The 57,060-nt window shown below is 70.1% G+C and carries 50 protein-coding genes; 26 read left to right on the top strand and 24 right to left on the bottom strand.

Annotated features, from left to right (window positions below; all coding sequences use genetic code 11):
* The first annotated feature begins 1,118 nt into the window (after positions 1-1,118).
* Positions 1,119-1,781, top strand: coding sequence for a MarR family transcriptional regulator (locus OG709_RS34920; RefSeq protein WP_326695830.1), 663 nt, complete (start codon positions 1,119-1,121; stop codon positions 1,779-1,781).
* Positions 1,775-2,191, top strand: a complete 417-nt coding sequence (locus OG709_RS34925; RefSeq protein WP_250306037.1) for a helix-turn-helix domain-containing protein — start codon at positions 1,775-1,777, stop codon at positions 2,189-2,191. The genes OG709_RS34920 and OG709_RS34925 overlap by 7 nt, the downstream gene beginning before the upstream one ends.
* 698 nt (positions 2,192-2,889) lie before the next feature.
* Here OG709_RS34925 and OG709_RS34935 read toward each other — a convergent pair.
* On the bottom strand, positions 2,890-3,102 hold the full coding sequence (locus tag OG709_RS34935; RefSeq protein WP_250306039.1) for a DUF4287 domain-containing protein: 213 nt from the start codon (positions 3,100-3,102) through the stop codon (positions 2,890-2,892).
* Positions 3,103-3,156: 54 nt separating this feature from the next.
* The gene (locus tag OG709_RS34940; RefSeq protein ID WP_250306041.1) at positions 3,157-3,810 is read right to left on the bottom strand and encodes a DUF998 domain-containing protein; all 654 of its coding nucleotides are present in this window, start codon (positions 3,808-3,810) and stop codon (positions 3,157-3,159) included.
* A gap of 157 nt (positions 3,811-3,967) precedes the next feature.
* Here OG709_RS34940 and OG709_RS34945 point away from each other — a divergent pair, with 157 nt between their 5' ends.
* Complete coding sequence (locus OG709_RS34945) at positions 3,968-4,552, top strand: TetR/AcrR family transcriptional regulator (RefSeq protein ID WP_442815394.1); 585 nt, start codon at positions 3,968-3,970, stop codon at positions 4,550-4,552.
* Positions 4,553-4,683: 131 nt separating this feature from the next.
* On the opposite strand, the gene OG709_RS34950 is transcribed toward OG709_RS34945, so the two are convergent.
* The 5 genes from OG709_RS34950 to OG709_RS34970 form a co-directional block, all read right to left on the bottom strand.
* Entirely contained in the window at positions 4,684-5,475 is a 792-nt protein-coding gene (locus tag OG709_RS34950) for an ABC transporter permease (protein ID WP_266646573.1), read from the bottom strand.
* Positions 5,472-6,482 carry an ATP-binding cassette domain-containing protein gene (locus tag OG709_RS34955; RefSeq protein WP_331757546.1) on the bottom strand — a complete coding sequence of 337 codons (1,011 nt, stop codon included), beginning with the start codon at positions 6,480-6,482 and terminating at the stop codon, positions 5,472-5,474. Before OG709_RS34955 ends, OG709_RS34950 begins: the two co-directional genes overlap by 4 nt.
* A 90-nt stretch (positions 6,483-6,572) precedes the next feature.
* A complete protein-coding gene (locus OG709_RS34960) occupies positions 6,573-7,418 on the bottom strand; it encodes a DUF4097 family beta strand repeat-containing protein (RefSeq protein WP_250306053.1) in 846 nt (281 codons plus the stop codon).
* An 89-nt stretch (positions 7,419-7,507) separates the two neighbouring features.
* Positions 7,508-8,023: a hypothetical protein gene (locus tag OG709_RS34965; protein ID WP_329169306.1), complete on the bottom strand. Its 516-nt coding sequence runs from the start codon at positions 8,021-8,023 to the stop codon at positions 7,508-7,510.
* Positions 8,024-8,240: 217 nt separating this feature from the next.
* Positions 8,241-8,837 carry a TetR/AcrR family transcriptional regulator gene (locus tag OG709_RS34970; protein WP_329169308.1) on the bottom strand — a complete coding sequence of 199 codons (597 nt, stop codon included), beginning with the start codon at positions 8,835-8,837 and terminating at the stop codon, positions 8,241-8,243.
* Positions 8,838-8,966: 129 nt separating this feature from the next.
* On the opposite strand from OG709_RS34970, the gene OG709_RS34975 reads away from it, so the two are divergent.
* Positions 8,967-10,184, top strand: a complete 1,218-nt coding sequence (locus tag OG709_RS34975; RefSeq protein WP_250306058.1) for a beta-ketoacyl-[acyl-carrier-protein] synthase family protein — start codon at positions 8,967-8,969, stop codon at positions 10,182-10,184.
* 165 nt (positions 10,185-10,349) lie between these two features.
* Here the strand turns inward: OG709_RS34975 and OG709_RS34980 are convergent, their stop codons facing one another.
* The 11 genes from OG709_RS34980 to OG709_RS35030 form a co-directional block, all read right to left on the bottom strand.
* A complete protein-coding gene (locus OG709_RS34980) occupies positions 10,350-10,763 on the bottom strand; it encodes a hypothetical protein (protein ID WP_250306060.1) in 414 nt (137 codons plus the stop codon).
* A gap of 39 nt (positions 10,764-10,802) precedes the next feature.
* On the bottom strand, positions 10,803-11,489 hold the full coding sequence (locus tag OG709_RS34985) for a hypothetical protein (protein ID WP_250306062.1): 687 nt from the start codon (positions 11,487-11,489) through the stop codon (positions 10,803-10,805).
* 726 nt (positions 11,490-12,215) lie between these two features.
* On the bottom strand, positions 12,216-14,024 hold the full coding sequence (locus OG709_RS34990) for an acetolactate synthase large subunit (protein ID WP_329169370.1): 1,809 nt from the start codon (positions 14,022-14,024) through the stop codon (positions 12,216-12,218).
* A gap of 71 nt (positions 14,025-14,095) precedes the next feature.
* Positions 14,096-15,406, bottom strand: a complete 1,311-nt coding sequence (locus tag OG709_RS34995; protein WP_329169312.1) for a dihydrolipoamide acetyltransferase family protein — start codon at positions 15,404-15,406, stop codon at positions 14,096-14,098.
* A gap of 13 nt (positions 15,407-15,419) precedes the next feature.
* Entirely contained in the window at positions 15,420-16,400 is a 981-nt protein-coding gene (locus OG709_RS35000) for an alpha-ketoacid dehydrogenase subunit beta (protein WP_329169314.1), read from the bottom strand.
* 2 nt (positions 16,401-16,402) lie between these two features.
* Complete coding sequence (gene pdhA, locus OG709_RS35005) at positions 16,403-17,482, bottom strand: pyruvate dehydrogenase (acetyl-transferring) E1 component subunit alpha (RefSeq protein ID WP_329169315.1); 1,080 nt, start codon at positions 17,480-17,482, stop codon at positions 16,403-16,405.
* Between the two features lie 220 nt (positions 17,483-17,702).
* Positions 17,703-17,903, bottom strand: coding sequence for a hypothetical protein (locus OG709_RS35010; RefSeq protein WP_250306071.1), 201 nt, complete (start codon positions 17,901-17,903; stop codon positions 17,703-17,705).
* Between the two features lie 606 nt (positions 17,904-18,509).
* A complete protein-coding gene (locus tag OG709_RS35015) occupies positions 18,510-19,958 on the bottom strand; it encodes an APC family permease (RefSeq protein ID WP_329169317.1) in 1,449 nt (482 codons plus the stop codon).
* Between the two features lie 170 nt (positions 19,959-20,128).
* The gene (locus OG709_RS35020) at positions 20,129-21,325 is read right to left on the bottom strand and encodes a cytochrome P450 (RefSeq protein WP_250306073.1); all 1,197 of its coding nucleotides are present in this window, start codon (positions 21,323-21,325) and stop codon (positions 20,129-20,131) included.
* 264 nt (positions 21,326-21,589) lie between these two features.
* Entirely contained in the window at positions 21,590-23,050 is a 1,461-nt protein-coding gene (locus OG709_RS35025) for an MFS transporter (RefSeq protein WP_250306074.1), read from the bottom strand.
* A 200-nt stretch (positions 23,051-23,250) separates the two neighbouring features.
* Entirely contained in the window at positions 23,251-23,778 is a 528-nt protein-coding gene (locus tag OG709_RS35030; RefSeq protein WP_250306075.1) for a flavin reductase family protein, read from the bottom strand.
* A gap of 231 nt (positions 23,779-24,009) precedes the next feature.
* Between OG709_RS35030 and OG709_RS35035 the strand changes: the two genes are divergently transcribed.
* Positions 24,010-24,285 carry an acyl carrier protein gene (locus tag OG709_RS35035; RefSeq protein WP_250306076.1) on the top strand — a complete coding sequence of 92 codons (276 nt, stop codon included), beginning with the start codon at positions 24,010-24,012 and terminating at the stop codon, positions 24,283-24,285.
* 97 nt (positions 24,286-24,382) lie between these two features.
* Here the strand turns inward: OG709_RS35035 and OG709_RS35040 are convergent, their stop codons facing one another.
* From OG709_RS35040 to OG709_RS35055, 4 genes are all read right to left on the bottom strand, one after another.
* On the bottom strand, positions 24,383-25,807 hold the full coding sequence (locus OG709_RS35040) for an MFS transporter (protein WP_250306077.1): 1,425 nt from the start codon (positions 25,805-25,807) through the stop codon (positions 24,383-24,385).
* A 175-nt stretch (positions 25,808-25,982) separates the two neighbouring features.
* Positions 25,983-27,104 (bottom strand): fatty acid desaturase family protein, encoded by a 1,122-nt coding sequence (locus OG709_RS35045; protein ID WP_250306079.1) that lies wholly within the window; start codon positions 27,102-27,104, stop codon positions 25,983-25,985.
* A 365-nt stretch (positions 27,105-27,469) separates the two neighbouring features.
* Positions 27,470-27,676 carry a hypothetical protein gene (locus OG709_RS35050; protein WP_250306080.1) on the bottom strand — a complete coding sequence of 69 codons (207 nt, stop codon included), beginning with the start codon at positions 27,674-27,676 and terminating at the stop codon, positions 27,470-27,472.
* Positions 27,677-27,730: 54 nt separating this feature from the next.
* Positions 27,731-28,729, bottom strand: a complete 999-nt coding sequence (locus tag OG709_RS35055; RefSeq protein ID WP_250306081.1) for a bifunctional lysylphosphatidylglycerol flippase/synthetase MprF — start codon at positions 28,727-28,729, stop codon at positions 27,731-27,733.
* A gap of 398 nt (positions 28,730-29,127) precedes the next feature.
* On the opposite strand from OG709_RS35055, the gene OG709_RS35060 reads away from it, so the two are divergent.
* The 11 genes from OG709_RS35060 (at position 29,128) to serS (ending at position 40,473) form a co-directional block, all read left to right on the top strand.
* The gene (locus tag OG709_RS35060) at positions 29,128-30,120 is read left to right on the top strand and encodes a diacylglycerol/lipid kinase family protein (RefSeq protein WP_250306082.1); all 993 of its coding nucleotides are present in this window, start codon (positions 29,128-29,130) and stop codon (positions 30,118-30,120) included.
* On the top strand, positions 30,071-31,540 hold the full coding sequence (locus tag OG709_RS35065; RefSeq protein WP_250306083.1) for an MmgE/PrpD family protein: 1,470 nt from the start codon (positions 30,071-30,073) through the stop codon (positions 31,538-31,540). Before OG709_RS35060 ends, OG709_RS35065 begins: the two co-directional genes overlap by 50 nt.
* Before the next feature lie 99 nt (positions 31,541-31,639).
* Positions 31,640-33,238, top strand: coding sequence for an aldehyde dehydrogenase family protein (locus OG709_RS35070; protein WP_266646590.1), 1,599 nt, complete (start codon positions 31,640-31,642; stop codon positions 33,236-33,238).
* 41 nt (positions 33,239-33,279) lie between these two features.
* Complete coding sequence (locus OG709_RS35075; protein ID WP_250306086.1) at positions 33,280-34,419, top strand: acyl-CoA dehydrogenase family protein; 1,140 nt, start codon at positions 33,280-33,282, stop codon at positions 34,417-34,419.
* Between the two features lie 61 nt (positions 34,420-34,480).
* A complete protein-coding gene (locus tag OG709_RS35080; protein ID WP_250306087.1) occupies positions 34,481-35,767 on the top strand; it encodes an aspartate aminotransferase family protein in 1,287 nt (428 codons plus the stop codon).
* Positions 35,767-36,249: a type II toxin-antitoxin system RatA family toxin gene (locus tag OG709_RS35085; protein WP_250306089.1), complete on the top strand. Its 483-nt coding sequence runs from the start codon at positions 35,767-35,769 to the stop codon at positions 36,247-36,249. The genes OG709_RS35080 and OG709_RS35085 overlap by 1 nt, the downstream gene beginning before the upstream one ends.
* 9 nt (positions 36,250-36,258) lie before the next feature.
* Positions 36,259-36,813 carry a hypothetical protein gene (locus tag OG709_RS35090; RefSeq protein WP_250306090.1) on the top strand — a complete coding sequence of 185 codons (555 nt, stop codon included), beginning with the start codon at positions 36,259-36,261 and terminating at the stop codon, positions 36,811-36,813.
* 60 nt (positions 36,814-36,873) lie between these two features.
* On the top strand, positions 36,874-37,872 hold the full coding sequence (locus OG709_RS35095) for a VlmB-like protein (protein ID WP_250306091.1): 999 nt from the start codon (positions 36,874-36,876) through the stop codon (positions 37,870-37,872).
* Complete coding sequence (locus tag OG709_RS35100) at positions 37,869-38,876, top strand: beta-ketoacyl-ACP synthase III (RefSeq protein ID WP_250306093.1); 1,008 nt, start codon at positions 37,869-37,871, stop codon at positions 38,874-38,876. Before OG709_RS35095 ends, OG709_RS35100 begins: the two co-directional genes overlap by 4 nt.
* Positions 38,877-38,898: 22 nt before the next feature.
* Positions 38,899-39,129: an acyl carrier protein gene (locus OG709_RS35105; protein ID WP_250306094.1), complete on the top strand. Its 231-nt coding sequence runs from the start codon at positions 38,899-38,901 to the stop codon at positions 39,127-39,129.
* Positions 39,130-39,198: 69 nt separating this feature from the next.
* A complete protein-coding gene (gene serS / locus OG709_RS35110) occupies positions 39,199-40,473 on the top strand; it encodes a serine--tRNA ligase (protein WP_250306097.1) in 1,275 nt (424 codons plus the stop codon).
* Between the two features lie 69 nt (positions 40,474-40,542).
* Here serS and OG709_RS35115 read toward each other — a convergent pair whose 3' ends face one another.
* Entirely contained in the window at positions 40,543-41,331 is a 789-nt protein-coding gene (locus tag OG709_RS35115; protein WP_250306098.1) for an AfsR/SARP family transcriptional regulator, read from the bottom strand.
* Positions 41,332-41,621: 290 nt separating this feature from the next.
* Here OG709_RS35115 and OG709_RS35120 point away from each other — a divergent pair, with 290 nt between their 5' ends.
* The 9 genes from OG709_RS35120 (at position 41,622) to OG709_RS35160 (ending at position 55,718) form a co-directional block, all read left to right on the top strand.
* Positions 41,622-41,993 carry a nuclear transport factor 2 family protein gene (locus tag OG709_RS35120; protein ID WP_250306100.1) on the top strand — a complete coding sequence of 124 codons (372 nt, stop codon included), beginning with the start codon at positions 41,622-41,624 and terminating at the stop codon, positions 41,991-41,993.
* Positions 41,994-42,079: 86 nt separating this feature from the next.
* Positions 42,080-43,522: an MFS transporter gene (locus OG709_RS35125; RefSeq protein WP_250306102.1), complete on the top strand. Its 1,443-nt coding sequence runs from the start codon at positions 42,080-42,082 to the stop codon at positions 43,520-43,522.
* 138 nt (positions 43,523-43,660) lie between these two features.
* Positions 43,661-44,047 carry an acyl carrier protein gene (locus tag OG709_RS35130; protein WP_250306104.1) on the top strand — a complete coding sequence of 129 codons (387 nt, stop codon included), beginning with the start codon at positions 43,661-43,663 and terminating at the stop codon, positions 44,045-44,047.
* Between the two features lie 74 nt (positions 44,048-44,121).
* Entirely contained in the window at positions 44,122-50,022 is a 5,901-nt protein-coding gene (locus OG709_RS35135) for a type I polyketide synthase (RefSeq protein ID WP_329169325.1), read from the top strand.
* Between the two features lie 32 nt (positions 50,023-50,054).
* On the top strand, positions 50,055-51,665 hold the full coding sequence (locus OG709_RS35140) for a long-chain-fatty-acid--CoA ligase (RefSeq protein WP_250306106.1): 1,611 nt from the start codon (positions 50,055-50,057) through the stop codon (positions 51,663-51,665).
* A 140-nt stretch (positions 51,666-51,805) separates the two neighbouring features.
* The gene (locus tag OG709_RS35145; protein ID WP_250306107.1) at positions 51,806-52,789 is read left to right on the top strand and encodes an LLM class flavin-dependent oxidoreductase; all 984 of its coding nucleotides are present in this window, start codon (positions 51,806-51,808) and stop codon (positions 52,787-52,789) included.
* A gap of 20 nt (positions 52,790-52,809) precedes the next feature.
* On the top strand, positions 52,810-53,580 hold the full coding sequence (locus OG709_RS35150) for a thioesterase II family protein (protein WP_250306131.1): 771 nt from the start codon (positions 52,810-52,812) through the stop codon (positions 53,578-53,580).
* A gap of 90 nt (positions 53,581-53,670) precedes the next feature.
* Complete coding sequence (locus OG709_RS35155) at positions 53,671-54,882, top strand: cytochrome P450 (RefSeq protein ID WP_250306108.1); 1,212 nt, start codon at positions 53,671-53,673, stop codon at positions 54,880-54,882.
* Positions 54,883-54,887: 5 nt separating this feature from the next.
* A complete protein-coding gene (locus tag OG709_RS35160; RefSeq protein ID WP_250306110.1) occupies positions 54,888-55,718 on the top strand; it encodes an alpha/beta fold hydrolase in 831 nt (276 codons plus the stop codon).
* A 138-nt stretch (positions 55,719-55,856) separates the two neighbouring features.
* Here the strand turns inward: OG709_RS35160 and OG709_RS35165 are convergent, their stop codons facing one another.
* Positions 55,857-56,435, bottom strand: a complete 579-nt coding sequence (locus OG709_RS35165; RefSeq protein ID WP_329169328.1) for a TetR/AcrR family transcriptional regulator — start codon at positions 56,433-56,435, stop codon at positions 55,857-55,859.
* 90 nt (positions 56,436-56,525) lie between these two features.
* Here OG709_RS35165 and OG709_RS35170 point away from each other — a divergent pair, with 90 nt between their 5' ends.
* Entirely contained in the window at positions 56,526-56,969 is a 444-nt protein-coding gene (locus tag OG709_RS35170; RefSeq protein WP_250306112.1) for a DUF1772 domain-containing protein, read from the top strand.
* Positions 56,970-57,060: the final 91 nt, after the last annotated feature.

Consider the following 57,060-nt stretch of genomic DNA (forward strand, 5'->3'; position numbering starts at 1 on the left):
CCTATCGCTGCGCGATAGGCAAGCGCAGCGCCTCGCTTCGCTCACCGCTCCCATGCTCCGCATGGGAGGCTCCTCCGCTTCGCTCCTGGAGCCAGCGAAAGCCGGCCGCTGCGCGGCCAGCTGGAGCACGCGCTTCGCGCTGCCCACTGACAGGATGACAGAACCCCTAATTGGCTACTTGGTAAGGAAGTTGGCAAGAAATAGCATAGTCCGGGGTGCGTCCGCTTCGCTTCCTCACCCTGACTCACTTCCAGCTGCGCCTCCTTGCCAGTCGACCCTTGGAGTGGGTTGACTGGCAAGGAGTGGACCGTTGGGGGTCGAGGTCCGCATCACACAATGATGCAGATGTAATATTGGTGAAAACGAGGCCAACCCTTGAAGTGGCCTGATTCGTTCGTACCGTGAGATCAGTGAAACTGCGCAAGACCAGGCCGGTCCGACACCATCGGCGCAGCACCGGCCTGGTACCAAGATGACCCGCACATCAGCAACATCCTTCAGCAACACCACAACTACACAGCTTCATTAGTCCATTGCAGGAGACGCAGGGCGGCCGTGGAGGGCCGGAGAGGAGCCGCGGTGTCCCGGGAGTCGCACGGGAGCCACAGAGGCTCCACAGCGGGCGTTGGGGGCCTCCACAGCAAGCAGGGGCGATTCGGGGTGCCGATTGTTGGGGCGTTTCACCGGCAGGGTGTGTGTCTGCCGGTGTCAAGGGGCCTGCCGGTGGTGGGCCTTGAGCATCCAAGAGCAGGCACTGTCATCTTCATGTACGAGGTCCTGGTTGAGGCCTCGCGCGCGCGTGCGTCTTAAGGAAAAGAGAGCGGCTGCGCGAAACCGTCCCTGACCTGCGATTTCTCTGAGGGGTATGTGTCAGCGCTGACACATTGACCTGCAGAAATGTGTCAGCGGCACCACATCAGCACCCACATTTGCCAAGCTAGCTTGTATAACTATGCATCGTTGCTGGTGAGCCCAGGTTTTCAGAGAACTAGGCCGGATCGGTTGGGTGTCGGCGTCGACACCGAAGCGTCATGCCAGCATGTACAAATCTGCCAACTGGGCTTGGATAAATGCTAGGTTCATTGTGACCCGCAGGATCGAGGACAGGACGACCATCGATGGCCCGCCAGCCAAAGCGCCCTACCTCTGGCCGCGACACGGGCAGGAAGATTGCCGCTGTACAGCCCGGTGGTGACAGTGCCTTCCGGGAAACCCTGTCATCCCGGCTCGGGCAGGGCCCCAAGCCACCGACCCGTAAGCGGCCGGTGCAACAGATGGACGTCCACGTCCGGTACACCTACCGCGCGCCCCACGAGATGTACGGTCGGTCCGGCTACAGCGTGGTCTCCAACGACTTCCTCGCCGACGTTCTGGCCGTGCTGATCGCCCAGCACGGTATGTCCCCGATCCAGTCCGCAGTTCTGCTGTGGTGCATCGGCCGACAACGCGAGGGCTGGGTGCGCGTTACCCACAAGAAGATCGCCGAAAAACTGAACGTGGAGCGGTCGAACGTCACCCGGGCCATCGGCCGCCTGGAGGAATGGCACATGCTCCAGCGCGTCGAAACCGGCCTGATCTTCGTGAACCCGATGCTCGGGTTCGAGGGCAACGGCGACAAACAGCAGGAAATCCTGAACGCGCTGCGCGACGCCGACGGAAGCCTCCCTGAGAACGTCTTCCCGGCCCTGCACGCTCCGCTGCCGCCGCGTAGCGTGCAGCTGGAACTCGGATCCGAAGACGGGGACGATGAGGGTGTCGACAAGGAGGGACAGGCATGCTGATCCAGGCAAGCGCCGGTTTCGGAATGATGTACCGGCTGGACCTCACCAAAGCTGCGACGGACCTCCTGAGTGCCCTCATCGAGCGTCAGGAGCCCGGCGGTGAGGTGAACGCCTCCCAGGCCGAGCTAGCGGCCCGCGTGGGCCTGTCCCGCAACTCAGCGAACACCGCCATGGCGCTGCTGGAGAGCCGGAACCTGGTGCTGCGGCCCGAGGACCGCAAGTACCGCACGTACTACCTCCACCCGTACGTCGCTTCTTACGCCTCACAAGAGGAGCTGGAGGAAGCAATCCAGGACGCCGCCGAGCGCATTGAGACTGGTGAGCTGTCCGAGATCACCGCGCCCCTGTACGAGACAGCCCCGCCGAAGCGCCAGCCCCAGGGACTCCGGGCGGTCCGTGCCGTCAGCTAGTTGGGCTGCCCCACAGCCGAAATGCGGCGTTGCACTCCACAGCCGGATGCAACGCCGCAGTAGTACCGGATCAGGACATTCGGCCAGAGCACACGCCGGGGCGCAGTCGATCTGTTAGCTCAGATCAACGTGTAGAGACCAGTTGTGTGGTGGAGCGGGCACACGAACGATAAGCATGGCGGGTTTTCAAACTGTTCGGCGTTGGGGAGGTAGACGTGCTCCCATCCCTACCCGGGGAGAGATGTGTCCCCTCAGGGGTGACACATGGCGATCCAGAGGTCAGAAATGCCGACCTCAAGGTCAGGAGTCCTGACCTACTGCTACGTTGCTGTTGCCCGGGACTGCGAGCAGCTCGCCCTCGAACGACGCAAGAAAATCCGCATCGCCTGACCCCAGAGCCGTGCATTGAGGGCAGCATCACCCTGTTCTCCGAGCCCGGACACCTGGGCTACACCCGCGTCGACGGCCCACACCCGTTCGGTGCCGTACTACGGCTGCCGGACCCGTTCCACCTGGACCTGGACACCAGCGGCCTCCTATCGTCGGCCTGAGCGTTCGAGCCCGGAGTGCCGTCCCGTGATGGTGGGTGTTCGGCCTGGTGTTGGCGGTCGGCTCCCAGGGCGGTACGGCGGTGACTTCAGGTCGCGGTCGAACTTTCAGGGCGCAAGAAGCCCCGTGTCGCCCGACCTCAGCCGGCGTTACGTGCTGCTGTCTTCGGCGAGCGTGTGAGCGACGAGCGCGTTCGCGTGTCCGTGGCCGAGTTCGTGTTCGGTCTTGAGCCAAGCGACGAGTTCCATGTGCTTGGTCAGGGGCGAGGTGCGGATGAGGTCCTTCCAGTACGCGATCGGGCGGCCGTACTTCTTCTCGATGGAAGGGAAGTAACTGGCGGGGCCCTTCACCGGTGGGGTCATCGCAATGTCCTGTCTCTGGTCGCTGGTGGGATCGGTGTGGCTTGCGGAGATTGCCTAGGCCTTGATCAGGCGGGCGGTGATCGCGGTCAGCCACAGCAGGCCAAGGCCGGCGCCGGCAGTGAAGGCCTGAACGGTCGTGGAGGAGCCTGCGAGGCCGGCGAGGACAACGATAGGCATGAGGCGGGAGGCGATGGCCCATCCGCGGTGCCGCTGTGCCGAGAAGTAGCGGGCCAGCACAAGGAAGGCTGCGCACAGGGCCAGGTAGCCCACCGTGCCACTGAGCATGTGGATGGTGCCGTGCCAACTCAGTGAGGCGGTGTCGGGGGCACCTGCGGGGAAACCTCTGCCAGGGTCGGCGGTGAACACCCCGGCGAGCAGGAACGAGGCACCGAAGACGCCGATCAGCCGTGGCGCCCAGGTCCCGCCGGGTTCGTCGCGCAGCGCACGGCGTACCCCGACCGCGGCGGCGGTCAGCAGGATGCCGGTCAGCAGGAAGCTGGTCACCTGGATCCAGCCGAGGGTGCCGAGGCTCAGCTGGCTGATCGCGTTGCGGGTGAAGTCGAAGCCGTTGCGCGTCAGCCCCTGCAATATGCCTGCACCCAGGAACAGTGGACCGGCCACGATGCCACCCGTCAGAAGAGCGCGGGTCGGCAGCCACGTCGATGCCTGGACAGCGGTGACGACAGGAGTCTCGATGGTGCGGGTCATGGCGTGTCTCCCCCGAAGAATGGAACTAGACGGTTCAGTACTCGTTCCGGCTTGAGCGTTACAGTAACCAGAGAGAACTGGACTGTCCAGTACTGAATGAGGAGTGGCGTTGGAAGCGAACGATCAGAGCCGGTCGGCCCGCAAGCACCAGGCGATCATGGATGCCGCAACGCAGGTGTTCATGGCGAAGGGCTACTCGGGCACCAGCATGGACGACATCGCCAAGCTGGCCACGGTCTCCAAGCAGACCGTCTACAAGCACTTCGCCGACAAGGAGAAGCTCTTCAACGAGATCGTCCTGGCCACCACGGACCAGGTCGACGCCATGATCGACCTGGTGGCCGACATCCCGGCCGACGGGGACGGACTGGAGCAGAACCTCACCCGGCTCGCGGCCCAGTTCCTCACCGCCCTCACCAAACCCGAGGTGATTCAGCTGCGGCGTCTGATCATCGCCAACGCCGACGCCTTCCCCGAGCTCGGTGCGACCTGGTACGAGCAGGGCTTCGAGCGAGTCCTCGCCACCCTGGCGGCCACCTTCCGGCGTCTCGCCGACAAGGGGCTTCTCCGGATCGACGACCCGCTGCTGGCCGCCAACCACTTCTCCGGCCTGCTCCTCTGGATCCCCGTCAACAAAGCCATGTTCCACGGCAGTCCCCAGCACACCCAGGGCGAACTCGACGACTACGTCACCGCCGGCGTCGCCGCCTTCCTCCGCGCCTACCGCGGAACCGATCGGTAGGGGCGACGGTCCGGAAGGCCGGGCACACACGATGCAGTTGTCGCTCCCCGGGCGCCGACATGCCGGATCGCAGTTCTGGGGCGGGGCGAGCTGCGGGAGGCAGCTCGCCCCGCCCCAGGGCGGTACGGAAGTTACTTCGGGTCGCGGTTGAACTTCGACGTCGACCAGAAGTAGCCGAGGACCGCGAGGCCCAGGCACCAGGCGACCGCGAGCCACCCGTTGTTGCCGATCTCGGTGCCGAGCAGCAGGCCCCGCAGCGTCTCGATGGCCGGGGTGAACGGCTGGTACTCGGCGATCGGCCGGAACCAACCCGGCATCGCGTCGACCGGGACGAAGGCGCTGGAGAGGAGCGGCAGCAGGATCATCGGCAGCGCGTTGTTGCTGGCGGCCTCGACGTTCGGGCTGACCAGACCCATGCCGACCGCGATCCAGGTGAGTGCCATGGCGAAGAGCACGAGCAGCCCGAACGCCGCCAGCCACTCCAGGACGCCGGCGTCCTTGGACCGGAAACCGATGGCCACGCCCACGGCGCCCACGAAGACCACGCTCATGATCGACTGCAGCACGCTGCCGACGACGTGTCCGACGAGCACCGAGCCGCGGTGGATCGCCATCGTGCGGAAGCGGGCGATGATGCCCTCGGTCATGTCGTTGGAGACGGACACCGCGGTCCCGACCACGGTGCCGCCGATGGTCATCAGCAGGATGCCCGGGACGATGTACGCGATGTACTGGGAGCGGTCCGCACCGCCGCCGCCGAGGCCCGCGCTCATCACGTCGCCGAAGATGTAGACGAAGAGCAGCAGCAGCATGATCGGGGTGAGCAGCAGGTTCAGGGTGAGGGACGGGTAGCGCCGTGCGTGCAGCAGGTTGCGGCGCAGCATGGTGTTCGAGTCGCGTACTGCGAGGGAGAGGGCGCTCATCGGACGTTCTCCTTGGCCTGGTTGGGCTGGTCGGACTGGTGGGGGACGTCGGCCTTGGCGGTGAGGGCGAAGAACACGTCGTCGAGGTCGGGGGTGTGCACGGTCAGCTCGTCCGCCTCGATGTCGGCCGTGTCCAGCCAGTCGAGGATGGAGCGCAGCTCGCGCTGGCTGCCGTCGCTGGGGATCTGCAGCGACAGTGCCTCGTCGTCCCTGGTGGCCTCGCTCAGGGCGGAGGCCGCCGACCGGTACGCGGTCGGGTCGGTGAACCGCAGCCGCACGTGCCCGCCCGGCACGAGCCGTTTCAGCTCGCCGGCGGTGCCTTCGGCGGCGATCCTGCCGTCGTTGAGGACCGCGATGTGGTCGGCGAGTTCGTCGGCCTCGTCCAGGTACTGGGTGGTGAGGAAGACGGTGACGCCGCCGGAGACGAGCTCGCGGATGATGCCCCACATGGTGTGGCGGCTGCGTGGGTCGAGGCCGGTGGTCGGCTCGTCGAGGAAGATGATCCGCGGGTTGCCGACCAGCGTCATGGCGATGTCGAGACGGCGCTTCATCCCGCCGGAGTAGGTGGAGGCGGGCTTCTTCGCCGCCTCCACCAGGTCGAAGCGCTCCAGGAGTTCGGCGGCGACCCGCCGCCCCTCGCGCTTGGAGAGGTGGTGCAGGTCCGCCATGAGGAGCATGTTCTCCTCGCCGGTGATCAGACCGTCCACGGCGGAGAACTGCCCGGTGACACCGATCGCGGCCCGTACGGCCTGCGGTTCGGCGGCCAGGTCGTGGCCGCCGACGCTGATGTCGCCGGAGCCGGCGTCGGCGGAGATGAGGGTGGAGAGGATCTTGACGACGGTGGTCTTGCCGGCGCCGTTCGGGCCGAGCAGTGCGAAGACGGTGCCTGCCGGGATGCGCAGGTCGATCCCGTCGAGGACGCGTTTGTCGCCGTAGGACTTGCGGAGGCCGACGGCGGAGACGGCGGTGGGCGGCTCCTGGCCGTTACCACGCTTGGACATGGGCATGACAGCTGAAGGCATGGGGCCCTCCCGGGCGAAGGCTGAGTGGCGAAGGCGGGAACGGAGTGAGGGCAGGAACGGAGTGAGGGCGGAGCCTCAGGCGCGGGCGCGGCGGACGTCGATGTTTCCGTAGCGCGTACGGGCGCGGACCTCGACGGTGTCCTCGGACTTCTCCGGGCTCTCGGACGCGGTCAGCGAGTTGTGCACGCGCCCGGATCCCGAGCTGATGTCGAGCCAGGCGGCGGTGCCCTCGCGCACGCCCACGTCGATGGCTCCGTAGGAGGTCTCCAACTGGACGGTCCCACGGGTGACTTCGGCGACGCGTACCGTGCCGTTCGCGGTGGTGGCCGCGACGGAGGCACGGGCGCGCTCGATGATGATGTCGCCGTTGGCGCCGCTGACGCGCAGGTCGCCGGTGATGTCGCTGACGCTGGTGGTGCCGTGCGAGTTCTTCAGGACGGCGGCGCCCGTGACCGTACCGACGCGCATGCTGCCGGAGCTGGTGGTGATCTCGGCGGGGCCCTCGACACGGTCCACGGTGATGGACCCGTGGGACGCGGTCAGGTGCAGCGGGCCGGTCGTGTCGAGGCGGACGTCGCCCGAGGAGGTCTTCACGCGGACCTCACCGAGACGTCCCTCGCCGCGCACCTCGGCCCACCCGCCGGTCGCCTCCACCTGGGAGCCCGCGGGCAGTTCGACGGTGACGTCGACGGTGCCGGTACGCCCGAAGAGGTAGCGCTGCTTGGGCGTCCTGATGTGCAGCTTGCCGCCCGAGTAGGCGACTTCGGTCTGCTCGGCGGCCCGCACGTCCTGGTCCTTCTTCGGGTCGCGGGGAGCCACGTCCACGACGGTGTCGGCGCGGTCGGCCGCGACGAACTGGATGGATCCCGCGTCCACCTGGGCGTTGACCGAGATCGGCTGGGGAGTGTCGAAAGAAGGCATGGCTGTCCCGTCCTCTTGGGTCCTCATGAATGTTCGTGGCGTCCCCGCTGGTGGGACGTGGTGCGGGTGGAGTCGTTACGAGGGGCTGGTCAGTGCACCCAGCCCGTGAAGCTCTGGCCGGTGATCCTGGTCTTCTCGGGGGTACGGGGGGCGGCGGCGCCCGTGTCGACCGCGGCCGACACGACGCGTACGAGCCATGCGTTGACCGACAGGCCCTCGCCGGCCGCCGCTTCCTCGGCGCGGGTCTTGAGGTGGGCGGGCAGGCGCAGGTTGACGCGGGCGGTGCCGCCCTCGTCCATGTCGGCGGGGACCGGGGCCGGTGCGGGCGCCGGTGCGTCGCGCGGTTCGGTGCGGTCGTCGCGCTGCGGCAGCACCACCACGAAGTCGGGGTCGATGCCCCTCAGTCGTACGTCGACCGAGCCGGGGGCGAGTTCACGGGTGATCTCGTCCATGGCGGCGGACAGCACATTGAGCAGGGTCAGGCGGGTGGCCGACTCCAGCGGCGCGGTCAGCCGCTCGGCGAGCTCGCGGGCTTCGTCACCCCCGGCTTCGGCGGCCACCGCCAGTTCCCTGTGAAGTGTTTCGACATACGGCGTGAGGTCCATGGCCCCATCATGGCACCATCATGGCGCCATAGGCAAGCCCCGAGAGGCGATACGTGGCGCACGGCTGGCTTCAGGGTGACGCATCGATCCCATTGATGCAGGTCAAAGGCGATTCGATGAGCAGGCGACGCCATGGCGCCACGTTGCCGCAGAGGTGGCGCCGAGTGGCGTCACGTGGTGTCGGGTGGCGCCGAGTGCTGTCGAGCCGGTCGGTTCGTCACCGCTCGGCGCACTCGGCCGGGCCAACAGGAGCCATCCGGCGCGCCAGGCGGACGATGTGCCCGCGCACGTCGGCGTCCTCGTCCGGGGCCGAGCCGAGGATCAGTTGGCTGATCTGGGGGAACACCGTGGGCAGGATGGCGACCCCGATGAGGGCCAGCAGGGTGTTCGCGGCCCGGCTGTCGGGCTCGGTACCCAGGGCCTTGGCCAGGGTCTCGACGCTCGCCCGGTAGCGGGCTGCCCGGCTCTGCTTGTCCGGCAGGTCGCCCGCGTCGTAGTACAGCGCTTCCCACATCATCAGGCGGAGCAGCTGCGGGTTCTGCTGGTGCAGGTCGTAGATCCGGCCGGCGTATTCGGCCGGGTCCCCGGTGGGCGGACCCAGCAGCGTGGCGTGCTCGGTCACGGCCTCGGAGACGACGGCGGCGAAGAGCTTCTCCTTGCTGCCGAAGTAGCCGTAGATCCGCTCCTTGTTGGCACCTGCCTGCTCGGCGATCCGGCTGACGCGGGCGCCTGCCATGCCGTGCGCGGCGAATTCCTCGCGGGCAGCGGCCAGGAGACGGGCGGGAGTTCCTACAGATTGTCCACTTCGAGGCATGTGGCAATCCTACATAGCCAACCAGATGGTTGGTTGGCTACCGTGTGGATCATGACAGCGGTCGGCGGCAGTCGGTCTTCCGGCTCCGACAGCTGCGTAACGGCGCTGCCGGAAAGGAGAGTTGAGTCCGTGACTGATGCAGGGGTCTGGGTGACCGGTCTCGGGGCGACCACGCCGCTGGGAGGTGATCTGGCGTCCACCTGGTCCGCCATGCAGGCGGGTCGGAACGGAGTCGGGGTACTGGACGACAGCTGGGCCGCGGGGCTGCCGGTCCGGCTGGCGGCCCGGATGCGGGTGGACCCGGCGACGGTCATGCGGCGTACCGAGGCCCGCCGCCTGGACCGGTGCGAGCAGGCGGCGATGGTCGGTGCCCGGGAGGCCTGGGCCGATGCCGGGTGCCCGGAGGCCGATCCGGAGCGGGTGGCCGTCGTGATCGGTACGGGTGTCGGCGGCGTGGTGTCGTTGCTCGACCAGGACGACAACCTGGAGAACTTCGGGCCGCGCAAGGTCTCCCCGCACACCGTGCCCATGCTGATGGCCAACGGTCCTGCGGCCTGGGTGAGCATCGACCTGGGGGCTCAGGGCGGATCCCACACCCCCGTCAGCGCGTGCGCGTCCGGGGCCGAGGCCATCGCCGTCGGACTCGATCTGATCCGTCTCGGCCGTGCCGACGTGGTCGTGGCCGGAGGCGCGGAGGCGTGTCTGCACGGGCTGCCGCTGGCCGGGTTCGCGCAGATGATGGCGCTGTCCACGACGAACGACGATCCGGAACGGGCGTCCCGGCCCTTCGACGCGGACCGCAACGGCTTCGTGCTGGGCGAAGGCGCCGCGGTACTGGTGCTGGAGCGTGCGGAGTTCGCCCGGTCCCGTGGTGCTCGGGCCCACGGCGTGCTCGCCGGTGCCGGGGTGACGTCCAGCGCGCAGCACATCACGGCCTCGGACCCGAAGGGGCAGACGCGGGCCATGCGCATGGCCCTGGGTGCGGGCGGGCTGGCGCCCGAGGACGTCGGTCTCGTACATGCGCACGCGACGTCCACTCCGCAGGGCGACCTGGCGGAGGCGCAGGCCGTCACCGAGGCCGTCGGTACGCACCCGGTGGTCACCGCCACGAAGTCGATGACGGGGCATCTCCTGGGCGCGTCCGGCGCCCTGGGGGCGATCGTGACCGTCCTCGCGCTGCGGGACGGGCTCGTCCCGGCGACCCGGAATCTCGACAGGCTCGACCCGGCCGTCGGCCTCGACGTCGTCTCCGGCGGTCCCCGCCGGGGAAACTGGACCGCCGGGGTGGCCAATTCCTTCGGCTTCGGCGGGCACAACGTGTCGCTGGCCTTCGTCCCGGCCGGCTGAACAAGCCCCGGTCGACAGAGAAAACGGCAGGAAGCGACAGGAGAGAACGCACGGCCGGTGGCCCCGAAGGGCGCACCGGCCGGCGGTCTCAGGCCTTGCGGGCCTTCGGGCATGAACGGGATGAGAAGGGCCACCGGCAGTCCCGGCACCAGCCAGGGGGCCGCGCTACGCGACCTGGAGGTTGGGCCGTCCCGCGGTGGGCGGGGCGACGGCGTACGAGGGCAGCCTGAGGTTGGGGACCTGACCGCTCTTGATGTCCAGGAGCGTCTGGCGGAAGGCGGCTTCCATGTCCTCGTGGCTGCGGTACTTCGCCGCGAGCGGGTGCAGCCGGTAACTGTTGCCGCGGCGTTCGCCGTTGCGCGGGCGCAGCACGATGTTGAGCTCGCACAGCGGCGCGATGAGGTTGCTGACGGCCTGCGGAGTGATGTTGTACTCCGCGGCCATGTCCTTCTGCCGCACGGGCAGCTGGCCGCCGAACTCCGAGCGGTAGAGCAGGTACTGGAGGAACTTGACCCCGGCTCCGGAGATCGGAAGTGCCCAGATGCGCTCGGAGATGAGGGGGGACATGACCTCAGCCATCAATACGCCTTCCTGCCAGGATTGTCGTCGGTCGCGCGGTCACCCAGTGTGCCTCTGTCCGTCATAGGGCGCCTGTGGGCCGAAGTCCAGTTCCAGTTCCTGCTGTTGGACCTCGGGGCCCACGGAGTGCGGGAACTCGGACGGTTCGCGGTCCTTGAGATCGGCGAGCACCTCGTGCTGGGCGGTGCTTCCGCCCTGGAACCACAGTCGTACGTTGAGGCGGATCCTGCCGTGTCCGGCCGGTTCGATCCAGTGGTACTCGCACAGGGCCTTGATGGCCCGGTTCACCGTGGACCGGGTGATCTGTTTGCCGCCCTTGCGGGCCGCGAGGGTGTTCAGTCCGTCGGTGATCTGCTGCTGGGTGTACTGGGCGGTGCCTGATCCGGGGACCTGTCCCCCGGCGACGAACAGGAAGACGCAGAGCTGGCTCTTGGTGATGCTGTTGGCGACCGCGAGCTGGGCCAGGAGCTGGGTGAACCAGTTGCTGGCGAGGCTGTATCCGGCGCCGCCCGCCATGTCGTGCACGGTCCGGCGTTCGGGTTCGTACTCGAAGGTGACGCCCTTGAGCCTGCGGCTGCTCCGGGGGCCCTCGGATTCCTCGGCGGCCTGTCCGAGCTGTTTGCCGAGGGTGGCCAGGATGTCGTCGAACCCGGAGTTCTCTTCGGCCGAGGAGGGAACGGCGCGCGGCCCGGCCGGTCGTCGGCGGGCGGGCGGATCAGGTGACACATGACCTCCTCTTGTTGCTCGGGCAGTGCAGACAGTAGCTCATAAATCAACCGGTGCTTGTCTTTTGCGGCTGCGGCGCGGTGAATCCTGGACCCGTTGGGACGGGTTGCTGCGGTGTCCGAAAATTACGCAACCACAGGTTGATTTTTAGTGCCTGATGGACCCAGAAATCAACTGCTCCTTGTTTTGTGTTGTCCTCGGCGGCACATTTCAGCCTCGACGGCCCCTCCGGAAGGGCCCGAACGGCAGCGGTACGCACAGTCGTGACCTGCGTCGATTCGAGTGACGATGCCGCCGATCAGAACTCAAGCAGCAGTTGATTAATCCGCCAAATGTGACGGCCAGAGCTACATCCGACACCCCGAAATGTGCTCCCCAGGACAACATGGCCTTCGCATCGGTGCAGGTCAGAGTGGGTACGGCGGCGCGCGTCTCTTACACTAAGAGCCAGCACCCGCAAGTCTCCCCGCAGCACACTCACTGCTCCGCTTCCCTGACCCGCAGTCAGGAACGCCGACATGAACGGCGGTACAGGTCGGCGAGGAGCGCCGGTGGTCACCGGTACCCCCATGCACCGCAACCCCCACACGTCCTTTGGTCGGTGAGTGTCACCCGCAGTCGCGCACGCGGGATCAGTCCCCGTCGGGGCACCGCAGGCCCGGAGGGCCGAGGAGCTGCCGACCCTGGGCGCACCCGGTGCTCCGGGGGACGTTGCGGCCCGGCCCCTCAGTCGTCCTGGTTGCTGCCGAAGTCGGGGCACACGTCCCTGGCGGCCATGATGTTGTCGTTGGAGGTACCGGCGGCGACCATCGGCCAGACCATCGCGTTCTCGTGGACGATGAAGTCGATGACGACGGGGCGGTCGTTGACCGCGTTGGCCTCCTCGATGGCCTTGTCCAGGTCCTCGGGACGCTCACAGCGGATCGCGTGGCAGCCCATCGCCTGCGAGAGCTTCACGAAGTCCGGGACCCTGGTGCCTGCTCCGGGCTGTGTGCCGTCCACCTCCGGACCGCTGTGCAGCACGGTGTTGGAGTAGCGCTGGCCGTAGAAGAGGGTCTGCCACTGCCGCACCATGCCCAGGACGCCGTTGTTGATGATCGCGACCTTGATCGGGATGTGGTTGAGCGCGCAGGTGGTCAGTTCCTGATTGGTCATCTGGAAGCAGCCGTCGCCGTCGATGGCCCAGACGGTGCGTTCCGGCATGCCGGCCTTGGCGCCCATCGCGGCCGGGACCGCGTAGCCCATCGTTCCGGCGCCGCCGGAGTTCAGCCAGGTGGCGGGCCGCTCGTGGTCGAGGAAGTGGGCGGCCCACATCTGGTGCTGTCCCACGCCCGACACGAAGATGGTGTCCTCCGGGGCGAGCCGGCCCACGCGCTCGATGACCTGCTGCGGGGCGAGCGAGCCGTCCTCGGGCACCTGGTAGCCCAGGGGATACGTGTCGCTCCAGAAGCGGAGGTCGTTCCACCAGGCGCTGTAGTCACCCCGGTTGCCCTCGCTGTGCTCGGCCCCGACGGCCTGGATCAGATCGGCGATGACCTCGCGGGCATCCCCGACGATCGGTATGTCGGCGGCGCGGTTCTTGCCGATCTCCGCCGGGTCGATGTCGGCGTGCACGACCTTGGCGTACGGGGCGAAGCTGTCCAGCCTGCCGGTGACACGGTCGTCGAAGCGGGCTCCGAGGGCGACGATCAGGTCGGCCTTCTGCAGCGCGGCCACCGCGGTGACCGCGCCGTGCATGCCCGGCATCCCCACATGCAGCGGGTGGCTGTCGGGGAACGCGCCCAGCGCCATGAGTGTGGTGGTGACGGGCGCCCCGGTCAGCTCGGCGAGGGTCCTCAACTCGGCCGTCGCCTGCGCCTTGAGGACTCCGCCGCCGACATAGAGGACAGGCCGCTCGGCGGTCGTGATCAGCCGGGCTGCCTCACGGATCTGCTTCGCGTGCGGCTTCGCCGTCGGACGGTAGCCGGGAAGGTCCAGCTGGGGCGGCCAGGAGAAGTCCGTGTCCGACTGGAGCGCGTCCTTGGTGATGTCCACCAGGACCGGCCCCGGGCGTCCCGTGGAAGCGATGTGGAACGCCTCCGCGACCGTCCTCGCGATGTCGTCGGCGTCCTTCACGAGGAAGTTGTGCTTGGTGATCGGCATGGAGATGCCGACGATGTCCACTTCCTGGAAGGCGTCCTTCCCGAGGAGGTCCGAGGGCACCTGCCCGGTGATGGCGACCATCGGTACGGAGTCGAGATACGCGTCCGCGATCGGGGTCACGAGGTTGGTGGCGCCGGGGCCGCTGGTGGCCATGCAGACCCCGACCTTGCCGGTGGCCTGGGCGTAACCGGTGGCCGCGTGGCCCGCGCCCTGCTCGTGACGGACCAGGACGTGTCGCAGCCGGGTGGAGTCCATCATCGGGTCGTACGCCGGAAGGATCGCACCGCCCGGAATGCCGAACACCGTGTCGCAGCCGACCTCCTCCAGCGCGCGGATCAGGGCCTCGGCGCCGGTGAGGCGCTTGCCTTCCGTGGCGAAGGGGGCGTCCTTCATCTCGTCGGCGACACTGCCGGCGACACCGGAGTCGTGCAAGGTGCTTCCCATGACGACGTCGCCTCGCTTGCTCAGGACCATGTGATCAACCTCTTCGGGTGCTCCAGGACTGCTGCGATGTCGGCGAGGAACTTCGAGCCGAGTTCGCCGTCGATGAGGCGGTGGTCGAAGGAGAGCGCCAGGGTGGTGACCTGGCGGGGCTTGACCTTGCCCTTGTGGACCCAGGGCTGGAGCTTGATCGCGCCGACCGCGAGGATCGCGGACTCGCCCGGGTTGAGGATCGGCGTGCCGGTGTCGACGCCGAAGACGCCCACGTTGGTGATGGTCACCGTGCCGCCCTGCATCGCCGCAGGCGACGTCTTGCCCTCGCGGGCCGTGGCGACCAGCTCGCCCAGCGAACGGGCCAGCTCCGGCAGGGTCTTGGCGTGCGCGTCCTTGATGTTCGGCACGAGGAGACCCCGCGGGGTGGCCGCGGCGATGCCCAGGTTCACGTAGTGCTTCTGGACGATCTCCTGGTTCGCCTCGTCCCAGGCCGAGTTCACCGCAGGGTTACGCCGGACCGCGACCAGCACCGCCTTCGCGATCAGCAGCAGCGGGTTCACCCGCAGCCCCTCGAACTCCCGGTCCAGCTTCAGCTCCGCGACCAGCTTCATCGTGCGCGTCACATCGAGCGTCACGAACTCCGTCACATGCGGCGCCGTGAACGCACTGTCCACCATCGCCTGCGCCGTCACCTTCCGAACGCCCCTGACCGCGATACGGGTCTCCCGGGCATCGGAGAGGCCCGTATCCGGGATGTCGGAGGACACGAGGGGCGCGGGGGCCACCACCGCATTCGCCTCCTGCTCCGGAGCGCAGGCCGCGTGTACGTCCTCGCGGGTGACGATCCCGTCCGGACCCGACGGCCTCACCGTCGCCAGATCGACTCCGAGGTCCTTGGCCAGCTTGCGGACCGGCGGCTTCGCCAGCGGACGTACGACGCCTCCGTTGATCCCACCCACCACGGACACCGGGGTCCCCTTGCGGGCCCGCCGCGTGGTGGAGGACTCGGCGACGCCGTACCCGACGAGCACCGGCTGACGTCCCTGCGGCGGCGCCTCGTCGGCCTGCTCCGGGACGGCGGCGAGGGGACGTGTGGTCTCCCCCGCGGTAGCCACCGTGATGATCGGGGTGCCCACCGCGACGGTCGTGCCCTCGGGGAAGAACAGCTCCCCGACCGTGCCGGTGAAGGGAATGGGCAGCTCGACCGCCGCCTTCGCCGTCTCGACCTCGCACACGACCTGGCCGTCCGTCACCGTGTCACCCGGTGCGACGTACCACTTGAGAATCTCCGCCTCAGCCAAGCCCTCGCCCACATCGGGCATCTTGAACTCGCGAACCATGGCTCAGCTCTCCTCAGTACGCCAACGAGCGGTCGACGGCATCGAGTACCCGGTCCAGGCCCGGCAGGTATTCCTGTTCGAGCCGGGCCGGTGGATACGGCGAGTGGTACCCGCCGACCCGCAGCACCGGTGCCTCCAGGTGGTAGAAGCACCGCTCGGTGATCCGGGCGGCGATCTCCGCGCCCGATCCGAAGAACACCGGCGCCTCGTGCACGATCACGAGCCGTCGCGTCTTCTGCACGGAGGTCTGCACCGCGTCGAAGTCCAGGGGAGACACCGAGCGCAGATCCAGTACCTCCAGCGACCTGCCCTCCGCTGCCGCCGCTGCCGCCGCGTCCAGGCAGACCTTGACCATCGGGCCGTACGCGGCGAGCGTCAGGTCCGATCCCTCACGGGCGACCTGCGCGGCGTGCAGGGAGGCCGGGGCGGTCCCGGTGTCGACCTCGCCCTTGTCCCAGTACCGCCGCTTCGGTTCGAGGAAGATGACCGGGTCGTCGCTCGCGATGGCCTGCCGCATCATCCAGTAGGCGTCCGAGGGGTTGGACGGCGAGACGACCTTCAGGCCCGCCACGTGCGCGAAGAGCGCCTCGGGCGACTCGGAGTGGTGCTCGACCGCGCCGATGCCACCGCCGTACGGGATACGGATCACGACCGGGAGCTTGATCTTGCCGAGCGCACGGGCGTGCATCTTCGCCAGCTGCGTGACGATCTGGTCGTACGCCGGGAAGACGAAACCGTCGAACTGGATCTCCACCACCGGGCGATAGCCCCGCAGAGCCAACCCGATCGCCGTACCCACGATCCCGGACTCGGCGAGCGGGGTGTCGATGACCCGGCCCTCACCGAAGTCCTTGTGCAGTCCGTCCGTGACCCGGAAGACACCGCCGAGCCTGCCGATGTCCTCGCCCATGAGCAGGACCTTGGGGTCGTCCTCCATCGCCTTGCGCAGCGACTCGTTGAGCGCCTTCGCGAGGGGCAACGTCGTTACGGTCATGGCTACTTGGCCTCCCGGTCCGTGAAGGACGCCTGATACGCCGCGAAGTCCGCCCGCTCCTCGTCCACCAGCGCATGGCCGTCCGCGTAGACGTGGGCGAAGATGTTCCCGGGGGGAGGTTCGGCGGTCTCCCGCAGGTCCGTGCGCAGTCGGCTCGCACGCTCCTCGCACCGGGTGTCGACGTCGGCGAAGAACGCTTCGTCGGCCCAGCCCCTGGACTCCAGCAGCGCCCTGACGCGGGCCAGCGGGTCCTTCGCGCGCCAGTGTTCGAGCTCCTCGCTGTCCCGGTAGCGGATCGGGTCGTCGGACGTGGTGTGGGCGCCCATGCGGTACGTGAACGCCTCGATCAGGGTCGGGCCCTCGCCCGCACGCGCCCGCTCCAGCGCCTGCTTGGTGACGGCGAGGCAGGCGAGTACGTCGTTGCCGTCCACCCGGATGCCGGGGAAGCCGAAGCCGCGGGCGCGCTGGTACAGCGGCACCCGGGTCTGCCGTTCGTTGCCCTCGGAGATCGCCCACTGGTTGTTCTGGCAGAAGAAGACCACCGGGGCGTTGTAGACCGCGGCGAAGTTGAACGCCTCGCTCACATCGCCCTGGCTGGTCGCGCCGTCGCCGAAGCAGGTCAGGACGGCGCCCTCGGCACCGTCCTTGGCGGTGCCCATCGCGTAGCCGGTCGCGTGCAGCGTCTGCGAGCCGATGACCAGCGTGTAGAGGTGGAAGTTCTTCTCGGCCGGGTCCCAGCCGCCGTTGCTGACGCCGCGGAACATCCGCAGGAGGTGCAGCGGGTCGACGTCGCGGCACAGGGCGATCGCGTGGTCGCGGTAGCTGGGGAAGACGTAGTCGTCGTCCCGCAGGGCCCGGCCGGCGCCGATCTGCGCGGCCTCCTGGCCGAGCAGCGACGGCCACAGGCCCAGCTCCCCCTGCCGCTGCAGGGTCACACCTTCGCCGTCCATCCGGCGGCTCCACGCCATGTCGCGGTAGAGCTCACGCAGCCCGTCCGCCGAGACCTCGGCGTGGTACTCCGGATGTGAGACCAACTCCCCTTCCGGGGTGAGCAGTTGAACGGTATCGGCATCCGGTGTCATCGCGGGTCCTCGCCGGCTGCAGCGGTCCGGGAGCGGGGTGCGACCGCCAGGGACGTCGTACGTTCATCGGGCGTTGTCACGCGAGCCTCCTAGCAGGCCGTGGGGGGACCGCTACGGTCCTTCTACAGACCATGGCCGGAGTGCGTGGAGTCCCACTCGAAGTCTCCTGAAGCTCACGGGCCTGTGTCGGTACGGGAAGTGTCGGTACGGGAGCGCCGGCTCAGTCGATGCCCCGCACGATGTGCGGATCGGCGGCGACGGCCGCGTCGTCGTCGGCCCCGGGAAGCCGCAGCGGAGGGGCGCCCACGGAGGCCGATGGACGGCCATGGGCGCGGACGTGGGCGTACGTGGGGGAGTACGTGTGGGCGTAGGCGTGGATGTGGCGGATCGGCTGGGTGAGGTTCTGCGGATCGTCGTTCACCGGTTCGTCCCTTCGTTGGACGTCGCTGTCCCGGGCGCCGAGCACTCGATCGGGCCACGGTGTCTCAAGCTGCTCGAGATGCGCTCAAGACGGGCTCGCCTTTCGGCCGCGGCCGGGTCGGGCGCCGCTCGTGGCTGGGCTGTTCGCGGTTTACCGCGGTAAACCGGGCCGCGGTTCGGGCTGTTCGCGGTTTACCGCGGTAAACCGGATCGCGGTTCGGGCTGTTGCCGGTTTACCGCGGTAAACCGGCAACAGCCGTGCGGGACAAGGCGCGAGCGGGCAGGCGCAGCAAAGGCGGGAGCGGGGCGGGTGCCACAAAAAAATCGGCTGCTGCGCGTTCCTGGGAGGGGAACGTGCAGCAGCCGATCGGCCCGTTCCGCGTCCGCTCCGGGTCGAGCGGGGGTGCGGCCACCTGGCCTCGTGAGCCGGGTACGCGGCCAACTCTGTCCGGAGTCGATCGAGATCCGCTTGAATCCGGCTCGAATGCGCAGGTCGTGGGGGGCGCAGCGGACGGTCTGCCAGCTGCCGGTCAGTCCGCGGTCAGCGGCGGGCCGGTGGGGGCAGCCGGTCAGCAGTCAGTGGCCGGCCGGTGTGTGGGGCAGCCGGTCAGCGGTCGAAGGAGTCGGAGGGGAGCCCCCGGCCGGTCCGCCAGGCGTAGGCGAGGCCGACGAGGAACACCACGGGCAGCAGCAGCGGCAGTTCGCCGACGAAGGACGACTTGCTGCCCGTGATCAGGTCGAAGTTGCGCACGATCAGCCACACGCTGCCGCCCAGCCCGACGAGCGCGAGCAGCGAGGCGACCGTCCCCCGCCACCCCACGCGCACCGTGCTCTTGCGGCGCAGCGTGACCACGGAGAGCGCGGCCAGCGCCTGCAGGACGACGATGCCGAGGGTGCCGAGGCCCAGCGCGACGGAGGCGAAGTCCGCGTACGGGTCGAGTCCCGCAGCGGCTGCGGCTGCGACGGCGACGACGTTCAGGGCCGTCTGTACGACGCTGGCCCGGTGCGGGGAGCCGTACCGGCGGTGCAGCGCGTCGAGCCGTACGGGCACCAGCCGGTCCGCGGCCAGGGCCTTCGTGTAGCGGTTGGTGGCGCTGTGCAGGGCGAGCAGGGCGGCGAACATGCTGGTGCAGAGCATGACTTGCAGGACGGTGCCGCCCGCCGAGCCCAGGTAGCTGTCGCCGAGGCCGAAGAAGAGGTTGCCCATCTGGCTGAGGGCCTGCTCGCGTACGTGGCTGCTGCCGACCGCGCCCACGGCGAGCCAGCTGGTCAGGGCGTAGAAGCCGGTGATGAGCAGGACCGCCCCGTACATGGCGCGCGGGATGCTGCGCCGCGGGTTGCGGGCCTCGCCCCCGTACAGCGCGGCGGACTCGAAGCCGATGAACGAGACGAAGGCGAACATCAGCGACACGCCGATCCCGTGCCCGCTCACCGTGGACGGGGAGAACGAGGCGGCGGGCAGGGCGTGGACGCCGTGCCGCCAGAGGATCGCGGCGTCCAGGACGACGAGTACGCCGATCTCGCCCACCATGAGCAGGGCGAGCAGCCGGGCGCTGACGGTGATGTCCCGGTAGCCGAAGAATGCGGTGAGGGCCACGCCCACGGCCGCGCACAGGACCCAGGAGACGTGGATGCCGTGGGCGGCGAACACCAGCTGGCTGAAGTAGCCGAGGGCGCCGGCGATGCCGATGGTCGCGCAGTTGTAGGCGAACAGGGCGAGGTAGCCCCCGCCCACGGCGGGCACCCGGCCGAGTCCGTCGGCGACGGTCGCGTAGAAGCCGCCGTTGCCGCCGGTGCGCTGGGCGCTGACGGTGTACCCGACGGAGAAGCACAGCAGGATGATCCCGGCGATGGCGAACGCGGCCGGTACTCCGGCCCCGTTGCCGAAGGCGAAGGACAGCGGCACCGTGCCGATCAGCGCGGACAGGGGGGCCGCGGCGGCGACGATGACGAAGAGGATGTGGCCCGTGCCCAGACTCGCTCGGGCGGTGGCCGGGGCGTCGGCGCCTCGGGGAGCCGCGTCGGCCACCCGGGCCGCGGGCTTGGTGATGGTCATGACTCGCTCCTGGATGCGGGGAAGGCGTGGCAAGGGCGCGGCCCCGGGATCCGGAGTGCATGACGGGGCTCCCGCTGCGGGGGGTTGTGCGGGAGCCCCGTCATGCCATGGTGGGGAAGGCTGCTGATGCGGAACTGATGTTCACCTCGACCCCTGACTTCCGGCCGCTGCTACCAGGCCACCGGCAACCTGTCGAGGCCGTAGACGATGGTGTTCTGGCGGAAGGGGACGTCCTCCAGGGCGATATCGAGGCGCAGGGTGGGGAAGCGGGTGAACAGCGCCTTGAGGGAGACCTCCAGTTCCATCCGGGCCAGCGGAGCACCCGGGCACAGGTGCGTGCCGAAGCCGAAGGCGATGTGCTGCCGGGCTTCCTTGCGGTGGATGTCGACGGTGTGGCCGCCGGGGAAGACCGACTCGTCGTGGTTGGCGCTGGGGATCGCCACGATGACGCCCTCGCCCTTGCGGAGCAGTGCGCCGCTCAGTTCCACGTCTTCGGCGACCACCCGGACCTGGTTGTCCTGGGAGATGGACCAGTAGCGCAGCAATTCGTCGACGGCGGGCCCGAACAGTTCCGGATCGGCGCGGAGTTCGGCGAGCTGGCGCGGCTCTTGGAGCAGGCTGAGCACGCTCAGGCTGATCTGGTGGGCGGTCGTCTCGTGCCCTGCCACGAGGAAGAACCGGGCCATCGACACCAGGTCCTTGTGGTCGAGCTCGCCGCTCGCCACGTACCGGGTGGCGAGCCGGCTGAGCAGGTCGTCCTTCGGGGCCCGTTCGCGCTCCGTGGTGAGCTGGTCGAGGAACTGGCTCATGTCGACGAAAGCGGCGTAGGCCTCCTCGGGCGAGGCCACCTGGGAGAGGATCGTCTGGCTCTGCTCGGTGAAGATGTGCTCGTCCTCCTCAGGCACACCCAGCATCCGCGCGATCACCAGCGACGGCAGTTTGATCGCGAAGTTCTCCACCAGGTCGACGGGGTTGGGCCCGCTCGCCAGGTCGTCGAGGAGCCGGTCGACGAGCGCTTCGACCTCCGGGCGCAGGGCGCGGGTCCGGCGGGCGGTGAACTCGGTCATCGCCATGCGGCGCAGCCGGCCGTGCTCCGGGTTGTCCATCCGGTTGAACGACATCACGCCGGGCTCCGGCGGCAGTTGGATGCGCACGGGGAATCCGGGCTGCTGGTCGTCGGCGCTGAACCGCGGATCGTTGAGTACCTGGCGCACGTCCGCGTACCCGGTGATCAGCCAGGCCTCGCCGCCGCGGATACGGACCTTGACGGGCGGTCTGTGGCGCAGCGAGGTGTACTCGTCCGGTGGCGCGAAGGGACAGGAACGTGGCATGGGCCAGTCCGCGAGCTTCTCCTGGGTGGCTAGCATCTGTTGCCTCTCTGGCTTGACTCCGATGGCTGAGATGTTTCGCCGGTCAGTCTTAAAGCCCACCCTGACGGAGCACTGACAGGCCCCTGACCTGCATAAATGCCCGTATCAACTCATGGGTAACTCTTGGGGGAGGCTTGAACTCCAGGTCGCACAAAGAAGAGGTGCCCCCGGAGCCAAGGCTCCGGGGGCACCCACGGGGAGGGATACGGATCGGGCGGATCCGACATCAGGTGGAGAGGGTGGAGAGGGCTGCCGTGGCGGTCAGTTCTGCCGCGCCGGGCGGGGCAGCAACTGCACCAGGGCCGCGACCCCCACACAGATGGCGGCCTGGACGAAGAGGCCGGAGGAGAACGCGTCGGCGAACGCCCCCGGGCCGTGCCGGGTGCCCAGGGTGTTGAAGAAGACGACACCGATGGCGGCGATGCCCACGGCGTTGCCCATCTCCTGGGCGGTCGAGAACACCCCGGACGCCGCAGCCGCGTGCTCGGGCGCCACGCCTTCGAGCACCAGCGAGGTCAGCGGCGCCACGACCAGGCCCATGCCGATGCCGCAGAACAGCATCGCGGGGATGCACCAGGCCACGGACCCGTTGTCGATGTGCAGGGCGGTCTCGGCGAGCGCGACATCGCTGACGGCCAGGATGAGCGCGCCCAGCGCGAGAACCTGCCGGCCCAACTTGGCTGCGATCCGGGGAGCCTGGGTGGAGGAGAGGAAGAAGCCGATACCCAGCGGGACGAACAACAGCCCGGAATCGAGCGCCGAGACGCCGTGGCCTTCTTGCAGGAAGAGCGCGAGCACCAGGAAGAAGGAGGCCATGGCGGCGAAGAACACCAGGATGCCCACCACTCCGACCCGGAAGGCGCGGTCGTGGAAGAGTGCCGGGCTCACCAGGGGCGACCTGCCACGGGCGTGCAGCCGGCGCTGGTGGATCCAGAACGCGGCCAGCAGCGGTACGGCGGCGATCAGGCACTCCCAGGTCCACGTGGGCCAGCCCTGCTCCCGGCCCTGGACCAGGGGCAGGATCACCGCGGTGAGACCGGCGGTCACCAGCACCACACCGGTCAGGTCGAATCCGGTGCGGCCCTCGGCCTTCGACTCGGGGACGACGCGCGGCGTGATCAGCAGGACGGCCGCGCCGATCGGAACGTTGATCAGGAAGATGGAGCGCCAGTCGAGGCCGAACACGTCCGCCTTGATCAGCAGGCCGCCGATCAACTGGCCGAAGACCGCGGACGCCCCGAGGGCCAGCCCGAATCCGTTGAAGGCCGTGACCCGGTCCTTGCCCGAGTAGGTGGTGGTGAGGATGCCCAGGACCTGCGGGATCACCAGCGCGGCAGCCGCGCCCTGGATGCCCCGGGCTCCGATGAGCACGCCCATGTTCGGCGCGAGGCCGCAGGCGAGCGAGGCCAGCGTGAACAGCGCGAGGCCGATCGAGAAGATCCGCCTGCGTCCGTAGAGGTCACCGAGGCGGCCACCGGTGATCAGCGCGGCGGACAGGCCGATGTTGAAGGTCGCGGCGACGAACTGGATCTGCGCCGAGGACGCGTTCATGTCCGACTGCAGTGACGGAATCGCCACGTTGACGATGAAGAAGTCCAGGTTGGTGATGAACAAGCCCGCGAGCACGACCAGCAGCGCACCCCACGACCGTCTGCCCGTCGTGGTGTCCGGTGGTGGCGTGGTCGCCGTCCCCGTCTGCGCCGGGGTTGTTTCGGTGGCCATGTGCAAGCCCTCCTGGCCTGTCGCGTGCGGTCATTCAGACCCTTCCGACAGGTATGTCGCCTGCAACGGCCCAGCCGACGGGCAGGAGTCGGCGCAGCTCCCTGTCGGAGCGATTGCAGCGCACCCGGCCGGAGTATCGCTGGAGTACGGGTGGGGCCGTCTGCCGGCCCCCGGAGGTACCTGCCCGCGGCGGCCGGTGGTCAGTGGGGCACGCCTGTGGGTACGGGCGTGTGGAAGTCACGTGCGTACCACAGCAGCGGCGCCGCGGCGGGGCTGCTGATGCGGATCTCCAGCGGAGTGCCGAGCAGCAGGTCGTGGTCGCCCGCGCGGATCACGTCCACCGTGCGGCAGCGCAGCCGCACCTTGGCGTCCGGCAGGTACGGGAGGGCGACGCCGCCCTCCCAGGCGCCGAAGTCGCCGGGGGCGAAGCGGTCCTCGCCGTGGGTGGCGAAGCGCTGGGCGACCGGCTTGTGCCGCTCGCCGAGGACGTTGACGGCGAACTCCTCGGCCGCCGACATGGCGGCGTGGCAGCTCGAACCGAGCGCGATGCCCACCATGACCAGAGGAGGGTCGAGGGACACCGACGACACGGAGCTCGCGGTGAACCCCCAGCGCCGCCCCGCCCCGTCGAGGGCGGTGACCACCGAGACGGGGGTGGCGAGCAGCGCCATCGCGTCCTTGAACAGCTGGGCGTCCGCCACCGGTAACTGCTCCTGGGCTGTGCTCATGAGTTAGCTCCTTGGGGATGGGCCGTGGGGCACGGGGCCGGGGCTTCAGCACGCTCCTGGGCCGGGTTCTGAAAGTTCCGGCTCAGGGACCATCGCAAGAACCGCTCAAGACCCACTCGAAACGAAGGGGAGCGAAGGGGCCCGGAGGTGCCGGGTCAAGCCGGGGTTGAGTGGCGGGCAGCAGGATGAGGGGGAAGGCACGGTGCCGACGGATCACGTAAGGAGCTGCACATGGCGGACAGGGAGCCGGTCATGCCCGAGGGGGAGATCCTCGGCTGGCTCGCGGAGAGGCTGGGTACCCACGTGTCCCTGCCGTTGTCAGAGATCAACCCCGATGTCCCGTACGTCGAGTACGGCCTCGACTCCGTCGCCGCACTGGGCCTCTTCGGGGACATCGAGGAGAAGTTCGGCCTCGTCCTCGACCCGATCGTGGCGCTGGAGCATGCGACGGTGCGGCAGCTGGCGGCCTATCTGGCCGTCGAGGCGGCGGAGGCCGTCCACAGCTGAGTGCCGCGCCCGACACCGGTCGGCGCCATCTGACAACGCTTCGCCCCGTCGCACCGCGACGGGGCGAACTGCGTGGCCCTGGTGCTCCTGGTCGGTCTCAGTCGTGGTCGACGGAGACCCCGGTGGTCCTGCCGCCCAGGACCAGCACCGTCACCACCAGCAGGGCCATGCAGCCCGCGATGACGGCGAACATGGGGCCCGCTCCGTGCTGTTCGAGCACCGGCAGCAGGACGAAGGGCAGCGCCCCGGCGCTGAGCTTCGACAGCGAGTACGCGAGGCCGGTGGCCGCCGCCCTGATGTCGGTGGGGTACTGCTCGGCCAGATAGACGTGCGAGACCGTGGAGAACACGTTGCTGACGAGGGTGTAGGCGATCCCGAAGAACATCACGACGGCCACCGAGCCCGCGTACGCGAATCCGAAGCCCGCCAGCGCCATCGCCAGGGCCGAGAGGGCGAGGAGCCGTTTGCGCTCCATTCGGTCCATGATGGGCACCGACACCAGGGAACCGATCGGGTAGCCGATGAAGGACACCGCGGTGAAGCCGAGGCCGGTGACCACTCCGTACCCCTTGGCGGCCAGGATCTGGGGGGCCAGCGCCCCGAAACCGTAGTAACCGACCACGGACAGGGTGGAGAACAGCCACAGCATGGCGGTACGGCGCCGGAACCTGGCCTGGAACACCACGCCGGGGCCGGTGCGCCGGGGCAGCGGCGGGGCGGCGGCGTCGTTCGGGCGCTCTTTCACCGTGGCCGCCGCGGGCCGTGTCTCCGCCCTCGTCTCCGCCCTCGTTTCCGCCAGGACGTGCGCGGGCAGCTCGGCCTCCATCATGGCCACGAGCTTCTCCGCCTCCTGGTGGCGTCCCTGGGTGGCGAGCCAGCGCGGCGACTCGATGAGCCTGCGCCGCAGTCCCCAGACGACGGCCGATCCGGCGGCGCCCAGCACGAACAGCCAGCGCCAGCCGTCGATGCCCAGCGGGCTCAGCGGCACCAGCCACAGTGCGGCGAAGCCGACCGCGGGCACCCCGCAGAACGCCAGGGTGTACGCCCAGGCGGTGTACCGGCCACGCTGCCCGGCGGGCAGTACGTCGGCCAGGTAGCAGTCGGACAGGGCCTGTTCGGCGCCGATTCCGACCCCGGCGAGGAAGCGCGTCACGATCAGCCAGGCGGCGTTCGGGGCGAACGCGCCCAGCAGCGAGAACCCGGAGTACAGCGCGAGGTTGATCAGGAAGGCCCGGCGCCGTCCGAAGCGGTCGGCGACCCGCCCGAGCACCAGGGAGCCGAAGAACTGCCCGATGAAGGCCGAGGCCAGGACGAGCTTGAGGGTGGTGCCGTTGAAGGCGAAGTCCCCCTGCAGCACTTTCGAGATCGTTCCGGAGAGGTTGTTCTCGAAGGTGTCGAAGAGCAGCCCCACGCCGACCACGGCGGTGAGCATGCGGTGCGTGGGCGTGACCGGCATCCGGTCGAGCCGGTCGCCGATGGTGCGCGCCGCGGGCGGGGGCCTCAGCGGCGTCTGCTGTGACATGGTTCAGAGCTCCTCAAGTCTCCGGTGAGCGTTCGGCCGTGTGCCTCCGCCCCGGCGCGTTACGCGTGGGCGGAGGCGGAGTGCCCCCTCCGGTCGTACGGGAGGGAGGGGGCGTGTACGTGATGTGCTGCGGGGGTCCGGCGGGGGCGGTGCCGGGGCTGTCGTACGGCGTCCGTCAGACGGCGGCGCCGATTTCCTTCTGCCGCGTCGGGGCGCTGACCTCGTGCAGGAACGTGGCGACCTGGTTGTAGGACTCCCAGAACCCGACTTCGAGATAGGGGATGCCGCGCTCCGCGCAGTAGTCGCGGGTCAGCTCCCGGGCGCGGGCGAGGTTGCGCTTCGGCATCGCCGGGAAGAGGTGGTGCTCGACCTGGTAGTTGAGGCCGCCGTACAGGAAGTCGATCCACCAGTTGGGGCGGATGTTGCGGGAGGTGAGGACCTGGCGCTCAAGCCAGTCCAGGGTCTCCTTCTCGCCGTCGCGGACCTCCATGCCCTTGTGGTTCGGGGCGAACATCAGGCCGAAGTAGACGCCGAGCGCGGCGTGCTGCACCGCGATGAACACGATGGCCTGCAGGGGCGTCAGGACGGTGAAGACGGCGGTCAGGTAGATCGCGGTACGCAGGACGACGAGGCCGATCTCGACGAACCGGCGCTTGGCCCCGCTCTTGGCCAGCTCCTTGACCGTGGTCTTCTCCATCTTGTAGCCCTCCAGGACGAGGAGCACGAAGAAGAGAATCCGCTGGTGGCGGACGATGAAGCGCTGCGTCCGGGTGCGGGTGGCGTACTGCTTGATGTCGAAGATCGCGGTGCGCCGGCCGATGTCGGGGTCGAGCGTGAGGTGGTTGGGGTGGCTGTGGTGCCGGTTGTGGTGGTTGACCCACCAGGCGTAGCTCACCCCGCTGAAGAAGTTGGCGTGGAAGTACGCGACGAGTGTGCCGACCTTCTTGTCGCGGAACATCGCCTTGTGGCCGACCTCGTGCCACATGTAGGCGCTCTGAACGCCGCAGAGGCCCATCCACACCGCGACCGGCATCTGCCACCAGGACTCGCCGATCAGGAGGAAGGCGACCAGACCGGCCAGGATGAGGGACATGTTCAGGGCGAGCCGGCGGTAGTCGTAGCCCGTGTTGAGGTCGAGCAGTCCCTCGGTCTTCACGCGCTTCAGCAGCTCACCGAAGGTGGCGGAGGCACCTTGGCTGCTCGCTTCGCCCGTCGCGACCGCGAGGCCGGCTTCGAGCGGCCGTTGGGTGTCTGACTCTTTCTCGCTGGTGGTCTCACTGATGTTCGGAGACTGCATAGAAGGATCTCCTTGAGCAGGACGGGTCCCGGCACGGGGCACCGGGCGAAAGCAACTTGAAGACCGGCCGGGAATTGGGGGGTGGGTGAAGGAGCGGGGCTGGGTGCGTGCGGCTGCAAGGCGGAGGATTGAGGCAACGCGGAGCGTTGGTGATTGACGACAACGCCGCAGATGCGCGTGCCCGGCCCCGCGACGCCGCCCCCCAATTGCCGGCCGGTCTTAAGCGTCGGGCACCGCACTGATGTGGCGCTGATGACTGCCTGGAACACCGCCGGGGCGGGGCTTGCACCGGGCGGCCCGTGGCACAGCTCCCGTGCGGGAGCTGTGCCACTACGGGCGGGCGGTGCGCGCGGCGCGGCGGCGCGTCACGCGGCTGCGGCCTCCTGGGCGAGCCGTGCGTCCAGGGTGCGCAGCAGCTCGTCCGAGGCGCGGGCGACGTCCTGGTCGTCCGGGGCCCCGATGATGTCCATCAGGGAATGGACCAGCTGCTCCTTGAGGGCGTCCGTCTCGCTGGGTGCAGGCGCCTGCTCGGCGTCCTGCCCCAGGGCCTCGGTGGTCTGCTCGCTGGACATGGTTCTTCCTCCTTGCTGGGTGCCGCCGTGCCGGGCGGCTCGGGTGCGGTGGGTTCAGAAGGCGTTGCAGGCGCGGAAGATGTGCGCGAAGGCCGACAGCGAGGCGGGCCCGTCGAAGGCCACGTACTCGGGGACGGGAGCCTCCGGCGCCCACTTCTCCTTGTAGGTGAGCTGCGTCTGGGCGGGGTAGAGAGCCGCGCCCTCGGCCCACAGGAAGTGCATCAGCCACTGGAAGGACGGGCTGTGGCCGGGGAGTTCGTTCTCCTCCGCCAGGCCGGTGAACGGGGTGAAGCCGAAGTGCAGCCACTCGGCGCCCTCGGCCCGCAGCACCTCGATGACATGCGCGTTGATGGCCTCCATCAGGCCCGGGGTGTCGTCGGGGATGCGCCGGCTCAGGTCGTGCATCCAGCCGGCCCGGCTGCCGTAGACGGGCGAGTACGAGATGTAGCCGACCGGCTTGGAGTCGATGGTGCCGAGGAAGAGCCTGCGGTGCTCCTGCGCGGGGCCGCCTATCTCGCCGACCAGGAACTCCAGCTGCCGGGCCTCCTCGCCCTTGGAGCGCAGCCAGGCCTGGTCGATGTGGGTGATCGCCTCGGTCAGTTCCTCCGGCGACACCTCGCTGACCTGCAGACCGCTGCGGAGGGCGCGGGAGATCTTGTTGCGCATCCGCATGAACCGGGTGCCGCGCATGGTGAAGTCGGGCAGGTGGACCACCCAGGAGGAGCCGAACTGGTTGACGGTGAAGCCGCGCCGGGCGTACACCTCGGCGTCGGGGCGCTGCAACTGGGCGCCCACCACCTTCAGGCCCTGCTCATGGGCATGGGCCACGAAGCGGTCGAGCAGGGTGTCGTAGTCGTCCGGGGCGGCGAAGGGGCCGCCGAGCTGGACCAGGTACTGGCCGGCCCTGCGGTAGGCGATGATGCCGTCGAGTCCCGGCGCGGTGAACGCGCTGGTCCCCTGGCTCATGGTCAGGAACGCGCTGGAGTTCTCGGACTGCGTGTGTTGACGGATCGATGCGAGAACGGTGTTCTCGGCCGTTGCTGTAGGAGACATTGGCCCTCTCTCTTCCGATGACGAGCACAGGAAAGTAGAGCACCTGCAAGATGAGCCCCGGAAGAGCCGAAATTGTCTGCCGGGGAGATGTCAGCCGCCTGTCAGCCGGATATCAGAGCGGGCTGGAAATGTAATCCAGGCAACCGGGAGACAATGGCTTCCGGAAACCAGGAGAGGTGCCCGGAGTGGTTTATCGGGGACCGGAGCACGCTTCAGTCGGGCGAAAGCCCACGCAGGTTCGAATCCTGCCCTCTCCGCTGCGGGCCGTGCTGCCGCACCGCCGGAAGCCCGCCGGAAGCCCGCCGTACGCGACCTGCTCGCGCCGAGTGCGCCACGCCGTCGGGCCCGGAGCGGCGACGGCCGCCGATCGCCGATCGCAGCGTCTGGAGAATCCCCTCATGCCGACCGCGGCATCCCCCGCCCCACGACGGGCACTTGTCGTCGCCAACCCCACCGCGGGCACCGTACGCGCGGGCCTGTTCGACGAGGTCGTACGGCTCTGCCGCGACCGGCTCGACAGCGTCGAGGTGCACCGCACGACGCACCGAGGCAGCGCCACCGAGGCCGTCCGCGCCGCCACGGCGGCGGACCTGGTGATCGCGGTCGGCGGCGACGGCACGGTGCGCGAGGTCGTCGAAGGACTCGTCGCCCGGGACCGGCCCACCGCGGCGGCCCTCGCCGTGGTCCCCGCGGGCACCGGCAACTCCAACTACCGCATGCTGTGGGCCGACCGGCCCTGGGCCGAGACGCTGCAAGCGACTCTGACCGCCGACGCGGAGCGGGCCGCACTGCGCCGCATCGACCTGGGATCGCTCGCCGAGACCGGCGAACTCGTGCTGCTCGGCGCCTGCTCCGGGCTGGTCGCCGAGGGCCTGATCACGGCCCGCACGGTCCAGGCCACCGGCCGCGAGCGCTACACCCGGGCCCTGCCGGACGCGGCTGCGGCCCACCGCCCCTACCCGGGGCGGGTCACGGTCGACGGCACGGTGCTGCACGAGGGCGCCACCGTCCTGGCCAACGTCGGCGGCGGCCGGTACCGCGGCGGCCAGTACCTGGTCCTGCCCCACTCCGAGCTGGACGACGGGCTGCTGGACGTCTGCGTCGTCGGCGCCGAGGTGCCCGCCACGGACATTCCCCACCTCGCCACCGAGGGCCTGCTGCACGAGCAGCCCGGAGTGGTGTACGGCCGCGGGCGGCGCGTCGTCGTCGAACGCCTCGACGGGCGCCCCCTGTGTTTCGAGCACGACGGTGAACTGCAGCAGCTCAACTGGACCAGCATGTCCGTCGATGTGCTGCCGGGTGTGCTGCCGGTCTGGGGTGCTCCGACGAAAGAAGTGACGCGTGTCGATACTCAAGGAGCTGTGCCGGTGGGCGGCCCGGCTGCAGGCTGAGGACGTCCCCGCCCCCGTACGCTCCCTGGCGAGCAGCCAGTTGCTCTCCCAGCTGGCCTCCATCCGGGCCGGCGCCGCACACCCGCTGGGCCGCCGGCTCATCGAGGCCTTCGGGCCGCCCCTGCAGAGCGATCCGCGTACGTCGGCGTGTGTGCTGGCCGGGCTCGGCTCCTGGCTGAACCTCGACGACACCGCGTACGCGGGCCATCTGTCGAACTCCACGGTGTCCGTCCCGCTCGCGTACGCCTACGCGCGCGGCCTCGACGGCGCCTCGCTGGTCACCGCGGTCGTCGCCGCCAACGAGTTCGCGGCGAGGATCACGGCGGCGGCCACGCTCGGGCCGCTGCGCGGCCACAGCGCCGTGCACACGCACCTGGCGGGCACGGTCAGCGGAAGGCTGCACTGCGAGGGCGCCGACGAAGCGGTCTGGAGCAACGCCCTCGGCCTCGCCTTCGCCATGCCCAACTGGCCGCTGATGCGCGCCTTCCTGGCCAGCGACGCGCGGCTGTTCAACACCTTCACACCGGTACGCACCGCGATGGACGCCTGCGACGGGGCCCGCGCCGGGCTGCGGGGCGCCGTGGACATCCTGGAGCACCCGGACGGTTTCCTCGACCGGTTCTCCTCCGTACCGCTGCCCGACGCCGTCAACGCGGGCCTCGGCCTGCGGTGGCACACCGAGACCCTCTCGTTCAAGATGCACCCGGGCGGTCCCGGGATCGACGCGGCGGTGGACTGCGCCGCCGCGCTGCACCGCGACATCGGTCCGTGCCGTCCCGAGGACATCGAGGAGATCGTCGTCGAGGCGTCCCTCTACACGCTGTTCGCGGGCAAGAAGGCGGCGTCGTACATCGTCGGGCCGGGCTCGCCGCTGGGCGCGCTCGTCCTGCACACCCCGTATCCGGTGGCCACCGCCCTGCTGACCGGCGGTCTGACGGTCAACGACTTCGCGGCGCCGCTGCTCAGCGAGCGCGTCCGCTGGGACGTCGCGGAACGGGTGCGGCTGGTGCACGACCCCGAGCTGACCCGGGCGCTGTTCGCCTCGGAGGCCCCGTTCGGCGAGGCCGTACGGCAGGCCGGGCCCGCGGCGGAACCCTGGCTGCGTTCCTTCGGCGGCGAGGAGGTGGCCAGGCTCGCCCAGGAGGCCGCGGGCGACAAGGCACGGGCCGACTTCACCTCGTCCGCCAAGGCGACCGGCGCCCGGGTGACGGTACGGCTGGCCGACGGGCGCACCCTCAGCCGGGAGCGCATGATCCCGCTCGCCGCCGCCGGCCCCCACACGCGGGCCCACCACGCCGAACTGATGCAGCAGAAGTTCCTGGAGTACGGCGGGACGCCCGAGGTCGCCGAGGCGGCCGAGCACCTCGATTCGATGGATTCCGATGATCTTCAGGAATGGATCGCATCAGCGCTGCGGTAATCCGCGAGGCGGGTGTCAGCGATGAGTCAGCAGGCGCTGCGAACATCGTTTCACGGTGGACAGTGAGCAGGGAAGATCGGACTTGGGAAAGGTCCTTTGATGCCTGAAAAGGAACTCCGCAGTTACAAACTTTATATCGCGGGCAAGGACGTCGAAGGCGACGGCTGGGTATATACCGTCAGCGCCAAGTCCATGCTCGAAGATGTATTCACGAGCGTCAGTCTCAAACGGGAACTGGAAAAGAATCCGGATTCCGAGTCGGCGGATCACCCCTATGTGGTGGGCCGTTGCGCAATCGCCAGCGATGCTTCGATCGATCTCGCCACGGAGGCCGCCGCTGCTGCTGCGGGCGCCTGGGCCGAGGTCCCCCTGGAACGTCGGATGCGCCTGGGCAGGATGTTCCGCGAGGAGCTGATGCGCCGCGAGGACGAGTTCCTGGACATCCTCACCTCGGAGTCGCACCCGCTGCGGCTGGCCCGCTGGGAACTGAGCTGCATGAAGCAGATCTACAGCGAGGAAAGCCTGTACTGGTACCGGCAGCGGATGCACACCGAGTTCGAGCACGAGGGACGGCGCCTGATCGTCCGTCGCCAGCCCGACGGTGTGGTGGCCTTCAACCCGCCGCAGAACGCGCCCGCGCCGAGCGCGGCCCTCGCCGTTCTCGCGCTGATGGCCGGCAACGCGGTCGTGATGCGTGCCCCGCGCAGCATCGCGCTGAGCACCATGTGGCTGATGCGCGACGTGGTGGCGCCGCTGCTCGAAGAGATCTCCGCGCCTCCCGGCATCCTCAACGCCATCTGCTCCAACCCCAAGCAGACCCTGGACCGCTGGGTCGAGTCGCCGCTGATCAACGACATCTTCTACATCGGCGGCAGCGAGGAGGGCCTGCGCTTCCAGGAGAGCTGCGTGGCCAACGGCAAGAAGCCCATCCTGGAGCTGGCCGGCAACGACACCATCGTCGTGTGGAAGGGCGCCGACCTGACGAAGGCGGCCGAGGCGATCTGCGAGTCCTTCTACGGCTCGGGCCAGATCTGCATGGTGCCCAACTGCGTGCTGGTCCACCCCGAGATCGCCGAGGAGCTCATCGAAGCGGTCAAGGAGCGCGTCAAGGTGGTCCGTCCGGGCTACCCGGAGGACGAGGACGTCCTGCTCTCCCCGGTGCGCCGCAGCGAGAAGTTCTTCGCGCTGCTCAAGCAGTCCCTGGACCGCGGCGGCGAGATCATCACCGGCGGCCTGCGGACCGAGGTCGACGGCACCCCGTCGGAGACCGGCGTCTTCCTGCAGCCGACCGTGGTGCGGGTCGACGGTCTCGAAGGGGCCCGCCTGCACGACATCGTCAGGAGCGAGACGTTCTTCCCGCTGCTGCCGATCGTCGTACCCGAGGCGACCGACGACGACACGCTGCTCAACTCGTTCATCGACTTCGTCAACTCCAACGAGTACGGGCTGCGCAACTCGCTCTGGGTCAAGTCCGCCCGGGTGATCAACGCGTTCGTGCAGCGCATCACCAACGGCGGCCTGCTGAAGATCAACGACTCGCACATCGGCTTCCTGCCGTATCTGCCCAGCCACGGCGGAACCGGCCTGACCGGCGGTGTCTACGGCGAGGCCAACTACCCGATCCTCAAGACCTCGCACATCCAGGGCGTCAGCATCGCCACCGACGTCAGCCCCCACGAGGCCGTCTTCGGGGCCTGAACCATCCCCCCGCTCCACCGATTCAACGGAGGTGTCCCCCCGTGCGCTCCCTCGACTCCGCCCGCTCGCTCTGCGACCGGTACCATCCAGGGCTGCTCAAGGCCCTGGAAGAGATCCCCTTCGCCGAGCGGGAGGCTCCCGGGAGTCCCGCGATCGACCTGTTCCGCACCCACGGCGGTGTGGGGCTGCTGGTGCCCACCGAGTTCGGCGGGCACGGCGCCGACCCGGTGGACGCGGTGCAGGTGCAGCGGGCCATCGGGGCGGTGTCACCGTCGGTGGCCGCCGCGGTGACCATGCACCACTTCACCGTCTCGATGCTGTACTCGCTGGCCGAGCGGTCCGGGCGGCTGGCGGAGGGTCAACTGGAGCTGCTGCACCGGGTCGTGCCGGAGCAGATCCTGATGGCCTCGGGCTGGGCCGAGGGCAAGACACAGCAGAACATCTTCGCGCCGTCGGTCGTCGCGGTGCCGGCCCCGGGCGGGTACCGGCTCAACGGCATCAAGAAGCCGTGCAGCCTGGCCCATTCGATGCAGCTGCTCACCGCGAGCATCGCCGTGCCCGGCCCGGACGGCACCCCCGAACTCGCCCTCGCACTGGTCCCGGCCTCCTCCGAGGGCCTGACGGTCCATCCGTTCTGGGGCAACGACGTGCTGGCCGCCTCGGAGAGCGACGAGGTACGCCTGACCGACGTGTTCGTCCCGGACAACATGGTCGTACGCACCACCGAGGACGACCCGGACCGGCTCGACGAGCTGCAGACCGCCGGCGTCATCTGGTTCGAGATGCTGATCTCGGCCGGTTACGCCGGAGCCGCCGCCGCCCTCGCCGAACTGGTCGTCCAGCGCGAGCGGGGCAGCGTGAGCGAGCGGTCCGACGTGGTCATCAACGTCGAGAGCGCCTTCCACCTGCTTGAGGGCGCCGCCCGCGCCGTACGGGACGGGCTCGACAGCGAGGAGGCGGTGGCCCAGGTGCTCATCGCCCGCTACGCCACCCAGGACCTGCTCGCCAAGGTCTCGGACAAGAGCCTGGAGCTGCTGGGCGGCATCGACTTCATCCGCAGCTCGGACCACGCCCGCCTCGCGGCCTCCGTACGTCCGCTGGTCTTCCACCCTCCGGGGCGGTCCGCCACGGCCGGACAGCTCGTCGACTACGTCGCGGGCAAGCCGCTCGACCTCTCCTGAACCGCATCCGGCCGATGCACCGGTCGAACCCCAACAGCCCGTCGTATCCAGGGAGTTATCCGTGACCGTGACCCAGGACATCCGGGTCGACACCGAGGCGGACATCCTCGGTCTCTACCGGGCCCACCTCAGCAAGGGCCGGGCCACCCTCGCCGAACTGTTCGGCAGCCACATGGAGGTGGAGTCCTCCGGCGCCTGGCTGACCACGAGCGACGGTGAGCGCTTCCTCAACGCCGGGGGCTACGGCGTCTTCATCATGGGCGCCCGCCACCCCATCGTGATGGAGGCCGTCGAGCGCCAGCTGCGCACCCACCCGGTCGCCACCCGCATCCTGCTGGAGCCGACGGTGGCCCGCGCCGCCGAGGCCCTCGTCTCGGTCATGCCCGAGGGCCTGGACCGCGTGCACTTCTCGCTCTCCGGCGCCGAGGCCGTCGAGACCGGCCTCAAGCTGGCCCGCGCCAACGGCCGCAGGCGGACCGTGTCGATGCAGGGCGGCTACCACGGCAAGACGATGGGTGCCCTTTCGGCGACCGCCAAGGAGGTCTACCAGAAGCCCTTCCGGCCGCTGCTCCCCGACGTACTGCACCTGCCCTTCGGCGACGCGGACGCCCTGGAGGAGGAGCTGCGGGCGCACCCGGGCGAGGTCTGCGTGATCCTGGAGCCGGTGCAGGGCGAGGGCGGCGTGATCATCCCGCCCAAGGGCTACCTCAAGCGGGTCGAGGAGCTCGTGCGCGAGTACGACGGCTTCCTCATCCTCGACGAGGTACAGACCGGCATGGGCCGGCTCGGCGAGTGGTGGGGCGCCGACACGGAGGGCGTCGTCCCCGACGTACTGCTCGCGGGCAAGGCGCTCGGCGGCGGTGTGGTCCCGGTCTCGGCGGCCGTCGCCACCCGCAAGGCGTTCCGCCCGTTCGACAAGGACCCGTACATCCACACCTCGACCTTCTCCGGGCAGCCCCTGCTGATGGCGGCCGTCCAGGGCGCCGTCCGCGCGATCGAGGAGGAGCGCCTGGTCACCCGGTCCATGGACCTGGGCGCCCGGCTGCTGCCCCGGATCGCCGAGATAGCCCGCCGCAACATTCCCGACCTGGTGGTCGACGTACGCGGCCAGGGCCTGCTGATCGGCGTGGAGCTGACCGAGGCGGGCCTGGCCGGGGAGCTGCTCATCGAGCTCTTCAACCACGGCGTGGTCGCCAACCACTCGATGAACGGCAGTTCGGTGGTGCGGTTCACCCCGCCCGCCACGCTCACCGACCTCGACGTGGAGTACCTGCTCAGCTCCTTCGACAAAGCAACCCTCGATCTGGTCGCCGGTTCGGCCAGGATGCCGGAAGGCGGAAACAACTGATGCGTCATGTGGAACTGGACGCCGTGGTACTGGGAGAGAACGCCAGGACCGTCTTCGAGTCCGTCGCCAGGTTCGACCGATTCCCCGAACTGGCCCCGCACGTCAGCTCCACCACGGTGCACGGCACCCTGCCCGATCCGCAGGGCAGCTCCAGCTGGGAGCTGCACTTCCGCAGCGGCCTGCTGCGCTGGACCGAGGAGGACCGCTTCCTGGAGGACGAGCTGGAGATCCGGTTCGAGCAGGAGGACGGCGACTTCGACGTCTTCGAGGGCAAGTGGGCGGTGATCCAGGAGGACGAGAACGTCGTCGTCCACTTCGAGGTCGACTTCGACTTCGGTATCCCGAGCCTCGAAGGCATCCTCGACCCGATCGCCGAGCGCGTCATCAAGGAGACCGTGGCCTGGGCCGTCACCGGGCTGTTCGCCCGCACGGAGCTGCGCAGCGCGGTCGAGCTCGGCACGCCCGCCGACGCGGCAGCGTAGGGGACGGCCATGGACCAGGCGAACCCGTTCGAGACCCCACGGACCTTCTCCCTGCACCGCGCCGAGTACCTCGTCGGCTTCGCGGTGAGCACCGGCCTGATCATCGAGCACTTCGGCGACATCCGCTGGCCCGTGTGGATCGGTCTGTTCCTCTACATCGACCTGATCGGTTACATCCCGGGGGCCATCGCCTTCCGCCGCAGCGGGGGCAGGCCCATCTCCAAGGTCTTTTACGTCCTCTACAACGTCATGCACAGCCTGATCACGCAGAGCGTGGTCGTCGGCCTGTGGTGCTGGCTGGTCGGACCGGAGTGGGCACTGCTCGCGGTCGCCTGGCACCTGAGCGGTGACCGGGGGCTGTTCGGCAACTTCATGAAGTCGTTCGCGCTGCCGTACGAGCCCGTCCGGCAGAAGGGGTACCTGCGGCTCCTGGACGACCTGGGCCTGCAGCACCCCAAGCCGGTGGGCCACGCCCAGGACCCGGAGCCCGTCGGCCACCTGCCGGCCCGGCCCGCGCCCCGCAGCCGGAACGCCGACCGCGCGGTGTCCCCCGCAGGCCGCTGACCGCAGACCCGTCACCTCCCGGGCAGTGAACCCGGGCCGACAGAAGGAGCACACGCCGTCATGACCGAATCGCCGCAGAGCGCCGTGGCGCAGGAGGCCGACTGGGAGACCGCTCCCGGTCTGCTCGACGGGGCCAAGGAACTCACCCTCGGACCCGAGGAGTGCAACCTCGCCTACTGGATCACCCAGGTCGCCCAGGGCACTCTGCGCGATCGCGGCGTCACCGGCCACCACGAGTCGGCGCTGGTCCCGGACTTCCTCAAGGCGCCGGGTCCGCTGCGTGAGGCCCTGGTCCTCGAATTCGGCTTCCGCGGGCTGTCGGAGGAGGTCGCCACCCGGCTGCTCGCCCCGTACGTGGAGATCGCTCCGGGCATCCCGGAGATGGAGTTCTACGCGACCCAGCTCCTCGACGAGGCCCGGCACGCGCGGGTGTTCCGCAACCACCTGGTCGAGCTGGGGATGCCGGAGGCGACCCTGCTGCGCGACATCGAGGACATGGCGGCCGACTACCAGCGCGAAGTGCTGCAGCCGGTCATCGACTTCACCCTCGACGTCGTCCAGAAGCAGCGCGACTTCCCCGGCGCGGTGGCCGTGTTCGCCATCGTCATCGAGGGCGTGCTCGCCCCGGCGGCGGAGCTGAGCGAACGCAAGTGGACCCCGCTGTCCCCGGCCACCGGCGAGATCTCCCGCGGCACTGCGATCGACGAGATCCGCCACCTGACGGTCGCCAGCACCATCCTCCGCGACCACGTGCGCAAGCACCCCGAGTACCGGCCGCGGCTGGTGGAGATCCTGCAGGCCGGCGTCGCGCTGTGGGACGACATCGACGACCGCAAGTTCGTCATCCACCGCGAGGAGCTGTTCCAGAAGGGCATGGAGGAGCACGCCGACCGGATCGGTGACTACGAGATCTGGCCCGGCACCCGGCTTCTGGACACCACGCCGGAGCAGCGCTACGACATGGCCGAGCAGTGGACGGACGAGATGGCCGCCGCCCGCATGGCGTACATGGGCCTGCCCGTCGAGTGGCTCGGCTCCCCCGCACAGGGGGACGCGTGAAGTCCGCTGTCATCGCGGGCGCCGGGGTCTATCTGCCGCCGAAGCTGGTCACCAACCAGGACCTCAGCGAGCGCCTCGACACCAACGACGCGTGGATCCGCACCAGGACGGGCATGTCGGTGCGGCACGTCGTCGAGCCCGGCGGTGCCACCTCCGACCTGGCCGTGGAGGCCGGGGAGCGGGCCCTGAAGTCCGCCGGGGGCGGCGGCGCGGACGTGGTCATCCTGGCCACCACCACACCGGACCACCAGGTCCCGCCCACCGCACCGGACATCACGACCCGGCTCGGCCTGGGCACCACCCCGGCGTTCGACCTGTCGGCGGCGTGCGCAGGGTTCCTGTACGGACTGGCGACGGCCTCCGGCCTGATCGCCACCGGCACGGCCGAGCGGGTGCTGCTGATCGGCGCGGACGCCTTCACGACCATGGTCGACCCGGACGACCGCGGCACCGTGGTGCTGTTCGGGGACGCCGCGGGCGCGGTGGTGCTGCGCGCGGGTGAGGCGGACGAGCCCGGTGCGATCGGCACTCCGGTGCTGGGCAGCGACGGAAGCCTCGCCGGGCTGATCCAGGTCCCGGCCGGCGGCTCCCGGTCGCGCTCCAGCGGGCCGGTGACCGAGCTGGCCGACCCGTCCGACGCGTACTTCAAGATGAACGGCCGGGAGACCTTCCGGCACGCCGTGCAGCGGATGAGCGAGGCCTCGCGCGCCGCCGTGCGGGCCGCCGGGTGGACGCTCGACGACGTGGACCGGCTCTGCGCCCACCAGGCCAACTCGCGCATCCTCACCGCGGTCGCGGACGAGCTCGGCTTCCCCGTGGAGCGGCAGTTGTCCAACGTCGCCGAGGTCGGCAACACCGCGGCGGCGTCGCTCCCCACGCTGCTCGCCATGTCCGCGGCGAACGGCACGCTCCAAGCCGGTCACCGGGTGCTGCTCACCGCCTTCGGCGGCGGGCTCTCCTGGGGCGCGGCCACCCTCGTCTGGCCCGACATCGACGTCGTCTGACCCCACCGAAAGGAAGCCCGTCATGTTCGAGATGCTCAAGGAGATCCTGGTCGACAAGCTCAAGGTCGCCCCGGACCTGATCACCCCGCAGGCCACCCGCGAAGAGGTCGAGCTGGACTCGCTCGCCGTCGTCGAGCTGTCGATGCTCCTCGACAAGGAGTACTCCATCGAGATCAGCGACGACGAGCTGATGGAGGCCGGAAACATCGGCGAGATGGCCCAGATGATGAGCGAGCGCCGCGCGACGGTCTGAGGGGCTGTCGGGTGACCCCCGCGCGCAGCCGCCCAGGACCGGGACCGGCCCGGCACTCAAGGAGAGTTCATGCATGACGTACGTGAGCTGATCGAGCTGGGTCCCGAAGCGGTGCGGCGCCTCGCGCGGCGCCGGTACGGGCTCGACCTGACCGGCGTCGAGGAGGCGCACCGGCGGCGCGCGGCGGCCCTGACATCCGTGTCCGACCTGCGCGCCGCCCTCAAGGCGGCCTCGCGCGGCCACGGCGGCAAGCCGTCCGAGGCCGCGCGTGAGGAGTCGCGGCGGCTGCGGGAGCAGGTGCAGCAGGCGGAGTCCGCGGCGCGCGAAGCCGAGGCGGCCCTGACCGATCTGCTGCTCGCCATTCCCAACTTCCCGCTGGACGAGGTGCCCGACGGGCACTCGGACCAGGAGGCCGTCGAGGTGGCGCGCGGCGGCCCGCCCGTGCGTGCGGGGGGCCCGGCCCGCCATCACGCCGACCTCGGCGAGACGCTGAACATCTTCGACGGCTCCCGCGCCGCCCGCCTCTCGGGCGCCCGCTTCACCGTGTCGCGCGGCGCCGGAGCCCGGCTGGAGCGTGCGCTCGGTGACTTCTTCCTGGATCTGCACACCCAGGAGCACGGCTACGTCGAGCACTCCGTGCCGTACCTGGTGAACCGGCAGACCATGACCGCCACCGGCCAGTTGCCCAAGTTCGAGGAGGACCTGTTCGCCACCCGGGTCGGTGACCGGGAGCTGTTCCTGGTGCCGACCGCCGAGGTCCCGCTGACCAATCTCGTCGCCGGTGACCTGCTCGTCGCCGCCGACCTGCCGCTCGCGTTCACCTCCCGCACCCCCTGCTTCCGCGCGGAGGCCGGCTCGTACGGCCGTGACACCCGCGGCATCCTGCGCCTGCACCAGTTCGAGAAGGTGGAGCTGGTACGGATCTGCGCGGCGGACGAGGCCCCCAAGCAGCTGGAGCTGATGCGCTCCCACGCCGAGGAGTGTCTGCGCCGCCTCGAACTGTCCTACCGGGTGGTGCAGTTGCCGGCCGGTGATCTGGGCTTCTCGGCCCGGATGACGTACGACATCGAGGTGTGGCTGCCCGGTAGCGGCGCCTTCCGCGAGATCTCCTCCGTGTCGGACTGCGGCACCTTCCAGGGGCGGCGCGCGGGCATCCGGGTGCGCACCGGGAGCGGGGCCAAGGAGGCTGCCGCGACGCTCAACGGCTCGGCGCTGCCCATCGGCCGCACGGTGGCCGCGCTGCTCGAACAGGGGCAGCAGGAGGACGGGTCCGTCGTCCTGCCGGCGGCGCTCACGCCGTACACCGGGTTCTCCCGGATCCTGCCGGGCGGGGCCACCGCATGACGTCGCCCGGCCCCCGGTGGTGCGTTCCGTGACACGGAACGCACCACCGGGGGCCGGGCGTTGACGCGGTCAGGCCGAACGCACCAGCTGCGGGGAGGCGGTCCGCCGGCCGGGGAGGAGCGGTGCCTGGTTGAGGATGGCGAGGAACCGTTCCCTGAGCTGCGGCGAGGGCTCGATGCCCAGTTCGTCGACCATCCGGCCGCGGGCGGTGTGGTACGTCTCGATCGCCTCGGCCTGCCGCCCGTACCGGTACAGGGCCAGCATCAGCATCTCGGTGACCCGCTCCCGCCACGGATGGACGATGCTCATCCGCTTCAGTTCCCCTATGGCGGAGGGCACGTCGCACTCGAAGTCGAACCAGAGCTTGTCCTCCGTCGCGGCGAGGTGCTCCTCCTCCAGCTGTACGGCCACCGACCGGCACAGCGGCCCGCCGGCGACGTCCTGGAGCGGGGCGCCGCGCCACAGGCCGAGTGCCTCCCCGAGGAGTCCGGCGGCCCACGCCGAGTCGGTGGGCACGGCTCTGCGGGCCTCGGCGACCCGGCTCCTGAAGACGTTCATGTCGAGCTCCTCGGCGGGGAACTCCAGGGCGTACCCGGTGGACCGGGTGACCAGCGAAGGGGCGGAGCTGCCCCACTCCTGCAGGGTGCGGCGCAGCCGTGAGACGTGCGCCTGCAGGGCGTTCTCCACGGTCAACGGCGGCTCCGTGCCCCACAGTTCGGTGTAGAGCTCCTCGGCGGGGACCAGTCGGCCGCCGCTGACCAGCAGCGCGGCCAGCAGCGCCCGCTGCTGCCCGCCCCGGACACTGCGGAAGTGCCCGTCCACCTCGACGCCGACGGAGCCGAGAATTCTGAACTTCACTGACTGCTCCTCCCTGCCTGACGCCCCCGGGGGGTGCCTGCCGCAGCGGCAGGCGGGGCGGTACGGAGTGTGTTGTCCGCGTTGAACGTGACACCGCTCCCTTGAGCCCCGCTTGAGATCCGGCGTGCGCCGGGCGGAACCGGTTCCGTCGCGTGCCGGGCCGCCCCAGGGGGCCCGTGACGACTCCACCGGTTCTTGAGCGGCCCCCTGGCAGAGTGGCGGAGGAGCCGCCCGGGGCCGCGCGCGTCCGGTCGGCGAGACAAGTAATCGCATGCGACCAAGGAGTACCCGTGAGTGACCTGACCGAACTGGCCGGCCGTTACATCGCCGCCTGGAACGAGGCGGACGCGAGCAAGCGTGCCGCGGCGATCTCCGAGGTGTTCACCGCGGACGCCACCTACACCGACCCGCTCGCCGACGTACAGGGCCACGAAGGCATCGGGGCCGTGCTCGCCGGAGCCCAGGAGCAGTTCAAGGGATTCGAGTTCCGCGTCCTCGGCGACGTCGACGAGAACCACAACATCGGCCGGTTCCAGTGGGAGCTGGTGCCCGCCGGCGGTGGCGAGAACATCGTCATCGGCTTCGACGTCGTGGTGACCGACTCCCAGGGGAAGATCAAGAACGTCTACGGCTTCCTCGACAAGGTTCCCGCGGGCGCCTGAGCGCTCTCACGGCCCCCCTACCGGGCGGATCGCTGCCATCAGGGCGCGTCCGCCCGGTCTCCGTTCCCCCCTCAAGGAGCACCACGATGACAACGGAAACCGGGACGTCCACCAGGGCCGGAGAGCCGGTGGTTCCCAAGAACGGTCCTGGCTGGGGCGCTCTAGCCGTCGTGATGGTGGGTACCTTCATCACGGTCCTCGACTACTTCATCACCAACGTCGCGGTGCCTGCGATCCGGCTGGACCTGCGGGCCAGCGACGCCCAGTCCCAACTGGTCATCGTCGCGTACGGGGTGACCTTCACCGCCGGCATGATCACCGGCGGGCGGCTCGGTGACCTCTACGGCAGGCGGCGGATGTTCACGCTCGGCCTCGCCGGGTTCACCCTCGCCTCCGGGCTGTGCGCGGTGGCGCAGAGCGCCGACGCGCTGGTCGTCTTCCGGGCGGTACAGGGCGTCACCGCCGCGTTGATGGTGCCCCAGGTCCTCGGGATCATCGGTGTCGTCTACGACGGTGCCGCGCGGGCCCGTGCCTTCGTCGTCTACGGCCTGGTGATCGGCCTCGCCGGCGTCTTCGGACAGGTCATCGGGGGTGCTCTGATCTCGGTGGACGTGGCGGGCCTCGACTGGCGGACCATCTTCCTGATCAATCTGCCGGTCGGCGTGGTGACGCTGCTCCTGACCCGGCGGCTGATCCCCGAGTCCCGCAACGCCGAGGGTGGGCGGATCGACCTGACCGGTGCCGTGCTGGCCACCTTGGCCCTGGCGGCCCTGGTGCTCTCGCTCGTCGAGGGCCAGCAGCAGGGCTGGCCGCTGTGGAGCTGGCTGCTGCTCGTGGCCGTGCTGCCGCTGGGAGTCGGCTTCGTCGTGCAGCAGCGCCGGCGGCAGGGGCGCAGCCCGCTGCTCGACCTCGCGATGTTCCACAGCCGGACCTTCTCGGTGGGCCTCATCGCCATGCTGACGTACTTCCTGGCCATGGGGTCGTTCTTCTTCATGCTGGCGCTGTACCTCCAGGAGGGCAAAGGCCTTTCGGCCGCCGAGGCCGGGCTGGTCTTCCTCACGCTGGGCTCCGGCTACTTCGGTTCGTCGCTGCTGTCCGCCAAGCTGGCCGCGCGCCTGGGCCACGGCCTGGTCTCGGTCGGTCCGCTGACCCTGGGCATCGGTTATGTCCTGACGGGGCTGGTCGCCTCGCGGCTCAGCACGGACGGCAGTGTGCTGTGGCTGATCCCGCCGCTGGTCGTCGCCGGAATCGGGATGGGCATGACCACGGGTCCGCTGACCGGTGCCGTCCTGGGAGGCGCCGATCCGCAGCACGCCGCTTCGGCCTCCGGCGCGACGAACACGGTGCAGGAAGGCGGGGCCGCCATCGGTGTGGCCCTGGTCGGCGCCGTGTTCTACCCCGCGCTCGGCGACGCCAGGCCGAGCGACTACCCGCACGCCTTCATCATGGGGCTGATCCCCCTGGTCGTCTTCAGCCTCGCCGTCTCCGTGATCGTGAGGTTCATGCGGCCGAGCGGCGGACAGAGCTGAGTACCCGGCCCGCATCCGCGGGCTCACGACGGCCGAGCCGACGCCTTGTGCGGCTCGGCCGTCTTTGCGTTGCGCGCCCCGGGCGCGCAGACCACGGACGGGCGAGCGTCAGGTCAGCGGCGTGTCAGGAGGCGGTGGTTGGCTGAGAACTCGTTCACCGGCGCAGCCATCGCGCGCCCCGCATCCGGATCGGTCACCGCCATGTCTGAGACGCACATATCCGTGCGGGAGCTGCGCGAGCTGCCCCTGTACGAGATCAAGGAAGAGCTGGAGGAACTCGTCTCCGGGCTGTTCAGGGGAGCCCTCCTGATGGACGACGACGACGAACTCCCGCTGGAGACGAGCTACTTCGACCTGGGCCTCACGTCGCTGGCGCTGGTCGGCCTCAAGCAGAGCCTCGAAGAGCTGCTCGAACTGAGCATCAACGCGAACGTGCTGTTCAACGAACCCACCGTCGAGCAGCTGGTGTGCTACCTCACCGACCTCCTCGCCGGCGCGCCCGCCGAGAGCCTGCCCGCTCAGTAACAGATCGTCCGGACCGGCCGGGGGAACCGGCGCGACCGGGAAAACCGGAAGAACCGGAAGAAGGAGCCGCGGACATGTCTCGCGACAACCGCCATGCCACTGCCGAGAGCCCGCGTGAAGAGACGCACGGTCCGATCGCGATCATCGGTGTGGGCCTGCGCTTCCCGGGCGGAGCCACCTCCCTCGACGAGTTCGAGGAGTTCCTCCGCACCGGGAGTTCCGGCATCGGGCCACTGCCCGAGGACCGCTGGGACGTCGCCGCGTTCACTCCCTCGGGCCCCGACGACAAGGGCAAGATACGGGCCACGGCCGGTGGCTACCTGGACCGGATCGACCTGTTCGACGCGGGCTTCTTCAACATCTCGCCCAAGGAAGCCCAGTACATCGACCCGCAGCAGCGCATGCTCCTGGAGACCGCCTGGCAGGCCCTGGAGCACGCCAATGTCGACCCGACACCGCTGCGGCGCGGCAACGGCGGCGTCTACGTGGGCGCCAGCTCCGTGGACTACGCCCTGGAGCTGGACTCGCTGCCGTACGAGGAACTCGACGGTCACCTGGCGTCCGGCATCACCCTCTTCCCCCTCTCGGGGCGCATCTCCTACTTCCTGGGCTGGCGCGGGCCGAGCATCAGCGTCGACACCGCCTGCTCGTCGTCGCTGGCCGCGCTGCACATGGCGGTCACCGCGCTGCGCCGCGGGGAGTGCGACATCGCGCTCGGCGGCGGCGTCAACCTGCTGCACAACCCGCGCATCCCGGTGATGTTCTCCAACGCCCAGATGCTGGCGACCGACGGACAGTGCAAGACCTTCGACGAGTCCGCGGACGGCTACGCGCGCGCCGAGGGCTGCGGCGTCATCGTGCTCAAGAGGCTGGCCGACGCCACCCGCGACGGCGACAACGTCCTGGCGGTGATCCGCGGCACCGCGGTCGGCCAGGACGGCGACAGCGCGGGCCTCACCGTGCCCAACGGCCCCGCGCAGGAGCGGGTGCTCGGCCTGGCCCTGGCCGACGCCGGACTGGCCCCGGGCGACATCCAGTACGTGGAGGCGCACGGCACCGGCACCCCGCTGGGCGACCCGATCGAGCTGGGCGCCATCAGCAACGTGTTCGCCGATTCCCACACCAAGGACGATCCGCTGCTCGTCGGCTCGGTGAAGACGAACCTCGGCCACATGGAACCGGCCTCGGGTCTGGTCGGCGTCATCAAGGCCCTGCTGCAGCTCCGCTCGGCGACCATCTACCCGCATCTGAACTTCTCGCAGCCCTCCGAGCGCATCCCGTGGGAGGTCTACCCGGTCCGGGTGCCGACCGCGTGCGAGCCGTGGAAGGCGCCGGTGCGCCGCGCCGTGGTGAACAGCTTCGGCTTCGCGGGCACCATCGGCGCGGTCGTCCTGGAGCAGGCTCCCGACCGCACCGGGTCCGAGGACCCGGCCGACGGCTCCTCGGACGCCGCCCCGCTGTTCACCCTCTCCGCGAAGAGCAGCACGGCCCTGCGCGAACAGGCCGAGCAGTACCGGCAGTTCATCGACGGGCACCCCGACGCGGACGTGGCCCGGCTGAGCTACACGGCCAACGTGGGCCGCGCCCACCTCTCGCACCGCGTCGCCGCGCCCGTCGCCGACCGCGAGCAGCTGCTGAAGGTCCTGGACGCGGCGCGGCAGCCGGAGAGGACGGTCGAGCCCTCGGGCATCCGCAAGGTCGCCTTCATGTTCACCGGGCAGGGCGCCCAGTACCCGGGCATGGGAGCCGCCCCGTACGCGCGCTTCCCGCTCTTCCGCGCGGCCGTGGACGAGTGCGACCGGCTCTTCGAGCCCCATCTGGGCCGCTCCGTACGGGACCTGCTGCTGGGCACCGGCGAGGATCCCGAGGCGATCCACCAGACGCAGTACACCCAGCCCGCGCTGTTCACCCTGGAGTACGCGCTCGCCCAGCTGTGGCTGTCGTGGGGGGCCACGCCCAACGTCCTGATCGGGCACAGCATCGGCGAGGTGGTGGCCGCCGCGGTGGCCGGGCTGTTCTCGCTGCCCGACGCGGTGACCCTGGTCGCCGCCCGTGCCCGGCTGATGCAGTCCGTACGGACCGACGGCGGCATGGCCTCCGTCAGCGCCCCGGCGGAGCAGGTGCTGCCGCTGCTCGCGGACCACCCGGACCTGGCCCTCGCCGCGGTCAACGGCCCCGAGAACTGCGTGATCTCCGGCGCGAGCGAGGCGCTCGCGGCGGTGAGCGCCCAGCTGAGCGGGACCGGGCTGCGGGTGCAGCCGCTGGAGGTCTCGCACGCCTTCCACTCGCCGCTGATGGCGGAGGTGTTCGACGAGTTCCGCACCGCGCTGGAGTCGGTCACCTTCCGCGAGCCGTCCATCTCGCTGATCTCGAACGTCACCGGCAAGGTCGCGCGCATCCGGGACATCGGCAAGGCCGAGTACTGGGTGCGGCACATCGGTGAGCCGGTGCAGTTCATGGCGGGGATGCGGGCGGTGGTCAAGCGCGGCCGGCACGCCTTCGTGGAGCTGGGCCCGTCCGCCATGCTCACCGCCCTCGGCAAGCGCTGTGTGAACACGGGCGACCACCTGTGGCTGGCGAGCCTGCGCCGCCAGGACGAGAGCGGCACCGCGACGCTGCGCGCCCTCGCCGACTTCTACGCCGCCGGGATGACCGTCGACTGGACCGGCTACCACGCGGGCCACACCCTGCCCAAGGAACAGCTGCCCACCTACGCGTTCCAGCGCAAGCCGTACTGGCTGCCGGTGAGCACGAAGCGCGCGCGCCGCTCCGGCGAGGGACCGGCGCACCACCCGCTGCTCGGACAGCGGACCGCCCCGGACGCGCTCCCGGACTCCGGCGCGGCCTCCACCGAATCCGCCGAATCCACCGGCTTCACCACGGAGTTCACCGCCGACTTCACCCCGGCCGAGCTCGGCGACATCGCCCTGCACCGCGAGCGCAAGGAGCCGGTGCTGCCCTCCGCGGCCTGGATCGACCTGCTGCTCGCCCTGCAGGACGCCGAGTTCGGGCACACCCGCGCCAGGATCGAGACGCTGCGGCTGGCCGAGCCGCTGCCGCTGACCGGCGAGGGCGTGGTGCGTCTGACGACCCGGCTGCGTACGGTCGCCAAGGGCACCGCGGACGTCGAGGTGACCGGCACGGTCGAGGGCGAGAGCGAGGGCGAGGGCGAAGACGGCGAGGAGCGCACCTTCGTGGCCGCCCGCATCGCCCCCGGAGCGGACGCCGACCCCGGGCTGCTGGCGCTCGCGGCCACGCCCGGCGCGGTCCTCGACCGGGCCGACGCCACGGACACCGCCACCGACCTCGCCGCCGTCGACCGGGGCTTCACCGACGGGAGCTCCACCGACGGGTCCGAGCGCATCCTGCACGTCGCCCGGCACGCCGACGGCGTGGTCAGCGGCGAACTGACGGGCCGGGACGCGGCTGCGGTGGAGCACCTGCCCGCGGCCCTCCTGGAGAGCGCGCTGCAGGCGGCCGTCGCACTGGACGACGAGGGACCGGTGTTCGTCCTGCGCGGCGCGCAGAGCGTAGGACTGTTCAAGAAGCCGCGCGGCGAGCGGTTCCGCTTCATCGCCCGGGTACGCCCCGACGGACCCGGCCGCCGCGCCGACCTGCTGCTCCTGGAGGGCGACGACCCGGTCGCCGAGCTGCTGGGCGCCGAACTGGTCCGGGCGGCGGGCCCCGGCGGTGGCCCGCACTTCACCCACCGGCTGGCCTGGCTGCGCCGCGCCCTGCCCGCGCCCGTACAGACCCAGGAGCGGCACGTCGTGATCCCGGGCGCGGACACCGTGCCGCCCGCCCTGCTCGCCGCGCTCACCGAGCGCGGCGCCGGACAGGGGGTCCGGGTGTCGCCGGTGGCGGACGCGGCGGCGCTGCGCTCGGCGCTCGAAGAGCACGGGTCGGTGACCGATGTCGCCTGGTTCTGGCGACCGCTGGACGGAGCGATGTCGTACGAGCGACTGCGCGCCGAGTGCCGGGAGAACCTCGTCGACCTGCTCGACGTGGTGGCCGCGGCGAACGCCCGCGACCCCCGGCACGCGCCGCGCGTGTGGCTGGTCACCGAGCGCGCCCAATGGCTGCCCGGCGACCGGGCGGACGGCGACGAGCAGCCGGCGGCCGGCACCCTGTGGGGATTCGGGCACGTCCTGCTCAACGAGTACCCGCACCTGTCGGCCACCCTGGTCGACGTGGAGGGCGACGCCGGGCACGCGAGCACCGCCCTGCTCGCCGAGTGGCTGGCCCCGGAGCCCGACGAGCACCAGATCGCGTACCGCGCGGGGCGGCGGCACGTCCGCAGGCTGCTGGCCGCGGACGGCACACCGTCCTGGCAGGGCCCGTTCGAGGTGCGCGCGCCGCTGTCCGGCGCTCCGGCCGCGCCCACCGTGCTGCCCGTACGGGAGGACGCGCCGCAGGGCGACGAGGTCCGGATACGGGTGGCGGCTGCGGCACTGACGCAGCGGGACGTACCCGCCGCCGAGGACGAACCGGCCACCGCCGGGGAGGCGACGGGCGCGGCCCTGACCGCCACGGCGTACGCGGGCACCGTCACGGCAGTGGGACCGGACGCCACGCTCTCCCGCGGCACCGAGGTGACGGTCCGCCACCATGGGCCGCTCGCCTCGACCCTGGTGGCGCCGTCGGCCGCCGTGACGGTACGCCCGGACGGCGCGCTCCCGGCACGGGCGGCGGCCCTCGCCGCGGCCGGCCCGGCGACGGCCGACCCCGGTACGTACAGCTCCGACACGTACAGCCCCGACACGTACAGCATCGACGAGGTGGACGAAGCGCTGCGCGCGCTGACACGGAGCCCGCACCCCGTGGTCGTCGCGCTCGACGCCGGACAGCCGGGCGCCGGACAGCCGGACGCCGAGAGCCGGACGGCACCGACCGTCAGGGACGACCGCACCTATGTGATCACCGGCGGCCTCGGCGGCCTCGGACTGGTGACCGCCCGGAAGCTGGTGGACCTCGGGGCCCGGCACCTGGCCCTGGTCAGCCGCAGCGGCCGGGCCACCGACGAGGCGGCCGACATCCTCGCGGAGCTGTCGGAGCGGGCCGAGGTGTCCCTGCTCAAGGCCGACATGGGCAGCGAGCAGGACGTACGGCGCCTGGTGGACGAACTGCACGCCACGGCGCACCCGGTGGGCGGCATCGTCCACGCGGCGGGCGCGATCGGCAAGAGCCTCATCGCCGAGCTGACCTGGGAGGCCATCGACGAGCAGCTGGCGCCCAAGGTGTACGGCGGCTGGCTGCTGCACGAGGCCTCCGCGTCCTTCCCCGAGCTGGACTTCTTCACCGTGTACACGTCCATCGCCTCCGTGGTGGGCGGCGCGACGCAGGCGCACTACGCGGCGGCGAGCTCCTTCCTGGACGGCCTGGCCGACTGGCGCAGGCACCAGGGCCTCCCGGGCCTGGCCGTGAACTGGGGCTCCTGGGCACGGGTCGGCATGTCGGCCCGCCTGGAGGCCGCGTACATCCGGGAGATCGAACGCAGCGGTGTCCGCTTCTTCTCGCCCTCCTGGGCGCTGCGCACCCTGCACCGGCTCTGGTCGGCCCCGGTGGCGCAGCGGGTGGTGAGCCGCTTCGACTGGCCCGCGTTCGTGGGACAGCTGCCGCTCACCAACGCCCTGTACGAGCGGGTCGCCGACGCCCGGGAGGCGGTCACCGCCGGCGGCTCGCGGGTCGACCTGGCCGACCTGCTGACCCGGCCCGAGCCCGAGCGGCTGAAGCTGATCGGCCGGACCGTCGCCGAACGGGTCGCCGCAGTCCTGCAGTTCGGCTCGGTCGACGAACTCGATCCCGGGGCCGACTTCATCACCCTCGGCCTGGACTCGGTGATGGGCATGGACGTCAAGTCCGAGCTGGAAGCGGACTTCGGCCTGACGCTGCCCGCCTCACTGACCTTCGACCACCCCTCGGCGCGCAAGCTCACCGAGTTCCTCGACACCCAGCTCGTCCAGGACGCGGAATGACGCCAGGCGTACCGACCACCGGAGAAGACGGCATGAACCACGACCCCCGCTGGACCCTGGCCCAGGCGTCCGCACGCAACGCGGCGCTGCGCCCGGACCACCCGGCGATCATCTGCGAGGGCCGCCGCACCAGCCACGCGCGGCTGCACCAGGACAGCAACCGGGCGGCGCACGCCCTGCGCGCCGCGGGCATCGGGCGCGGCAGCCGGGTGGCCTACCTGGGCCGCGAGTCGGAGCACTACTACGTGACCATCCTGGCCTGCGCCAAGGCGGGCGCGGTGATCGTGCCGGTGAACTGGCGCCTGACCCCGGGCGAGGTGACGCACATACTGCGCGACTCGGGTGCCGAACTCCTCTTCCTGGAGGACGAGTTCAAGGCAACGGCCGACGCCGCAGCGGCCGGCTCGGCGACTCCCGCGCTGCACACCGTGATCCGCCTGGACGGCCCGGCGGACGACGGCACGACGGGCCGCACCCGGGAGCGCGGGGCGGGGCTGTGCGCCTGGTACGCGCAGGAGTCACCGGACGACCTGGACCCGGGCACCGGCCCCGACGACGCGGTCCTGCAGATCTACACGAGCGGCACCACCGGTCTGCCCAAGGGCGTGGTCCTCGCGCACCGGACGTTCTTCACGCTGCCCGCGGCGGTGCGCACCACCGGCGCCGACCCGGACGACTGGATCGACTGGCGCGAGGACGACGTCAGCCTGATCTCGCTGCCGGGCTTCGGCATCGCGGGCATCGGCTGGTTCCTCTACGGGTTCTGCGTGGGTGCCACCAATGTGGTGATGCCGATGTACGTGGCGCAGGAAGCGGTCCGGCTGATCGAGGAGTACGGGGTCACCATCACGTTCGTGGCGCCCGCGATGCTGCAGATGATGCTGGACGAGCAGAACGCCGGGCCGAAGGCCTTCGCCTCCCTGCGCAAGATCGCCTACGGCGCGGCGCCGATCTCCGAGTCACTGCTGCTGCGCAGCCTGGAGGTGTTCGGCTGTCAGCTCGCCCAGATCTACGCGAGCACCGAGGCGGGCAGCGTCGCGGCCTGTCTGCCCCCGTCGGACCACCGGCCGGGCAGCCGGCTGCTGCAGGCCGCGGGGAAGCCCTGCCCCGGCAACGAGATCAAGGTGATCGACCGCGACGGCAACCGGCTGCCCCCGGGCGAGATCGGCCAGGTCTGCGTCCGTACCCCGGCCCACATGATCGGCTACTGGAACCGGCCCGAGGCCACCGCGCAGACCCTGGTGGACGGCTGGCTGCACATGGGCGACGCGGGCTACCTGGACGAGCAGGGCTATCTGTTCCTGTGCGACCGGATCAACGACACGATCATCGTGGCCGGCCAGAACATCTACCCGGCCGAGGTGGAGAAGCAGCTCAGCGAGCACCCCGCGGTCGCGGACGTCGCGGTGGTCGGCGTCCCCGACGCCCGCTGGGGCGAAGCGGTGCATGCCGCGGTGGTGCTGCGGGCGGGCGCCAGGGCGAAGCCGCGCGAACTGCTGCTGTTCCTGCGCGGACGGGTCGCCGACTACAAGATCCCCCTCGCCTACCACGTCCTCGACACCCTCCCCCGCAACCCGTCCGGCAAGATCCTGCGCCGCATGGTCCGGGAACAGCTCGGCGAGGCCCAGCGGACCCCGGCCTGACCGGCCGGACCGGCCCGAGGAGTTCGAGCGGTCTGCCACCGGCCTGACCGGCCCCCGACCGCACCGGCCCCCGACCGGCCACGACTCGGAACACCACGAGACCCGATCCCGATCCAGAACATCCCGAACGGAGTCCGACCATGGGCACCTTCCACGGCCCCCCGTCCGTCGGCATGCTGCTGCCGACCCGGGAGCAGGCCATCAACGGCACCTACGCCGCAGCGCCGCTGCTCGATTTCGCCCGGCAGGCCGAGCAGCTCGGCTTCGACTCGCTGTGGGCGGGCGACTCCCTGATCGCCCGGCCGCGCCTCGACCCGCTGGTCGTGCTGTCCGCGGCGGGCGCGGTCACCAGCCGGGTCACCCTCGGCACCGCCGCACTCACCCCGGCGCTCCGGCATCCACTCACCGGCGCGCACCTGGCCGCGAGCCTGGACCACGTCTGCGGCTCTCGGCTGGTGCTCGGCCTCGGCTCGGGCTTCCCGATGCCGGAGACCGAGGAGGAATTCGCCGCTGTCGGCGCCTCGTTCAAGGGCCGCGCGGGCCGTCTGGACGAGATCGTCTCGCTGTGGCGCACCGCCTGGAAGTCCGGTGAGCCCGGTGCCCCGACGGACTTCACCGGGACGCACTGGCAGGCCGAGGGACTCGACCGGCTGCCCGCCCCGCAGCGGCCGGGCGGTCCGCCGCTGTGGCTCGCGGGCAGTGACACCCCCCGGGTGCTGGAACGGGTGGCCCGGAAGTACGACGGCTGGCTCCCGTTCCTGCCCAGTGCGGAGAGCTACGGGGCGGCCTGGCGCCGCATCACGGAACTCACCGCCGAGGCGGGCCGCCCCGCCGACGCGGTCACTCCGGCCATGTACGCCACCATCACGGTCAACGAGGACCCGGCGCGCGCACGTGCCGAGCTCGACCACTACATCACGCACTACTACGGGCGAACCCTGGAACAGATGGCGACGGTGCAGGCCTACGCCTGGGGCAGCGCCGAGGAGTGCGCCGACGCGCTCGCCGCGTACGTCCGCGCGGGGGCCCGCCACCTGATCGTACGGATCGGATCCCTGGACCCCGAGCCGCAGTTGAAGCAGATCGCCGACGTCGTACTGCCCCGTCTGAAGGAGATCCAGTGAGTGACACCATCGGTCAGAACATGTCCACGGCCGGGCACTGGTTCCACCCCGTCGAGCCGGATCCCGACGCGCGGATACGGCTGTTCCTGCTGCCGCACGCGGGCAGCGGCGCCATCATCTACCGGGACTGGCCGAGCCTGCTGCCGTCGGACGTCACCGCTCAGGCCGTGACGCTGCCCGGACGGCACAACCGGCGTGAGGAAGAGACCTTCGCGGACTGGGACCCGCTGGTGGACGCCCTGTACGAGGCGGTGCTCGACGAGCTGGACGACGACCGGCCGTTCGCGTTCTTCGGCCACTGCCTCGGCGCGCAGCTGGCCTTCCGGGTGGCGGTCCGGCTCGAACAGGAAGGGGAGCGGAGGCCGCTGGCGATCGGCATGTCCGGCTGGTCACCGATCGGCTTCTACCAGCCGACCGAGGAACAGAGCCGGATGCCGGACGCCGAGATGCTGGAGTGGATCAAGAAGTTGGGCTCCTTCCCCGCCGAGGTCTACGACAACCCGGAGATGCTCGCCCTGGTGGTCCCGGCGCTCCGCGCCGACCTGCGGGTCTCCGCCCAGTACACCGACGATGGCGCGACGGTCTCCTGCCCGCTGGCGTCCTACGGCGGCAACGCCGACCCGTTGCAGGAGGACGCGGACGCGATGACCCACTGGGTCGACCGCAGCCCGCAGTACCTGGGGCACAACGAGTTCCCCGGCGGCCACTTCTACATCGACAACCACGCGCGGGCGGTGACCACGGACTTCACCCGCCACCTGCAGCGCTTCGCGGCGGCCCTTACCCGCTGAGCCTCTGCGCTCCGGACCCGCCCGTACCGATGACGACAGCCAGCGCCCGATGCACCGTTTGCACCCCCCATCGATCTGAGGAGCAACCGCATGCTCAGCGACGCGACCGACGTTGCCGACTGGCCCTTCCCGCGCACCTGCCCCATGTCCCCTCCCCCGCAGCTGGGCGCCGGCTCGGACGTGCCGCCCCGCGCGGTACGTCTGCCGGCCGGGGCCGTGGACTCCCGGCTCGCCTGGCTCGTGACCCGGCACGCCGATGTGAAACAGGCCCTGGCGGATCCGCGGTTGAGCGCGGACGAGACCTTGCCGGGCGCACCGGTACGGATCCAGATCCCGCCGGGCGAGCGGGCGAGCTCGTTCCTGCGGATGGACGACCCGGAGCACAACAAGCTGCGCTCGCTGATCACTTCGGACTTCACCGCGCGCCGCTCACGGCGCCTGGAGCCGGACATCAGGCAGCTCATCGACGACCTGCTCGACGGCCTGGAGGCCACGGAGGAGAAGCCCACCGACCTGTGCGAGGCCTTCTCCAGCCGGCTGCCGACCCTGGTCATCGCCCGGCTCCTGGGCGTGCCCGCAGAGCACAACCACTTCTTCGTCGATGTCACCCGGCGTACCTTGGCGCAGGACGACTTCGAGCAGTCCTACGCCGCCTACCAGGAGATGACCGCTTTCCTGACCGGCCTCGCCGAGGAGAAGGCGGCCCGTCCCGCGGACGACCTGATGAGCCGGCTGGCCTCCAAGCACCTGGCGAGCGGCGCCATCACCCTGGACGAACTGGTGGGCATCGCCCGGCTGGTGCTGGTCGCCGGCCATGAGACGACCACCAACCAGATCGCCCTGAGCACGCTCAGCCTGCTCCTCGACGACGAACTGCGCACCGAGGTGTTCCGCGACGACGCCAAGCTGCTGCCCCAGTACGTCGAGGAGTCGGTGCGCTTCTGGTCGATCTCGCAGGACGCGATCGTCCGGCTGGTGATGGAGGACCTGGAGCTGGGCGGCGTCTCCATGGCCGCGGGCGATGCCGTGGTGATCTCCATCCCGGCCGGCAACCACGACACGGCCGTCTTCCCCGATGCCGGGCGCATCGATGTGCACCGCGACAGCAGCGACCACATGCAGTGGGGCTTCGGGGCGCACTACTGCCTGGGCGCCCCGCTGGCCCGCCTCGAACTCGAACTCGCCCTCAAGGAGCTGTTCAGGCGCTTCCCGACGCTGCGTCTGGGCTGCGACCGGGACAGCATTCCCTTCCGCCGGAACACGGTCTTCTACGGACTGACCGCGCTCCCCGTCACCTGGTAGGCCTCATGCCCTTCCTCACCGTCAAGGACGGCACTCAGCTCTTCTACAACGACTGGGGAACCGGCCGTCCGGTGGTGTTCCTCGGTACGGCGATGATGAACTCCCGCATGTGGGAGTTCCAGGCGCCCCGTCTGGCGCAGCGCGGCCTGCGCTGCATCACCTACGACCGGCGCGGCTTCGGCCGCTCGGACCGGCCGTGGGAGGGCTACGACTACGACACCCTCGCGGACGATCTCGCCGGCCTCATCGACCACTTGGGACTGCGCGAGATCACGCTCGTCGGGTATGCGATGGGCGGCGGAGAGGCGGTGCGCTATCTGTCCCGGCACGGTTCGGGACGTGTCGCCCGCCTGGCGCTGGTCAGCTCCACCACGCCGTATCTGATGCGGGCACCGGACAACCCGGACGGCCTGGACCTGGCCGTCTTCGAGCAGATCGCCGACGGCATGACGAGGGACCGGGCCCGCTTCGTCGCGGAGCTGACGGGTCCCTTCTTCGGCGGCCCCGGGGCCGATCCGCAGGACCTGCCGATCTCGTCCGAGCTGGCCCACTGGCTGGCGCAGACCGCACTGGACAGTTCGCCGCGCGCCTCGGTGGAGGTCTACCGCACCCTGTTCACGGAAGACCTGCGCGAGGACGTGCGCGGCGTGGACCTGCCGACGCTGATCGTGCACGGGGACGGGGACATGGGGGCGCCCTTCGAGCTGTGCGCGCGGAAGACCGCGCCGCTGATTTCCGGGAGCCGTCTCGTCGTGTACGAGGGCGCCGCGCACGGCCTGTTCGCGACACACGCGGACCGGCTGAACGAGGAGCTGCTGGCGTTCGCGGGGGCGTGAGACCGTCCGGGGTCCGGGTGCGTGGGGCCCCGGCGGTCTCCGGCTGCGCGGTGCGGGTACGAGTGACCGGAAGCGATGCCGCAGGCGGGCAGCGGCGGGGGCCGGGGCCCCGGCTGCGTGCCCGCCGGGACGGTGTGTTCAGACCATGGCGAGCCGGTCCACCAGGAGCTCCACCCTCGGCTCGGTGTCCTCCGGCGGCAGCCGTCCGGCCCGGGTCAGGGTGGCCAGCCCGTGGAGGGCCGCCCAGAACGTCTCGGTGAACAGCCCGGGGTGGACGCCGTCCCCGGCGACCTCGCCGAGGCTCTCCAGCAGCGCGGCGAAGGCGTCCTTGAGAGGCGCCGGGGTGTCCTCGTGCGCGAACGCCAGGCCGCCGTCGAGCTGGAATATGGCGTCGTAGACCGCAGGGTTGCGTTCGGCGAAGCCGAGGTAGGCGCGGGCGAGGGCGGCGACCCGGGCGCGCGGGCCGTCCGCGACGGAAGCCGCGGTGCGCACCGCCGCGGCCAACTCGGCCGCGCCTTCCAGGGCGACGGCGCCGATGATCTCCCGTTTGCCGCGGAAGTGGCTGTAGAGGACGGGCTGGCTGTATTCGATGCGCTCGGCGAGCTGGCGGGTGGTGACCGCGTCCCAGCCCTGCTGCTCGGCGAGTTCGCGGGCTGTCGCCACGATGAGGCGCTCGCGCTCCGCCCGTTCGCGCTGCTTGCGTTCCTGAACCGACATGACTCGATCCTAGCACCGCTAGACAAGTGAGCGGCGGTAGCGCTAGCGTTGCCTCATCACCTAGCGGCGCTATATTCCAGAGGGGTCGTCATGCTCGACGCACTTGAGGTCGTCACCACCGTGGTCGTCGGCGTGATGGTGGGGGTGGAGTTCTCCGTCGCCTTCGTCATGAACCCGATTTTCAACGCCCTCCCGGAGGACAGCGGCCAGCTCGGCCACGCCCACGGGGGCCGGATGCTCGGCGCCGTCATGCCGTTCTGGTACATCGGCTCGCTCGTCCTCGTCGCGGTCTGGGCCGTCGCCGGACGGCACCACGGCACCGGCCTCGTCGTCACCGCCGGCGCGCTGCTGCTCCTCAGCGTGGTCATGTCGATCCTGCTGCTCGTCCCGATCAACAACCGGAACAAGACGTGGACCCCTGACAACCGGCCCGCCGACTGGAAGCAGCAGATGAACCGCTGGAACCGCTTCCACTACCTCCGCGTCGCCGTCATCATCGCCGCCTTCGCCCTGCTGGTCGCCGCCCTCGTCTGACCTCGCGGCCGACCTCGCGGCCGACCTCGCGGCCGACCTCGCGGCCGACCTCGCGGCCGACCTCGCGGCCGACTCCGCGGCCGACTCCGCG

This window comes from Streptomyces sp. NBC_01267, from assembly GCF_036241575.1.
Taxonomy (GTDB): domain Bacteria; phylum Actinomycetota; class Actinomycetes; order Streptomycetales; family Streptomycetaceae; genus Streptomyces.

Excerpts from the sequence above, each read along its gene's own strand:
- OG709_RS35105 (WP_250306094.1), top strand. The coding sequence starts at position 38,899 with ATGTTCGAGATGCTCAAGGAGATCCTGGTCGACAAGCTCAAGGTCGCC.
- OG709_RS35125 (WP_250306102.1), top strand. The coding sequence starts at position 42,080 with ATGACAACGGAAACCGGGACGTCCACCAGGGCCGGAGAGCCGGTGGTT.
- OG709_RS34935 (WP_250306039.1), bottom strand. The coding sequence starts at position 3,102 with ATGACCCCACCGGTGAAGGGCCCCGCCAGTTACTTCCCTTCCATCGAG.
- OG709_RS35030 (WP_250306075.1), bottom strand. The coding sequence starts at position 23,778 with ATGAGCACAGCCCAGGAGCAGTTACCGGTGGCGGACGCCCAGCTGTTC.
- OG709_RS35020 (WP_250306073.1), bottom strand. The coding sequence starts at position 21,325 with ATGCTAGCCACCCAGGAGAAGCTCGCGGACTGGCCCATGCCACGTTCC.
- OG709_RS35145 (WP_250306107.1), top strand. The coding sequence starts at position 51,806 with ATGGGCACCTTCCACGGCCCCCCGTCCGTCGGCATGCTGCTGCCGACC.
- OG709_RS35170 (WP_250306112.1), top strand. The coding sequence starts at position 56,526 with ATGCTCGACGCACTTGAGGTCGTCACCACCGTGGTCGTCGGCGTGATG.
- OG709_RS35040 (WP_250306077.1), bottom strand. The coding sequence starts at position 25,807 with ATGTCACAGCAGACGCCGCTGAGGCCCCCGCCCGCGGCGCGCACCATC.
- OG709_RS35000 (WP_329169314.1), bottom strand. The coding sequence starts at position 16,400 with ATGACCGTAACGACGTTGCCCCTCGCGAAGGCGCTCAACGAGTCGCTG.
- OG709_RS35060 (WP_250306082.1), top strand. The coding sequence starts at position 29,128 with ATGCCGACCGCGGCATCCCCCGCCCCACGACGGGCACTTGTCGTCGCC.
- OG709_RS34980 (WP_250306060.1), bottom strand. The coding sequence starts at position 10,763 with ATGGCTGAGGTCATGTCCCCCCTCATCTCCGAGCGCATCTGGGCACTT.
- OG709_RS35135 (WP_329169325.1), top strand. The coding sequence starts at position 44,122 with ATGTCTCGCGACAACCGCCATGCCACTGCCGAGAGCCCGCGTGAAGAG.
- OG709_RS35035 (WP_250306076.1), top strand. The coding sequence starts at position 24,010 with ATGGCGGACAGGGAGCCGGTCATGCCCGAGGGGGAGATCCTCGGCTGG.
- OG709_RS35150 (WP_250306131.1), top strand. The coding sequence starts at position 52,810 with ATGTCCACGGCCGGGCACTGGTTCCACCCCGTCGAGCCGGATCCCGAC.
- OG709_RS34960 (WP_250306053.1), bottom strand. The coding sequence starts at position 7,418 with ATGCCTTCTTTCGACACTCCCCAGCCGATCTCGGTCAACGCCCAGGTG.
- pdhA (WP_329169315.1), bottom strand. The coding sequence starts at position 17,482 with ATGACACCGGATGCCGATACCGTTCAACTGCTCACCCCGGAAGGGGAG.
- OG709_RS34940 (WP_250306041.1), bottom strand. The coding sequence starts at position 3,810 with ATGACCCGCACCATCGAGACTCCTGTCGTCACCGCTGTCCAGGCATCG.
- OG709_RS35155 (WP_250306108.1), top strand. The coding sequence starts at position 53,671 with ATGCTCAGCGACGCGACCGACGTTGCCGACTGGCCCTTCCCGCGCACC.
- OG709_RS35045 (WP_250306079.1), bottom strand. The coding sequence starts at position 27,104 with ATGCAGTCTCCGAACATCAGTGAGACCACCAGCGAGAAAGAGTCAGAC.
- OG709_RS34955 (WP_331757546.1), bottom strand. The coding sequence starts at position 6,482 with ATGCCCATGTCCAAGCGTGGTAACGGCCAGGAGCCGCCCACCGCCGTC.
- OG709_RS35015 (WP_329169317.1), bottom strand. The coding sequence starts at position 19,958 with ATGACCATCACCAAGCCCGCGGCCCGGGTGGCCGACGCGGCTCCCCGA.
- OG709_RS34990 (WP_329169370.1), bottom strand. The coding sequence starts at position 14,024 with ATGAAGGACGCCCCCTTCGCCACGGAAGGCAAGCGCCTCACCGGCGCC.
- OG709_RS34995 (WP_329169312.1), bottom strand. The coding sequence starts at position 15,406 with ATGGTTCGCGAGTTCAAGATGCCCGATGTGGGCGAGGGCTTGGCTGAG.
- OG709_RS35055 (WP_250306081.1), bottom strand. The coding sequence starts at position 28,729 with ATGTCTCCTACAGCAACGGCCGAGAACACCGTTCTCGCATCGATCCGT.
- OG709_RS35160 (WP_250306110.1), top strand. The coding sequence starts at position 54,888 with ATGCCCTTCCTCACCGTCAAGGACGGCACTCAGCTCTTCTACAACGAC.
- serS (WP_250306097.1), top strand. The coding sequence starts at position 39,199 with ATGCATGACGTACGTGAGCTGATCGAGCTGGGTCCCGAAGCGGTGCGG.
- OG709_RS34945 (WP_442815394.1), top strand. The coding sequence starts at position 3,968 with ATGGATGCCGCAACGCAGGTGTTCATGGCGAAGGGCTACTCGGGCACC.
- OG709_RS35140 (WP_250306106.1), top strand. The coding sequence starts at position 50,055 with ATGAACCACGACCCCCGCTGGACCCTGGCCCAGGCGTCCGCACGCAAC.
- OG709_RS34970 (WP_329169308.1), bottom strand. The coding sequence starts at position 8,837 with ATGCCTCGAAGTGGACAATCTGTAGGAACTCCCGCCCGTCTCCTGGCC.
- OG709_RS34965 (WP_329169306.1), bottom strand. The coding sequence starts at position 8,023 with ATGGACCTCACGCCGTATGTCGAAACACTTCACAGGGAACTGGCGGTG.
- OG709_RS34950 (WP_266646573.1), bottom strand. The coding sequence starts at position 5,475 with ATGAGCGCCCTCTCCCTCGCAGTACGCGACTCGAACACCATGCTGCGC.
- OG709_RS35090 (WP_250306090.1), top strand. The coding sequence starts at position 36,259 with ATGGACCAGGCGAACCCGTTCGAGACCCCACGGACCTTCTCCCTGCAC.
- OG709_RS35085 (WP_250306089.1), top strand. The coding sequence starts at position 35,767 with ATGCGTCATGTGGAACTGGACGCCGTGGTACTGGGAGAGAACGCCAGG.
- OG709_RS35095 (WP_250306091.1), top strand. The coding sequence starts at position 36,874 with ATGACCGAATCGCCGCAGAGCGCCGTGGCGCAGGAGGCCGACTGGGAG.
- OG709_RS35025 (WP_250306074.1), bottom strand. The coding sequence starts at position 23,050 with ATGGCCACCGAAACAACCCCGGCGCAGACGGGGACGGCGACCACGCCA.
- OG709_RS35050 (WP_250306080.1), bottom strand. The coding sequence starts at position 27,676 with ATGTCCAGCGAGCAGACCACCGAGGCCCTGGGGCAGGACGCCGAGCAG.
- OG709_RS34920 (WP_326695830.1), top strand. The coding sequence starts at position 1,119 with ATGGCCCGCCAGCCAAAGCGCCCTACCTCTGGCCGCGACACGGGCAGG.
- OG709_RS34925 (WP_250306037.1), top strand. The coding sequence starts at position 1,775 with ATGCTGATCCAGGCAAGCGCCGGTTTCGGAATGATGTACCGGCTGGAC.
- OG709_RS35165 (WP_329169328.1), bottom strand. The coding sequence starts at position 56,435 with ATGTCGGTTCAGGAACGCAAGCAGCGCGAACGGGCGGAGCGCGAGCGC.
- OG709_RS35070 (WP_266646590.1), top strand. The coding sequence starts at position 31,640 with ATGCCTGAAAAGGAACTCCGCAGTTACAAACTTTATATCGCGGGCAAG.